Source organism: Enterobacter asburiae (assembly GCF_008080435.1).
Taxonomy (GTDB): domain Bacteria; phylum Pseudomonadota; class Gammaproteobacteria; order Enterobacterales; family Enterobacteriaceae; genus Enterobacter; species Enterobacter asburiae_C.
The window spans coordinates 229,367-285,624 of sequence record NZ_VRKN01000001.1; the positions used below are offsets into that span (position 1 = coordinate 229,367).

58 protein-coding genes and 1 other annotated feature (1 of these 59 cut by a window edge) are annotated in these 56,258 nt (G+C 53.3%); of the genes, 31 read left to right on the plus strand and 27 right to left on the minus strand.

Translation table 11 applies throughout. The features are described 5' to 3' along the window. The first annotated feature begins 117 nt into the window (after positions 1–117). The 7 genes from crrC to pdeR all read left to right on the plus strand — a co-directional run bounded on the left by crrC (position 118) and on the right by pdeR (position 11,106). Positions 118–528 (plus strand): colistin resistant protein CrrC, encoded by a 411-nt coding sequence (crrC, locus tag FU672_RS01070; protein WP_148241829.1) that lies wholly within the window; start codon positions 118–120, stop codon positions 526–528. 123 nt (positions 529–651) lie between these two features. Continuing rightward, entirely contained in the window at positions 652–1,563 is a 912-nt protein-coding gene (locus tag FU672_RS01075) for an ABC transporter six-transmembrane domain-containing protein (protein WP_148241830.1), read from the plus strand. Positions 1,564–1,567: 4 nt separating this feature from the next. Further along, a complete protein-coding gene (locus FU672_RS01080) occupies positions 1,568–4,663 on the plus strand; it encodes a multidrug efflux RND transporter permease subunit (RefSeq protein ID WP_148241831.1) in 3,096 nt (1,031 codons plus the stop codon). Between the two features lie 270 nt (positions 4,664–4,933). Further along, positions 4,934–5,722 (plus strand): enoyl-ACP reductase FabI, encoded by a 789-nt coding sequence (gene fabI / locus FU672_RS01085; RefSeq protein WP_003856831.1) that lies wholly within the window; start codon positions 4,934–4,936, stop codon positions 5,720–5,722. A 152-nt stretch (positions 5,723–5,874) separates the two neighbouring features. Continuing rightward, positions 5,875–6,861, plus strand: a complete 987-nt coding sequence (locus tag FU672_RS01090; protein ID WP_148241832.1) for a CMD domain-containing protein — start codon at positions 5,875–5,877, stop codon at positions 6,859–6,861. A gap of 88 nt (positions 6,862–6,949) precedes the next feature. Beyond that, on the plus strand, positions 6,950–8,884 hold the full coding sequence (locus tag FU672_RS01095; protein ID WP_148241833.1) for an exoribonuclease II: 1,935 nt from the start codon (positions 6,950–6,952) through the stop codon (positions 8,882–8,884). Between the two features lie 230 nt (positions 8,885–9,114). Further along, positions 9,115–11,106: a cyclic di-GMP phosphodiesterase gene (gene pdeR / locus FU672_RS01100; RefSeq protein ID WP_148241834.1), complete on the plus strand. Its 1,992-nt coding sequence runs from the start codon at positions 9,115–9,117 to the stop codon at positions 11,104–11,106. Here the strand turns inward: pdeR and FU672_RS01105 are convergent. Beyond that, a complete protein-coding gene (locus FU672_RS01105) occupies positions 11,103–11,972 on the minus strand; it encodes a crotonase/enoyl-CoA hydratase family protein (RefSeq protein WP_148241835.1) in 870 nt (289 codons plus the stop codon). The two genes, pdeR and FU672_RS01105, sit on opposite strands and share 4 nt — an antisense overlap. A 193-nt stretch (positions 11,973–12,165) precedes the next feature. Between FU672_RS01105 and FU672_RS01110 the strand changes: the two genes are divergently transcribed. From FU672_RS01110 to osmB, 3 genes are all read left to right on the plus strand, one after another. Next, positions 12,166–12,348, plus strand: a complete 183-nt coding sequence (locus FU672_RS01110) for a YciZ family protein (protein ID WP_148242120.1) — start codon at positions 12,166–12,168, stop codon at positions 12,346–12,348. Between the two features lie 43 nt (positions 12,349–12,391). Then, positions 12,392–13,144, plus strand: a complete 753-nt coding sequence (yciT, locus tag FU672_RS01115; protein WP_023312063.1) for a DNA-binding transcriptional regulator YciT — start codon at positions 12,392–12,394, stop codon at positions 13,142–13,144. Between the two features lie 262 nt (positions 13,145–13,406). Beyond that, positions 13,407–13,625, plus strand: a complete 219-nt coding sequence (osmB, locus tag FU672_RS01120) for an osmotically-inducible lipoprotein OsmB (RefSeq protein WP_008501216.1) — start codon at positions 13,407–13,409, stop codon at positions 13,623–13,625. A gap of 105 nt (positions 13,626–13,730) precedes the next feature. Here the strand turns inward: osmB and yciH are convergent, their stop codons facing one another. From yciH to pgpB, 5 genes are all read right to left on the minus strand, one after another. Beyond that, complete coding sequence (yciH, locus tag FU672_RS01125) at positions 13,731–14,057, minus strand: stress response translation initiation inhibitor YciH (RefSeq protein ID WP_148241836.1); 327 nt, start codon at positions 14,055–14,057, stop codon at positions 13,731–13,733. After that, positions 14,057–14,794: an orotidine-5'-phosphate decarboxylase gene (pyrF, locus tag FU672_RS01130; protein WP_148241837.1), complete on the minus strand. Its 738-nt coding sequence runs from the start codon at positions 14,792–14,794 to the stop codon at positions 14,057–14,059. Before pyrF ends, yciH begins: the two co-directional genes overlap by 1 nt. Positions 14,795–14,979: 185 nt before the next feature. Then, positions 14,980–16,149, minus strand: a complete 1,170-nt coding sequence (gene lapB, locus FU672_RS01135) for a lipopolysaccharide assembly protein LapB (RefSeq protein ID WP_023335944.1) — start codon at positions 16,147–16,149, stop codon at positions 14,980–14,982. A gap of 6 nt (positions 16,150–16,155) precedes the next feature. Beyond that, positions 16,156–16,464 (minus strand): LapA family protein, encoded by a 309-nt coding sequence (locus FU672_RS01140; protein WP_023312067.1) that lies wholly within the window; start codon positions 16,462–16,464, stop codon positions 16,156–16,158. A gap of 148 nt (positions 16,465–16,612) precedes the next feature. Next, positions 16,613–17,380, minus strand: a complete 768-nt coding sequence (pgpB, locus tag FU672_RS01145) for a phosphatidylglycerophosphatase B (protein WP_148241838.1) — start codon at positions 17,378–17,380, stop codon at positions 16,613–16,615. Positions 17,381–17,577: 197 nt separating this feature from the next. On the opposite strand from pgpB, the gene ribA reads away from it, so the two are divergent. Further along, positions 17,578–18,168 (plus strand): GTP cyclohydrolase II, encoded by a 591-nt coding sequence (ribA, locus tag FU672_RS01150; protein ID WP_047344622.1) that lies wholly within the window; start codon positions 17,578–17,580, stop codon positions 18,166–18,168. A gap of 37 nt (positions 18,169–18,205) precedes the next feature. Here ribA and acnA read toward each other — a convergent pair whose 3' ends face one another. The 6 genes from acnA to topA form a co-directional block, all read right to left on the minus strand. Next, the gene (acnA, locus tag FU672_RS01155) at positions 18,206–20,881 is read right to left on the minus strand and encodes an aconitate hydratase AcnA (RefSeq protein ID WP_148241839.1); all 2,676 of its coding nucleotides are present in this window, start codon (positions 20,879–20,881) and stop codon (positions 18,206–18,208) included. 161 nt (positions 20,882–21,042) lie between these two features. Further along, a complete protein-coding gene (ymiC, locus tag FU672_RS25055; protein ID WP_032623144.1) occupies positions 21,043–21,141 on the minus strand; it encodes a small membrane protein YmiC in 99 nt (32 codons plus the stop codon). Positions 21,142–21,279: 138 nt separating this feature from the next. After that, the gene (locus FU672_RS25530) at positions 21,280–21,450 is read right to left on the minus strand and encodes a YciX family protein (RefSeq protein ID WP_032656727.1); all 171 of its coding nucleotides are present in this window, start codon (positions 21,448–21,450) and stop codon (positions 21,280–21,282) included. A gap of 2 nt (positions 21,451–21,452) precedes the next feature. After that, entirely contained in the window at positions 21,453–21,593 is a 141-nt protein-coding gene (locus tag FU672_RS01160) for a YmiA family putative membrane protein (RefSeq protein ID WP_213327741.1), read from the minus strand. Between the two features lie 338 nt (positions 21,594–21,931). Further along, positions 21,932–22,906 carry an HTH-type transcriptional regulator CysB gene (cysB, locus tag FU672_RS01165; protein ID WP_008502814.1) on the minus strand — a complete coding sequence of 325 codons (975 nt, stop codon included), beginning with the start codon at positions 22,904–22,906 and terminating at the stop codon, positions 21,932–21,934. A 187-nt stretch (positions 22,907–23,093) separates the two neighbouring features. Next, the gene (gene topA, locus FU672_RS01170; protein WP_047651111.1) at positions 23,094–25,691 is read right to left on the minus strand and encodes a type I DNA topoisomerase; all 2,598 of its coding nucleotides are present in this window, start codon (positions 25,689–25,691) and stop codon (positions 23,094–23,096) included. Between the two features lie 399 nt (positions 25,692–26,090). Between topA and FU672_RS01175 the strand changes: the two genes are divergently transcribed. Then, entirely contained in the window at positions 26,091–26,342 is a 252-nt protein-coding gene (locus FU672_RS01175; protein ID WP_023312072.1) for a YciN family protein, read from the plus strand. Positions 26,343–26,376: 34 nt separating this feature from the next. Here the strand turns inward: FU672_RS01175 and sohB are convergent, their stop codons facing one another. Beyond that, positions 26,377–27,423, minus strand: coding sequence for a protease SohB (gene sohB, locus FU672_RS01180; RefSeq protein WP_148241840.1), 1,047 nt, complete (start codon positions 27,421–27,423; stop codon positions 26,377–26,379). A gap of 251 nt (positions 27,424–27,674) precedes the next feature. On the opposite strand from sohB, the gene FU672_RS01185 reads away from it, so the two are divergent. Next, the gene (locus FU672_RS01185; protein ID WP_148241841.1) at positions 27,675–28,436 is read left to right on the plus strand and encodes a YciK family oxidoreductase; all 762 of its coding nucleotides are present in this window, start codon (positions 27,675–27,677) and stop codon (positions 28,434–28,436) included. After that, on the plus strand, positions 28,433–29,023 hold the full coding sequence (gene cobO, locus FU672_RS01190) for a cob(I)yrinic acid a,c-diamide adenosyltransferase (RefSeq protein WP_024907116.1): 591 nt from the start codon (positions 28,433–28,435) through the stop codon (positions 29,021–29,023). The genes FU672_RS01185 and cobO overlap by 4 nt, the downstream gene beginning before the upstream one ends. Positions 29,024–29,058: 35 nt before the next feature. On the opposite strand, the gene rluB is transcribed toward cobO, so the two are convergent. Continuing rightward, positions 29,059–29,934, minus strand: a complete 876-nt coding sequence (gene rluB / locus FU672_RS01195) for a 23S rRNA pseudouridine(2605) synthase RluB (protein ID WP_023312076.1) — start codon at positions 29,932–29,934, stop codon at positions 29,059–29,061. Positions 29,935–30,374: 440 nt separating this feature from the next. Between rluB and FU672_RS01200 the strand changes: the two genes are divergently transcribed. Then, on the plus strand, positions 30,375–31,019 hold the full coding sequence (locus FU672_RS01200) for a LysE family translocator (RefSeq protein ID WP_148241842.1): 645 nt from the start codon (positions 30,375–30,377) through the stop codon (positions 31,017–31,019). Positions 31,020–31,055: 36 nt separating this feature from the next. On the opposite strand, the gene FU672_RS01205 is transcribed toward FU672_RS01200, so the two are convergent. Both FU672_RS01205 and rnm read right to left on the minus strand, forming a co-directional pair. After that, complete coding sequence (locus FU672_RS01205; RefSeq protein WP_003856793.1) at positions 31,056–31,676, minus strand: L-threonylcarbamoyladenylate synthase; 621 nt, start codon at positions 31,674–31,676, stop codon at positions 31,056–31,058. Next, entirely contained in the window at positions 31,673–32,554 is an 882-nt protein-coding gene (gene rnm, locus FU672_RS01210; RefSeq protein WP_148241843.1) for an RNase RNM, read from the minus strand. Before rnm ends, FU672_RS01205 begins: the two co-directional genes overlap by 4 nt. 139 nt (positions 32,555–32,693) lie before the next feature. Between rnm and trpL the strand changes: the two genes are divergently transcribed. From trpL to trpA, 6 genes are all read left to right on the plus strand, one after another. Next, positions 32,694–32,738: a trp operon leader peptide gene (gene trpL / locus FU672_RS25425; RefSeq protein ID WP_106993556.1), complete on the plus strand. Its 45-nt coding sequence runs from the start codon at positions 32,694–32,696 to the stop codon at positions 32,736–32,738. Beyond that, positions 32,715–32,809: a sequence feature (Trp leader region), on the plus strand. (Overlaps the previous gene by 24 nt.) A 23-nt stretch (positions 32,810–32,832) precedes the next feature. Then, a complete protein-coding gene (locus FU672_RS01220; protein WP_148241844.1) occupies positions 32,833–34,395 on the plus strand; it encodes an anthranilate synthase component 1 in 1,563 nt (520 codons plus the stop codon). After that, positions 34,395–35,990 (plus strand): bifunctional anthranilate synthase glutamate amidotransferase component TrpG/anthranilate phosphoribosyltransferase TrpD, encoded by a 1,596-nt coding sequence (gene trpD / locus FU672_RS01225; RefSeq protein ID WP_148241845.1) that lies wholly within the window; start codon positions 34,395–34,397, stop codon positions 35,988–35,990. The genes FU672_RS01220 and trpD overlap by 1 nt, the downstream gene beginning before the upstream one ends. A gap of 3 nt (positions 35,991–35,993) precedes the next feature. Continuing rightward, a complete protein-coding gene (gene trpCF, locus FU672_RS01230) occupies positions 35,994–37,352 on the plus strand; it encodes a bifunctional indole-3-glycerol-phosphate synthase TrpC/phosphoribosylanthranilate isomerase TrpF (protein ID WP_148241846.1) in 1,359 nt (452 codons plus the stop codon). A 10-nt stretch (positions 37,353–37,362) separates the two neighbouring features. Further along, positions 37,363–38,556 (plus strand): tryptophan synthase subunit beta, encoded by a 1,194-nt coding sequence (gene trpB / locus FU672_RS01235; protein WP_148241847.1) that lies wholly within the window; start codon positions 37,363–37,365, stop codon positions 38,554–38,556. Then, positions 38,556–39,365 (plus strand): tryptophan synthase subunit alpha, encoded by an 810-nt coding sequence (gene trpA, locus FU672_RS01240; protein ID WP_148241848.1) that lies wholly within the window; start codon positions 38,556–38,558, stop codon positions 39,363–39,365. The genes trpB and trpA overlap by 1 nt, the downstream gene beginning before the upstream one ends. Positions 39,366–39,558: 193 nt before the next feature. Here the strand turns inward: trpA and FU672_RS01245 are convergent, their stop codons facing one another. Beyond that, on the minus strand, positions 39,559–39,888 hold the full coding sequence (locus tag FU672_RS01245) for a hypothetical protein (protein WP_148241849.1): 330 nt from the start codon (positions 39,886–39,888) through the stop codon (positions 39,559–39,561). A 780-nt stretch (positions 39,889–40,668) separates the two neighbouring features. Here FU672_RS01245 and FU672_RS01250 point away from each other — a divergent pair. The 3 genes from FU672_RS01250 (at position 40,669) to yedF (ending at position 43,792) form a co-directional block, all read left to right on the plus strand. Next, complete coding sequence (locus FU672_RS01250) at positions 40,669–41,808, plus strand: acyltransferase family protein (RefSeq protein WP_262348989.1); 1,140 nt, start codon at positions 40,669–40,671, stop codon at positions 41,806–41,808. A 542-nt stretch (positions 41,809–42,350) separates the two neighbouring features. Further along, positions 42,351–43,562, plus strand: coding sequence for a selenium metabolism membrane protein YedE/FdhT (yedE, locus tag FU672_RS01255; RefSeq protein WP_148241850.1), 1,212 nt, complete (start codon positions 42,351–42,353; stop codon positions 43,560–43,562). Next, positions 43,559–43,792, plus strand: coding sequence for a sulfurtransferase-like selenium metabolism protein YedF (yedF, locus tag FU672_RS01260; protein WP_003856774.1), 234 nt, complete (start codon positions 43,559–43,561; stop codon positions 43,790–43,792). Before yedE ends, yedF begins: the two co-directional genes overlap by 4 nt. Positions 43,793–43,833: 41 nt before the next feature. Here yedF and ompW read toward each other — a convergent pair whose 3' ends face one another. Next, entirely contained in the window at positions 43,834–44,466 is a 633-nt protein-coding gene (gene ompW / locus FU672_RS01265) for an outer membrane protein OmpW (protein ID WP_148241851.1), read from the minus strand. Between the two features lie 281 nt (positions 44,467–44,747). Here ompW and FU672_RS01270 point away from each other — a divergent pair, with 281 nt between their 5' ends. From FU672_RS01270 to yciA, 4 genes are all read left to right on the plus strand, one after another. Beyond that, on the plus strand, positions 44,748–45,152 hold the full coding sequence (locus FU672_RS01270; protein ID WP_148241852.1) for a YkgJ family cysteine cluster protein: 405 nt from the start codon (positions 44,748–44,750) through the stop codon (positions 45,150–45,152). A gap of 25 nt (positions 45,153–45,177) precedes the next feature. After that, a complete protein-coding gene (locus tag FU672_RS01275) occupies positions 45,178–45,921 on the plus strand; it encodes a YciC family protein (RefSeq protein WP_148241853.1) in 744 nt (247 codons plus the stop codon). Between the two features lie 56 nt (positions 45,922–45,977). Next, positions 45,978–46,517, plus strand: a complete 540-nt coding sequence (locus FU672_RS01280) for a septation protein A (RefSeq protein WP_023312088.1) — start codon at positions 45,978–45,980, stop codon at positions 46,515–46,517. Positions 46,518–46,621: 104 nt separating this feature from the next. Further along, positions 46,622–47,017: an acyl-CoA thioester hydrolase YciA gene (gene yciA, locus FU672_RS01285; RefSeq protein WP_023335966.1), complete on the plus strand. Its 396-nt coding sequence runs from the start codon at positions 46,622–46,624 to the stop codon at positions 47,015–47,017. A gap of 38 nt (positions 47,018–47,055) precedes the next feature. Here yciA and tonB read toward each other — a convergent pair whose 3' ends face one another. Next, positions 47,056–47,778 carry a TonB system transport protein TonB gene (tonB, locus tag FU672_RS01290; RefSeq protein WP_148242122.1) on the minus strand — a complete coding sequence of 241 codons (723 nt, stop codon included), beginning with the start codon at positions 47,776–47,778 and terminating at the stop codon, positions 47,056–47,058. Between the two features lie 220 nt (positions 47,779–47,998). Here tonB and FU672_RS01295 point away from each other — a divergent pair, with 220 nt between their 5' ends. Continuing rightward, positions 47,999–48,295 (plus strand): YciI family protein, encoded by a 297-nt coding sequence (locus tag FU672_RS01295; RefSeq protein ID WP_032656697.1) that lies wholly within the window; start codon positions 47,999–48,001, stop codon positions 48,293–48,295. A 41-nt stretch (positions 48,296–48,336) separates the two neighbouring features. On the opposite strand, the gene FU672_RS01300 is transcribed toward FU672_RS01295, so the two are convergent. The 3 genes from FU672_RS01300 to FU672_RS01310 all read right to left on the minus strand — a co-directional run bounded on the left by FU672_RS01300 (position 48,337) and on the right by FU672_RS01310 (position 50,301). After that, complete coding sequence (locus tag FU672_RS01300) at positions 48,337–49,290, minus strand: bifunctional helix-turn-helix transcriptional regulator/GNAT family N-acetyltransferase (RefSeq protein ID WP_148241854.1); 954 nt, start codon at positions 49,288–49,290, stop codon at positions 48,337–48,339. A 93-nt stretch (positions 49,291–49,383) separates the two neighbouring features. After that, complete coding sequence (gene leuE / locus FU672_RS01305) at positions 49,384–50,019, minus strand: leucine efflux protein LeuE (protein ID WP_023312092.1); 636 nt, start codon at positions 50,017–50,019, stop codon at positions 49,384–49,386. 108 nt (positions 50,020–50,127) lie between these two features. Then, positions 50,128–50,301, minus strand: coding sequence for a YciY family protein (locus tag FU672_RS01310; RefSeq protein ID WP_021240326.1), 174 nt, complete (start codon positions 50,299–50,301; stop codon positions 50,128–50,130). Between the two features lie 144 nt (positions 50,302–50,445). Here FU672_RS01310 and cls point away from each other — a divergent pair, with 144 nt between their 5' ends. Continuing rightward, positions 50,446–51,906, plus strand: a complete 1,461-nt coding sequence (gene cls / locus FU672_RS01315; protein WP_148241855.1) for a cardiolipin synthase — start codon at positions 50,446–50,448, stop codon at positions 51,904–51,906. Between the two features lie 33 nt (positions 51,907–51,939). Beyond that, positions 51,940–52,269, plus strand: a complete 330-nt coding sequence (locus FU672_RS01320; RefSeq protein ID WP_023292232.1) for an HI1450 family dsDNA-mimic protein — start codon at positions 51,940–51,942, stop codon at positions 52,267–52,269. A gap of 31 nt (positions 52,270–52,300) precedes the next feature. Here the strand turns inward: FU672_RS01320 and FU672_RS01325 are convergent, their stop codons facing one another. The 5 genes in view from FU672_RS01325 to oppB are tightly spaced (at most 14 nt apart) and all read right to left on the minus strand, a layout consistent with a single transcriptional unit that may run on beyond the window. Then, positions 52,301–53,170 (minus strand): ion transporter, encoded by an 870-nt coding sequence (locus FU672_RS01325; protein WP_187360767.1) that lies wholly within the window; start codon positions 53,168–53,170, stop codon positions 52,301–52,303. A 14-nt stretch (positions 53,171–53,184) separates the two neighbouring features. After that, the gene (gene oppF / locus FU672_RS01330) at positions 53,185–54,189 is read right to left on the minus strand and encodes a murein tripeptide/oligopeptide ABC transporter ATP-binding protein OppF (protein ID WP_148241857.1); all 1,005 of its coding nucleotides are present in this window, start codon (positions 54,187–54,189) and stop codon (positions 53,185–53,187) included. Continuing rightward, positions 54,186–55,199, minus strand: a complete 1,014-nt coding sequence (locus FU672_RS01335; RefSeq protein ID WP_063143902.1) for an ABC transporter ATP-binding protein — start codon at positions 55,197–55,199, stop codon at positions 54,186–54,188. Before FU672_RS01335 ends, oppF begins: the two co-directional genes overlap by 4 nt. A gap of 11 nt (positions 55,200–55,210) precedes the next feature. Further along, entirely contained in the window at positions 55,211–56,119 is a 909-nt protein-coding gene (gene oppC / locus FU672_RS01340) for an oligopeptide ABC transporter permease OppC (RefSeq protein WP_148241858.1), read from the minus strand. 14 nt (positions 56,120–56,133) lie between these two features. Then, a protein-coding gene (gene oppB / locus FU672_RS01345; RefSeq protein WP_008502786.1) for an oligopeptide ABC transporter permease OppB crosses the window boundary here: on the minus strand, positions 56,134–56,258 show its 3' portion. Its footprint extends 796 nt past the window's final position; only the last 125 of its 921 coding nucleotides appear in the window; the start codon falls outside the window, past its right edge — the gene reads right to left on this strand; it ends in the stop codon at positions 56,134–56,136.

A 56,258-nucleotide genomic window follows, 5' to 3' on the forward strand; every position in this document is an offset into this window, starting at 1 on the left:
CACACAGCCTACACATTCAGTCAATAAAGACTCGACAATGTCCGTTCAAAATCGCTATTGAGGCATAACCTTTTGTGCATTGGGCGTTGCAAATTACCACTGTTTCTTAAAGATTTTATGAAGTTGGTTGAAATAATGAACATGGAACTTTCTAAATATTTCTCACCTAAAAAACTGGGCATATATTCCCTGTTTCTGCTGCTGTCATGGGGATTACTTTATATCTGGCTGGTACTGGTGCACAGAATGGATGAAAAAGTCGCCTCGACGCTGCTCTCTTCACCCATCATCTATGGATGTATCGCATTATCGGTGGTCTCTCTGATGACCCAAAATAAAGCTGGCGCGTTGACTGAGCTGCTTGTCATCGCCTTCTGGCTAATAGTGATTTTTGTTTATCTCATTATTACGTTCACCGTGCTGTTAAACGCGATGCCCGATATCGAGGACCTGATCTTTTACTACGAGTGTTATTTGATCATTTTTTTTGGCGGAGCACCGCTGTACCTCATTATGAGAATGATTTGAGTCGTTGCTCCACACCACCTCCATAAACCGCTCATTTCCGCTAAACAGGCTCGCGGTAGACTCTCGATCTCATTTTTTTGCACAAAAATAACTCACTGAAAAGTCTGACACGACTTACCCATAATGATAAACCGTAATAATAATCTTCGTTCTTCTGAACCTGCCGGTGTGATGCACTCGCTTAAAAAACTCGCGATACGGCACCGAAAAAAACTGGCTGTCACCTTCTTCCTGGTGGTGGCCGAAAACGTGACTTTTTTACTTTATCCCGTTCTGGCAGGCATCGCGATAAATGCCATCCTCGCAGGTGAGACGCTTAACGCCGCGCTGTATGGCCTGATGGTACTTTGTATGTGGTTCATCGGCGCGGCCAGACGGAGCATCGACACGCGCACGTTTGCACGCATTTATGCCGGACTCGCGGTATCCGTCGTCCTGGCACAGCGCAAATATCAGCTAAACCATTCGGCAATCGCCGCCAGAGTCACGCTCTCGCGCGAATATGTGGATTTCTTTGAAATGCACCTTCCCCTGCTGATTACATCGCTGAGCTCACTTTTTGGTGCCGCCATCATGTTGCTGTTTATTGAATTTTGGGCCGGCGTCATGTGCTTTGCGATTGTATTTATCCTGCTCGGATTTGTCTCCGGATATGCCCGTAAAAATGAATGGCTATTCATGCACCTGAATAATCGGCTGGAAAAAGAAGTGGATTATGTTCATAAGGCTGGCACGGCGACCCTTCACCGACATTACGCCACGCTGGCGCGTTTACGTATCGCACTATCTGACCGCGAGGCGTGGGGCTATTTGTGGGTTGGCGTACTTGTTGCCGCACTTTTTACACTGACCATCGTCTGGATGACGCGCTCAACCAGCATCACCGCCGGGCATATTTATTCCGTGATGACCTACATGTGGATGTTCGCGACGAGCCTCGATGACGCACCGCAGCTTCTTGAGAAATTTTCGCAGCTCAGGGATATCGGTAAACGCGTATCCACTGATGATGAAATTCACGTAACTGGACGTTAATTTAATGCCTCATTTTTTTATTGAACGTCCCGTTTTCGCTTGGGTTGTGGCGCTTTTTATCGTTCTGGCGGGACTCCTGTCTATTCCCCGTTTACCGGTTGCGCAGTATCCGGCGGTGGCACCGCCGGGAATCATTATTTCCGTCAGTTACCCGGGGGCCAGCCCCGACATCATGAATACGTCGGTGGTGTCGTTAATCGAGCGCGAAATCTCTGGCGTAGATAATTTGCTCTACTTTGAATCATCCAGTGACACAACCGGTTCGGCATCGATTACCGTCACGTTTAAACCGGGCACGGACATCAAGCTGGCGCAGATGGACCTGCAGAATCAGATTAAGATCGTCGAGCCTCGTCTGCCTCAGGCGGTAAGACAAAACGGCATTAACGTCGAGGCCGCTAATTCTGGCTTTTTAATGATGGTGGGGCTGAAGTCCACGACAGGTCAATTTGAGGAAGCCGATTTAAGCGACTATTTTGCCAGAAACGTCAGCGACGAGCTTCGTCGCGTGCCCGGCGTAGGGAAAGTTCAGCTGTTTGGCGGCGAAAAAGCGCTGCGCATCTGGCTGGATCCCATGAAGCTCCATAGCTATGGGCTTTCGGTAAGTGATGTTCTTACCGCCGTTGGTCAGCAAAATGCCCTGGTTTCGCCCGGTAAAACGGGAGATGAGCCAGCATCTGAAGGACAAGGGGTAACGTATCCCATCACCGTAAAGGGACAACTCTCCTCGGTAGAGGCGTTCAGGAATATCACCCTGAAATCTGACGCATCCGGCGCCCGCCTGAAACTGTCCGACATTGCACGGATTGAATCTGGCCTGCAAAGCTACGCCTTTGGTATCCGCGAAAACGGGGTTCCTGCGACGGCGGCGGCAATTCAGCTCTCGCCAGGTGCCAACGCAATGAGTACGGCTTCAGGCGTGCGTGCGCGCATCGACGAGCTTTCTCGGGTGTTACCCGACGGAATGTCGTTTACGGTTCCCTTCGATACCGCGCCGTTTGTGAAACTTTCTATCGTGAAGGTTGTTCAGACATTTGTGGAAGCGATGGTCCTCGTCTTCCTGGTTATGCTGCTGTTTCTGCACAAGATTCGCTGTACGCTTATCCCGGCGATTGTTGCTCCCGTCGCACTTCTTGGCACCTTCACGGTGATGCTGTTGAGCGGATACTCCATCAATATTCTGACGATGTTCGGCATGGTGCTGGCGATAGGGATTATCGTTGATGATGCCATTGTGGTCGTAGAAAACGTTGAACGACTGATGGAGGAAAAAAGCCTGTCCCCGTGTGACGCCACGCGGCAAGCCATGCAGGAAATCACCCCGGCGATTATAGGGATCACGCTGGTGCTAACCGCGGTCTTTATCCCCATGGGGTTTGCTGAAGGATCCGTCGGGATTATCTACCGACAATTTTGTATTTCCATGGCGGTCTCCATACTGCTGTCCGCGTTTCTTGCCCTGACGCTGACGCCCGCCCTGTGCGCAACGTTACTCAAGCAGCACAAGGCAGGAAAGAGCGGAAGTGGACGGTTCGCGGCCAGGTTTAACGCGCGCTTCCGTTCGCTCACCGTCTGTTACGAAGCCGGGCTGGGTGCCGTTCTGAAGCGAACCGGACGTATGCTGCTCCTGTACGTTGCGCTTTGCGCTGCGCTGTTTTTGGGATTGTCTTCGTTACCGTCGTCCTTTCTGCCGGAGGAAGATCAGGGCTACTTTATGTCCTCAATCCAGCTGCCTTCTGATGCCACGATGCAGCGCACCCTCAACGTGGTTAAAAAGTTTGAAGAGGAAATTGCGGCCCGGCCGGATATTGAAAGCAACATTATGATCCTGGGGTTTGGTTTTTCAGGTTCAGGGCCGAATTCGGCTATGGCCTTCACCACGCTGAAGGACTGGAAAAACCGGCAGGGCTCGACGGCCCAGAACGAAGCCGACCATATACAGGCCAGCATGGCGAACGTCTCTGATGCCGTCACGATGAGCCTTCTCCCGCCGGCCATTTCGGATATGGGCACCTCCTCGGGGTTCACCTGGTACGTGCAGGACAGAGCGGGGCTGGGCTACGAGGCGTTAAAGCGCGCTGCCGACGCGCTGGTCCTGCACGCTAATCAGCGCCCTGAACTGAGTGACGTGTATATAGACGGTCTGCCGGAAGGAACAAGCCTCGCGCTCCAGGTGGACAGAGAAAAGGCGGAAGCGATGGGCGTCTCATTTGATGAAATCAACCAGACGCTCTCCGTCACCCTGGGCTCAAATTACGTCAATGACTATACGAATAGCGGCCGCGTTCAGCAGGTGATAATTCAGGCCGATGCGCCCTACCGAATGCAGCCTGAGCAGATACTGATGTTATCAGTGAAAAACCGGATGGGTCAGATGGTACCGGTATCGACGTTTGCCACGCTTTCCTGGAACGTTGCGCCGCAGCAGTTGACGCGTTACCAGGGATATTCGGCTATTCGCATTACCGGAAGTGCGGCCTCGGGAGAATCCAGCGGCACCGCAATGAAGGTTATGGAGAGTTTGTCCAGAGATTTACCTCAGGGCATGGCGGGCGAGTGGGCCGGGAGTTCATTGCAGGAGCGAAAATCGGAGTCTCAGCTTCCGGGCCTTATCGTCCTGTCGATACTGGTCGTATTTATGGTTCTCGCCGCGCTGTATGAGAGCTGGTCTATTCCTTTTGCGGTCATGCTGGTGGTTCCGCTGGGCCTTATCGGCGCGGTGATCGCGGTGTCTGTTGCGGGCATGACGAATGACGTTTTCTTCAAGGTCGGCCTGATCACGCTTATCGGCCTGTCGGCCAAGAACGCCATTTTGATTGTTGAATTTGCCAGGCAGCTCCATCGCGAAGGGCAACCTCTGCTGGCGGCAACCGTTCATGCCGCCAGCCAGCGCCTGCGCCCCATTCTGATGACCTCGTTAGCCTTCACCTTAGGGGTTGTTCCCTTGATGCTGGCCAGTGGTGCAAGCGACAGTACGCAGCATGCCATCGGTACCGGCGTATTTGGCGGCATGATTAGCGGTACGCTTCTCGCGATCTTCTTCGTACCGGTTTTATTTATCGTCATTGTGCGTTTCATCGACAACATCAGGAAAGCGTGAATACCCTTGTGGGATCACGCTTCCTCTCTGGTTGGATGAGGCGAAGCTGTTGTCGGGTGATATACTGGACGAATGCTGAAATTTTGAGCCCCCGCGAGTCCGCGGCGCATTCTTCGGGGCAGGCGTCTTCGGAGAAGAGCGAGAAATATCGTGACACAAGGGGCTGTGAGTGGGCTATAATTTCGAGCTAATTTCGAATGATTTTGAAATACTGCCTGTAACGCTATGAATTACAAGGCAAAATTAGCAATGAATATAAGGATTAAAGCTATGGGTTTTCTTTCCGGTAAGCGCATTCTGGTGACTGGCGTTGCCAGCAAACTGTCCATCGCATACGGCATCGCACAGGCAATGCATCGCGAAGGCGCTGAGCTGGCGTTCACCTACCAGAACGACAAGCTGAAAGGCCGTGTTGAAGAGTTTGCCGCGCAGTTGGGTTCCAGCATTGTTCTGGAATGTGACGTTGCACAAGACGAAAGCATCGACGGTATGTTTGCTGAACTGGCAAAAGCATGGCCGAAATTCGACGGTTTCGTTCACTCCATTGGCTTCGCTCCTGGCGACCAGCTGGACGGCGACTACGTGAACGCGGTTACCCGTGATGGCTTCAAAATCGCTCACGACATCAGCTCCTACAGCTTCGTTGCGATGGCGAAATCCTGCCGCGCAATGCTGAACCCGGGCGCAGCCCTGCTGACCCTGTCCTACCTGGGCGCTGAACGTGCTATCCCTAACTACAACGTTATGGGTCTGGCTAAAGCGTCTCTGGAAGCGAACGTACGCTACATGGCGAATGCAATGGGTCCTGAAGGCGTGCGCGTTAACGCCATCTCTGCAGGTCCTATCCGCACCCTGGCAGCTTCCGGTATTAAAGATTTCCGTAAAATGCTGGCACACTGCGAAGCGGTTACCCCGATTCGTCGTACTGTTACCATTGAAGATGTGGGTAACTCTGCAGCATTCCTGTGCTCTGACCTTTCCGCAGGTATCTCCGGCGAAGTGGTTCACGTTGACGGCGGCTTCAACATCGCTGCAATGAACGAGCTGGAAATTAAATAAGCTGTGGCTCTCTTCCCGCACGGGAAGAGAGTTTCCTCCCGCACCACCCCTTCGTTATTCCGTTCTGCTATTTGTTATCACCTAACAATATTTTTCCCTTTATCTGCCTTACGCCAGGATATTGATCGCCATTTTGAGATCAAGGAACGCACATGGAACAACGCCGTTTTTCCGGCAAAGGCCACTGGTATCACGAAACCCAGTCAAACCACGCGCAGACAGATGTTCTGCCTCTGGTGCCCGAAGCCGCTAACGTCGACGATCGTTTTTTGCTCGATTTAGCCTTACCTGATGAGATTGTCGCTGCCTGTTCTGGCTGGCTTACCCCTGCCAGAGCCTTATGCCACCAGCTGTTTCCGCTCTCGATTGCCGTGAACCGTCTGCATACGCTCAGCGCCTACGATCGACTCAGTACCGCGCTAACGGTCGCACAAGCCTGTGGCGTTCAGCGGCTCTGTAACCATTACGCCGCCCTCCTCGCCCCGCTTCCCGGCCCGGACTCCTCGCGCGAAAGTAACCGACGTCTGGCGCAAATTACGCAGTATGCCCGCCAGCTCGCCAGCTCTCCTGATGTCATTGATGATAAAGCGCAGAACCAGCTTGATGAGGTTGGTCTGTCAACGTATGACATTGTGGTGATTAACCAGATTATCGGGTTTATCGGTTTTCAGGCGCGCGTAGTCGCGATTTTTCAGGCCCTGTTGGGATACCCTGTTCGCTGGTTGCCAGGCCATCATATTCAGCCGCATACACTGCCCATACGCCACGCCGCGTGGGTGCCGCTTTTGCCTGTCGTCGAGCTGCGCTATGCGAGTGCGCATCAGCTTGAGTCGCTGTCTCGCTGGCAAGCAGAACCCGCGCTGGAGGCGCTGACGCCGGTCCTTTGCCATGAGCCGTCGCTGCTCGACCTGACCGGAGAGATCCTGTTAAACAGCCGCGCAGAGATCCCGCTGACGTCCCCCGCACTTTCGGCGGCGGTCGAACTGCTGACACGCTCTCCGGACCGCTTCAGCGCCGCGCAGTTTACCCCTCTCACGGATCAAGGACTCCCAGGCGAACATGCCATCACGCTGCTTACCCAGAGTGCGATTGATGGCTGGCTCAATCGTCTGAAAGTCGCGTTTGGTAAAGAGGAATAACCATACTAATTACCCAAAGACCGCTTGCTGAGACAGTGAGAATCGCGTAAAACTGTCAGCCGCTCAATGGCTACGAAAATAGAACATTATGTTTCAGGACAACCCGCTGCTAGCGCAGCTTAAACAGCAACTGCATTCCCAGACGCCGCGTGCAGAAGGGGTCGTAAAAGCCACGGAAAAGGGCTTTGGCTTCCTTGAAGTTGACGCGCAGAAAAGCTACTTCATTCCGCCACCGCAGATGAAGAAAGTGATGCATGGCGATCGCGTCATGGCCGTCATTCATACCGAGAAGGACCGAGAGTCTGCCGAGCCGGAAGAACTGATCGAACCGTTCCTGACCCGTTTTGTGGGTAAGGTGCAGAGAAAAGACGATCGTCTTTCTATCGTGCCGGATCATCCCCTGCTGAAAGATGCCATTCCCTGCCGCGCCGCCCGTGGTGTTGAGCATGATTTTAAAGAAGGTGACTGGGCCGTAGCAGAAATGCGCCGTCATCCTCTGAAAGGCGATCGCGGTTTTTATGCGGAATTGACCCAGTTCATCACCTTTGGCGCCGACCATTTTGTGCCATGGTGGGTCACGCTGGCACGCCACAATCTTGAAAAAGAAGCACCGAACGGCGTAGCGACTGAGATGCAGGACGAAGGTCTGACGCGTCGCGATCTCACCGCGCTGGAATTTGTCACCATCGACAGCGCCAGCACCGAAGATATGGATGACGCGCTCTTCGCTGAAGAGAGCGCCGATGGCAAACTGCATCTGACCGTCGCCATTGCCGATCCAACCGCCTGGATTGCCGAAGGCAGCAAGCTGGATGACGCGGCGAAAATCCGTGCCTTCACCAATTATCTGCCGGGCTTTAACATTCCGATGCTGCCGCGCGAATTGTCAGACGATCTCTGCTCGCTGCGTCCAAATGAAGTACGCCCGGTTCTTGCCTGCCGCATGACTATCGCCGCAGATGGCGCGATTGAAGACGATATCGAGTTCTTTGCCGCCACCATCGAGTCGAAAGCCAAGCTGGCCTACGATAACGTGTCCGACTGGCTTGAAAATGCCGGGAGCTGGAAACCTGAATCCGACGCCATTGCCGCGCAAATCCGTCTGCTGAATCGCATCTGCCTGAACCGCGGCGAGTGGCGTAAAACCCATGCGCTGGTGTTCAAAGATCGCCCGGATTATCGCTTTGTTCTGGGCGAGAAAGGCGAAGTGCTGGACATCGTGGCCGAACCGCGACGCATTGCGAACCGTATCGTTGAAGAGGCGATGATCTCCGCCAACATCTGTGCCGCACGCGTGCTGCGCGACAAACTGGGCTTTGGCATTTACAACGTCCATACCGGGTTTGATCCGGCGAATACCGAAGCGCTGGCGGCCCTGCTGAAGAATCACGATGTGCACGTTGATCCGGAAGAAGTACTGACGCTGCCGGGCTTCTGCAAGCTTCGCCGCGAACTGGACGCACAGCCATCGGGTTTCCTGGACAGCCGCATTCGTCGCTTCCAGTCCTTCGCTGAAATCAGTACCGAGCCGGGCCCGCACTTTGGTCTTGGCCTCGACGCTTACGCCACCTGGACATCGCCGATCCGTAAGTATGGCGATATGGTTAACCACCGTCTGCTGAAAGCGATTATCAAAGGTGAAACCATTGCCCGTCCTCAGGAGGACACCACGCTGCAGATGGCCGATCGTCGCCGTCTGAACCGCATGGCGGAACGTGACGTTGGAGACTGGCTGTACGCACGCTTCCTGCAGGATAAAGCCGGTACGGAGACCCGTTTCGCCGCAGAGATCATCGATATCAGCCGCGGGGGGATGCGCGTCCGCCTGGTCGATAACGGTGCTGTCGCGTTTATTCCTGCGCCGTTCCTGCATGCGGTTCGTGACGAAATGGTCTGTAGTCAGGAAAACGGTACCGTGCAAATTAAAGGTGAAACAGTTTACAAAGTCACCGACGTGATTGATGTCACTATCGCCGAAGTTCGCATGGAAACCCGCAGTATTATCGCGCGTCCTGTCGCCTGATAACCGGTTCAATTGTCGGTCGTTTCCTTTGCGGAAAGGCCGACAATTTTTCTTTTTATCCCCGCCACAAAATCATTATTTTTCCTTACTATTTTCAGTATCCCTTCGCCCAAAACCGCCATAATTATCTACAGTAAAAGAGTGTTGTTATATTCGGTTACGTGAATTTTTATACGCTCAGTATCCTTTTTAACCTGACTCGTTTTATTATAAGAAAACAGGGAGAAAACATGATGGACGATCTGGAGCAGAATTTGCTGTTTCGCTACATGGGGACTCACAGCCCGTGGTGGCGCTTGTCAGCTGACAGCAACGCTCTGCACCTTTCTGCCAGCGAAAATGCCGATGTCACTCAGGTCGTGGCGCTGGATGATGAACAGGCCGATCTCATCCGTCATTTAACCGTTATTACCTCCAGCATTTCAATGTCGCTCTCCTTGTACGGGGAAGATGTTCCGGTTCATCTTGTGGGCCGTAAAATTACCCGTAACGAGTGGGCCGGAACCGCTTCCGCCTGGAACGATACCCCCTCCGTAGCACGCGATCTGGCTCAGGGACTCTCTTTCGCGGAGCAGGTTGTCTCAGAGGCCAACTCCGTCATTGTTATTCTCGATCAGCACGGCAATATTCAGCGTTTTAATCGGCTTAGCGAAGAGTACACCGGCCTGAAAGAACAAGAAGTAATTGGCCAGAACGTATTTAAGCTGTTTATGAGCCGTAGCGAAGCGGCAGCTTCAAAGCGCAATATTACCGGTTTTTTTCGCAACGGCAGCTCGTACGAAGTCGAACGCTGGATCAAAACGCGTAAAGGGCAGCGGCTGTTTCTGTTCAGAAACAAATTCGTTCACAGCGGCAGCGGCAAAAATGAAATTTTCCTTATCTGTTCCGGTACCGATATTACCGAGGAGCACCGCGCTCAGGAGCGACTGCGCGTGCTGGCCAATACCGATACCATCACCGGCTTGCCAAACCGTAATGCGATCCACGACCTGATTTCTGACGCCATCGACACCCGCGGCGACACGCAGGTCGGCGTGGTGTATCTCGATCTGGATAATTTTAAAAAGGTCAACGACGCTTACGGTCATATGTTTGGCGATCAGCTGTTACAGGCTGTCGCCCTTGCCATTTTGAGCTGTCTGGATGAGGAACAGGTGCTGGCGCGACTTGGCGGTGATGAGTTTATCGTCATGGCCACCAATACCTCTCAGGGCTCTCTGGAGGCGATGGCATCGCGTATTTTAACCCGTCTGCGCCAGCCGTTCCGAATCGGCCTGATTGAGATTTATACCGGCTGCTCCCTGGGTATCGCCCTCGCCCCGCAGCATGGGAACGACCGGGAAAGCGTCATTCGTAACGCCGATACCGCCATGTACACCGCCAAAGAGAACGGCCGGGGCAAGTTCTGCGTCTTCTCCCCCGAGATGAACCAGCGCGTGTTTGAGTATCTCTGGCTGGATACTAACCTGCGTAAGGCCCTGGATAACGATCAGCTTCTGATCCACTATCAGCCGAAAATAACCTGGCGCGGGGAAGTCAGAAGCCTTGAAGCGCTGGTCCGCTGGCAATCACCAGAACGCGGCTTGATCCCGCCTCTGGAGTTTATCTCTTATGCCGAGGAGTCGGGGTTGATTGTGCCGCTGGGCCGCTGGGTGATGCTTGATGTGGTTCGCCAGGTGGCGAAATGGCGCGATAAGGGAATAAACCTGCGCGTGGCGGTGAACGTCTCTGCACGCCAGCTGGCCGACCAGACTATCTTCAGTGACTTAAAGCAGGCGCTGAAGGATCTGAATTTTGAATACTGCCCTGTCGACGTTGAATTAACCGAAAGCTGTCTTATCGAGAATGAAGAGCTGGCGCTGTCCGTGATCCAGCAGTTCAGCCGACTCGGAGCGCAAATTCATCTGGACGATTTTGGCACCGGCTACTCTTCCCTTTCTCAGCTGGCCCGCTTCCCTATCGACGCCATTAAGCTCGATCAATCTTTTGTCAGGGATATTCATAAGCAGTCCATCTCCCAGTCTCTGGTGCGCGCTATCGTCGCGGTGGCGCAGGCGTTAAATCTGCAGGTGATTGCCGAAGGCGTGGAAAATGCAAAAGAAGACGCCTTTCTGACCAAGAACGGCGTCAACGAACGGCAGGGTTTTCTGTTTGCTAAGCCGATGCCCGCTGCCGCATTCGAGCGATGGCTAAAACGATATCAAGCGCGAAATCAACGCTAACTGGCTTTACGCAAGCCCGCCGCGTGATGGCGGTTTTGCAGCGTGACCAGACGCTCCATGTAGGCGATATCTTTCGGCTCCAGGCTGAAAGCAGCATCAACCCAGTCTTCCGTGATGTCCATCAGTTCACTGCGAGGCAATTGCAGAACGCGCGTCCGGGCGCGCAGCATTGCCCTTACGCCATTCAGTTTTGGCCGCAGCGTATCGATGAAGGTTCGGGTGGAGACATAGCTTTGTCCTGGTACAAACAGGACATCCACCAGCCCGTGCTGTTCGTACCATTCAGCCGTATGGGATTCCCCTTTGTAAATGAGTTCCTCCGCCAGCTTCATGCCTGAACGACGTGCAACCAGGGAATATCCTCCCATACCCGGAAACAGGTTGAAGGCAATCTCCGGAAAACCTAAACGGGCATCGCGCTGAGCCAGTACGAAATGGTGAGCCAGAGCGGCCTCAAACCCGCCCCCTAACGCACTGCCTTCGACCATTGCCAGAGAGATGGCCCCCGTATCAAACCCCCGTGAGGCCGCATGGACACAATCAACGCAGGCGCGAGCGTACGCCCGTAACGCTTCCCGACGTCCGTTCTGAATGCACTCGACGAAGAACTGTAAATCACCGCCCACATTGTACATCTCGGGTACCAGCGATCCGGTTACCCAAAAATCAACCGCAAAGCCAGACTGGCGAACCAGCCATGAAAAGTTCATGATTTCCTCAATTAACGCATGGTTAAAGCAAGGACGTGGTTGAGCCCGCAGCATCATCCAGACTGTGTGACGCTCCGCCTCATAATACCCTGACAGCTGCGTGAACCGTTCAGTATCGGTAAACAGTGTGCAGCCAGGCTGATTGATAACTGTCATAGTCTAATTCCTCTTATAAAAAAGCGCCTTGCGCGCAGTTTTAGACTAATCCACTCAATAAGCCTGCTATATGAGGGGGAATAAATTTATCACTTACGTTTATGTAATTTAGTTATTGCATTTTTTCCCTTCTCTTTTGAACCTAATTTCTGCATCATTGAAAATATTAACTTTTCGCGCCTGGGGTGAGATGATGTCTACTATTGACGCACAAGCTGTAGCACAACGAATTGATACCGTGCTGGATATCCTGGTGGCAGGCGATTATCACTCTGCTATCCGTAATCTCGAGATCCTGAAGTCTGAACTTCTTGCTCAGAATAGCGCTGACAGTGCGCCTGAAAACAGACAGCCAAAAGCGCCGTGGGAAGTTTAACCCCACCGTCTCCGACCTCGTTTCGCTTTATTAAATGGATGCTATGAATTCCCGACAACAACTCATTTTGCAGATGGTCATCGATCAGGGACGCGTAAGCGTAGTCGATCTCGCTAAAACCACCGGCGTGTCTGAAGTCACAATCCGTCAGGATCTTAATCTGCTGGAAAAACAGAGCTACCTGCGTCGCGCACACGGATATGCTGTCCCGCTGGACAGTGATGACGTTGAGACGCGCATGATGAATAACTACGCGCTCAAACGTGAACTGGCGGAATTTGCCGCGTCCCTGGTAAACAACGGCGAGACCGTCTTTATTGAAAACGGCAGCAGCAATGCCCTCCTGGCGCGCACGCTTGCCGATCAAAAGGACGTTACTATCATCACCGTCAGTAGCTATATCGCGCATTTGCTTAAAGAGACGCGCTGCGAGGTGATTCTGCTGGGCGGTATTTACCAGAAAAAAAGCGAAAGCATGGTAGGCCCGCTGACCCGTCAGTATGTCCAGCAGGTTCATTTCAGCAAGGCCTTTATCGGCATTGACGGCTGGCAACCGGAGACAGGTTTTACCGGCCGGGATATGATGCGCTCTGACGTTGTGAATGCTGTACTGGAAAAAGAGTGTGAAGCGATTGTGCTCACCGACAGCTCTAAATTTGGCGCCGTTCACCCTTATACGATGGGCCCCGTTTCACGCTTTAGCCGCGTGATTACCGACGAACGGTTGAGCGACGCGCACCGTAATAAACTGGAAGATGACGGGCTGATCGTCAATATTATTAAAACGACCGCCTGAGCCCCTCCGCGCCCGAATTTCGGGCGCATATACCCGTCTTTCTCTGAGATGATTCCTGGTACTTCTTTAAGAGTTTTTACCTGTTTAAGCTGCATTAAAGTCGTAAAATTAATGTTAGCGATATAACAGGAAGTGACTATCACCTGCGTGATTACGTAACGCCTGCGCGACCAGCTTTCACGGAGAACAGAATTAAGTATTCGATTCGTCTATACTTAACGTGTACATCTTTCCGTGAATCGATAATTCAGGAGAAAGTATTATGACCTTAACCAGCAAAAAATTAGCCGCCGCTGTTCTGGCAATCACTGTAGCAATGTCCCTGAGCGCGTGCTCTAACTGGTCTAAACGTGACCGTAACACCGCTATTGGTGCCGGTGCCGGTGCTCTCGGTGGTGCAGTATTAACGGATGGTAGTACGCTGGGTACATTAGGTGGCGCTGCTGTCGGTGGTATTATCGGTCACCAGGTTGGCAAATAATTATTATCTAAGCCTTCCCCGGTATTGCGATATTTGAACGCATTTCAGGTCTGACATACGCACGTATATAACACGAGCCACGGCATTTGCCGTGGCTCATTTATTTTAGCCGCCCGCCAGTTTGACTTTCATCCCTTTGGCTTCCAGCAGAGATTTTATTAAATCGCGCTTATCCCCCTGGATTTCAATAATGCCGTCTTTCACGGCACCGCCGCAGCCACATTTCTTTTTCAACTCGGCCGCCAGCTTTGTCAGTTCAGCATCATCCAGTTCAATGCCGGAGATAAGGCAAACCCCTTTCCCTTTTCGTCCACTGGTCTGGCGCTGGATCCGAACGATGCCGTCCCCCTTAGGACGTTCCACTTTCGCTTTCGGTTCGTCTATACGCCCGCTATCGGTTGAATAGACCAGACGGCTGTTGGAATCGGTCATTACGCCCCCTTTTTCAGCGATGCGTTGATAGCCTTAAGCGTCTCAGCCGGATTGGCAGACTGCGTCACCGGACGCCCGATGACCATGTAGTCAACGCCAGCAGCCAGCGCCTGCTCAGGCGTCATAATGCGGCGCTGATCGCCCACGTCGCTGCCAGCAGGACGGATCCCCGGCGTGACCAGTTTAAAATCCTGGCCCAGCGCTGATTTGAAACGTACCGCTTCCTGCGCGGAGCAGACGACGCCATCCAGGCCGCAATGTTGCGTCAGACGCGCGAGACGTTCAGCATGATCGGCGGGTGACAACGTCACGCCCAGATCGCGTAAATCGTTTTCGTCCATACTGGTCAGCACGGTGACCGCAATCAGCAACGGTGCATCTTTACCGAACGGCAGGAGTGCCTCACGGGCAGCCGTCATCATTCTTGCCCCACCCGATGCATGGACGTTGACCATCCATACGCCCAGCTCTGCGGCTGCGGCAACGGCGTGCGCCGTGGTATTCGGGATATCATGGAATTTGAGGTCGAGGAAAACGTCAAAGCCGCGCTGCTGCAGATCGCGAACGATTTGCGGTCCAAACAGCGTGAACATCTCTTTGCCAACTTTCAGACGGCAGTCGCGAGGGTCGATGCCGTCGACAAACGCCAGTGCAGCGTCACGCTTATTGTAATCAAGCGCAACGACAACAGGAGAATCCGTAATTACGCGGGAAGTGGAGGATGTAACAGACGTCATGACCAGCCCTTTTCGTCTATGGGCGCGCAGCGGCGCGGAACAGATAAACGGCCAGCATTCTACCTGCCGCCGCCGCAAATTGACAGGATCCATTTACGCGCCTGCCAGGCCGGCAAATCGCACGGCGTGCAGGACACGGTAAAAATCATCAGTATGTTGTAACTAAATTGGGGTGTTTTAAAAAATTACTGCCCGTCCAGGCCACGAATTGGCTTGATGGTGGACCAGGCGCGGCAGGAAGGACAGTGCCAGTAGAGCGTATATGCGGTAAAACCACACTTCTGGCAACGATAGCGCGGCTTGCTGCGCACCTGCTCGCCAACCATGTCGCGCAGCACCATCAGGCTCTCTTTGGCGCGCCCTTCTTCAGCATCGTTCAGGTGGTAATCCATTAGCTTATGGAATACCCGCATGGTCGGATGACGCTGCAGCTGACGCGTAATATACACCTGCGCGGTGTCGCTTCCCTCATACTGCTCAACAACGTCAGAGAGCATCAGTTCAGCGGTGGCGCCGGTATTTTCTTCCACGCAACGACGCAGGAATGCTACCCACTCTTCCTGCTTGTCGAGCTGTTGATAGCAGGTTTGCAGCATTTCCAGCGTTTCACTGACCAGCTCTTTGTCCTGGTCGATAACCCGCAGCAGGCTTTCAACGGCTTTGGCGTAATCGCCATTCGCCATGAAGACGCGCCCCATCATGATGGAGATTCGCGCGCTGTTGCGGTCCGCGGCGGCGCCTTTCTTCAACAGCGCCATGGCTTTATCCATGTCATCGTTGCCCATCTGTTGAAGAGCAAGCTCACAGTAGAAATGGGCTATCTCAACGCGCTGCTTATCTTTACCCAGCTTCACCAGACGCTCAGCGGTATCAATGGCTTTCTGCCAGTCGCTGGTGGCCTGATAAATCTGCAGGAGTTGCTGCAGCGCGCCGATGCGGAAATCTGTTTCGTCCACCAGCTGCGCGAACATATCTTCAGCGCGATCGTACAAGCCCGCAGCCATGTAATCCCGCCCCAGCTGTTGCACCGCAAGGAGACGTTGATCATAGGTTAGCGAGGCGCTTTCCATCAGGGTCTGGTGGATACGAATGGCGCGATCGACCTCGCCGCGCGAGCGGAACAGGTTACCCAGGGTGAGATGCGCTTCAACCGTCCCCGTATCCTCTTTCAGCATATCGAGGAACAGGTCTACCGCTTTGTCCTGCTGATTGCTCAGGAGGAAGTTCACCCCCGCAACGTAGTCGCGGGAGAGCCGGTTGGCCTCATCCTGTTTTGTTTGTTGCGCACTTCTGCGGCCCATATACCAGCCATAGGCTGCGGCTACAGGCAAAAGCAGAAACAACAACTCCAGCATAGTCGATTATTCCTTCACGACCGGCACACCAGAGCTTTCCGGGATGTCAGACGCAGGGGCAATGTTATTTTCGAGTCGCTTAATTTTACGTTCAGCGCGCGCAAGAGAAACACGGACTTTCAGCCAGAACAGACCGCAAACCAGCCAGCCAATGGCAAAGCCGGCAGCAAATAAGACCGCCAGCAGGCTCGAGACGCGATACTCACCCTGAGCCAGCAGATAGTTAAACGTCACCTGCTGATCGTTTTGTGCACCCAACGTGACTGAAATGACAAAAATCGCCAATACCAGTAAGAAAATGAGTAAATATTTCACATTACTTCCCGTTATGTGGTTCAAGCGAATAAAGTGTGTTCAACTCACCGCAATCAGCCTTATAAACTACCATTTTAGCGACGGGCGCGAAACGGAAAAAGTGACGCGCCAGTCATGGATCTATGGGCAAAATACGGAATATCAACCGTCAGGCGTCCGTTTGGTCCCTTTCGGCTATTTCTTCTTTCTCTTCTGGCGGTGGCGTTAGCGGGCCGCAGAATCGTTCAGTGAGCCAGGTCGCCAGCATGACCAGCAGCCATGAGATGAGCGTGGCGACGACCAGATCCCGCGGCCAGTGCATCCCCAGCAATAAGCGGCTGCCCATAACCCCCGTCGCCCAGACCAGTAAAATCACGAGCGTGACCGTTCGACGCCTTGGCCAAAGCAGCCCAACGCCCAGCAACGCCCAACTGGCCGCAAACATGGTGTGACCGGAAGGAAACGCGAACCCCGTCTCTTTCTGCCAGTGTTTACGCAAGAATTTCGGGATATCCTGCTGTTCCGCAAGCTGTTCTTTCACCAGTGCGCCGCGATCTTTACGCTTTAAATTGTAGAACTCATCCACCGGAACATGATGCGTTTTTTCCAGCCAGACGACAAATGGACGCGGCTCCTGAACGCGATCTTTAACCCAGGACTTCACGCCCTGACCGACAAGGATAGCGCCACCGAGGATCGCAAAGAGCATCAGCGCCGCGCGCAAACGAAAGCGCAGGCACCACAGAAACCAGGCGCAGAGGAGTACATGGGTAATAATTCCCCACGGCTGGGTGACCGTTTCCGTTATCCAGTATAACGTTTTCAGCCACATGGCGTTCTGCCCGGGCTGCCACATCCAGCCGGAAAGCCATACGGCCAGGGGCATTATCAGTAAAATGGCCGCACCTGCTGCCGTACGTCTGGCGATTGAAAGCATGTCTTCTCCTTTTTCGCTAAGCGTCACAATCATAACTGAAATTAATCCGCCGGGTGGAGATGTCGGATCGTGCGTTTAACGTTCATATAGCATGGTGCCCATTAGGCGAACCTGCTGAGCTTGTGGCAAAATGAACTGATACAGAAAGCAAAACAGGGCAAAGGCACGAAACGTGTCAGCCTACTCTGGAGAATCACATGCAGCTTAAACGTGTGGCAGAAGCCAAACTGCCAACCCCATGGGGCGATTTCCTGATGGTGGGTTTTGAAGAACTGGCAACCGGACAGGATCATGTCGCGTTGGTGTATGGCGACATTTCAGGGCAGACGCCGGTGCTGTCCCGCGTCCATTCAGAGTGTCTTACCGGCGACGCGCTGTTCAGTCTGCGCTGTGATTGTGGTTTCCAGCTGGAAGCCGCCCTGTCTCATATTGCAGAAGAAGGTCGCGGGGTGCTGCTTTATCACCGTCAGGAAGGTCGTAATATTGGTCTGCTGAATAAAATCCGCGCTTACGCGCTTCAGGACCAGGGCTACGATACGGTTGAAGCAAATCATCAGCTCGGCTTTGCCGCTGACGAACGTGATTTCACCTTATGCGCCGATATGTTCAAGCTGCTGGGCGTGGACGAAGTTCGCCTGCTGACCAATAACCCGAAAAAAGTGGAGATCCTGAGCGAAGCGGGGATCAACATCGTCGAGCGTGTACCACTGATTGTCGGTCGTAACCCGAAAAACGCCCACTACCTTGATACCAAAGCCGCCAAAATGGGCCATCTGCTGAAAGAGTGATGCAAAAAAGCCCGGCACGGGTGCCGGGCTCGTCTCATCAGTCCAGCATCTTACGAATCACATAATGTAAAATGCCGTCGTTCTGGTAATAGGTCAGCTCGGTTGCCGTATCAATACGACACCGGCAATCCAGCACCTCGGTTTTCCCGTCTGCCCGCGTTAACTTCACCGGTACCGTTTTACCTGGCTGCAGGTTTTGCAGACCGCTAATCTCAATCTGCTCTTCCCCGGTCAGTCCCAGCGTTTTACGCGTTACACCCTGCGGGAACTCGAGCGGCAGGATCCCCATGCCGATCAGATTCGAGCGGTGAATACGTTCGAACGATTCGGCGATGACCACGCGAACGCCGAGCAGACGCGGACCTTTCGCCGCCCAGTCACGGCTTGAGCCGGAACCGTACTCTTTCCCGGCGATCACCGCCAGCGGTGTACCTTCCTGTTGATATTTGACCGCCGCATCATAAATCGAAACGACTTCCGTACCCGGCAGATGGCGCGTCATGCCCCCTTCTATGCCCGGTACCATTTCGTTACGAATGCGGATGTTGGCAAACGTCCCGCGCATCATGACTTCATGATTACCGCGACGCGATCCGTAGGAGTTAAAATCACGACGTTCGACGCCCCGGCTTTGCAGATAACGGCCAGCCGGGCTATCGGCTTTGATACTCCCCGCCGGAGAGATATGGTCAGTTGTGACAGAATCCCCCAGCATCGCCAGTATGCGCGCGCCATGGATATCCTTAAGCGGTGCCGGCTCGGCCAGCATCTCATCAAAGAACGGCGACAGACGAATATAGGTCGAGTCATCCTGCCAGTCATAGGTATCTGAGCCAACGACGTTGATGGTTTTCCATTCCGGCGTGCCTTCAAAGACCTCCGCATACTCTTTGCGGAACATTTCGGTTGAGACCTTTTCAACAGCCAGTGCGATCTCGCGCGAAGATGGCCAGATATCTTTCAGGTAGACAGGGTCGTTCTTACGATCGTGACCAATCGGGTCGGTCACCAGGTTGACATTCATGTTCCCTGCAAGGGCATAAGCGACCACCAGCGGCGGCGAGGCGAGCCAGTTGGTTTTCACCAGCGGGTGAATACGCCCTTCAAAGTTTCGGTTACCGGACAGGACCGCGCCTACCGTCAGGTCACCCTGCTTAATCGCCGTTTCAATAGGTTCAGGCAGTGGACCGGAGTTACCAATACAGGTCGTACAGCCGTAGCCCACGAGGTTAAAGCCCAGTTCGTCAAGGTAAGGCGTCAGTTTGGCCTGAGCCAGGTAATCAGACACCACTTTGGAACCCGGCGCCAGTGAGGCCTTGACCCATGGCTGAGGTTTTAGCCCAAGCTCTACCGCCTTTTTCGCCAACAAACCGGCCGCCATCAATACGCTGGGATTCGAGGTGTTGGTGCAAGAGGTAATGGCCGCAATAACAACCGCGCCATCCGGAAGCTGATACTGATGTCCGTCCAGAACATAATCGACTGGACGATGGTCTTTCTGCGCCACGTTCACTTCCAGCGCATTGCTGGCGGCAAAGGCTTTTGGCACGTCACTCAGCGCAACCCGATCCTGCGGACGTTTCGGCCCGGCGAGGCTCGCTTCGACGCTTCCCATATCGAGTTCAAGCGTGCTGGTGAATACCGGTTCATCGCCCGGGTTTCGCCACATGCCCTGCGCTTTGGTATAGGCCTCCACCAGCGCGACCTGCTCTTCACTGCGCCCGCTAAGGCGCATGTATTCCAGCGTGACATCATCGATGGGGAAAAAGCCGCAGGTTGCACCATATTCTGGCGCCATATTGGCAATGGTGGCGCGGTCAGCCAGAGGGAGCGAATCGAGTCCGTCCCCGTAGAATTCTACAAACTTGCCTACCACACCGTGCTTACGCAGCATCTGAGTGACGGTGAGCACCAGATCGGTGGCGGTAATGCCTTCAGACAGCTTACCGGTGAGCTTGAAGCCCACCACATCAGGGATAAGCATAGACACCGGCTGGCCGAGCATGGCTGCTTCCGCTTCGATACCCCCGACACCCCACCCCAGCACGCCCAGACCGTTGATCATGGTGGTATGGGAGTCCGTGCCCACCAGCGTGTCCGGATAAGCGACCCACTCTTTATCCTGCAATTCACTCCAGACGGCTTTACCCAGATATTCAAGGTTAACCTGGTGACAAATACCGGTACCTGGCGGGACCACGCTAAACCGGCTAAACGCCTGCTGCCCCCACTTCAGGAACACGTAGCGCTCGTGGTTACGCTCCATCTCCAGACGCACGTTCTCGCCAAAAGCATCGTCATCACCAAAGCGATCAACGGTTACGGAGTGGTCAATGACGAGGTCAACAGGGGAAAGCGGATTAACTTTTGCCGTATCACCGCCTAGACGCTTAACGGCCTCGCGCATCGCGGCTAAATCAACCACGGCAGGGACACCGGTAAAATCCTGCATCAGCACCCTTGCCGGGCGGTATGCGATTTCTTTATCGGCATGGGCGTTCTTAAGCCACCCTGCCAGCGCCTGGATATCATCGAGGGTGACAGAGTCACCGTCCTGCCAGCGCAATAGATTTTCCAGTAAAACTTTCAATGACTTGGGTAAACGCGAAATGTCCCCAAGCGTTCTGGCGGCCAGCGGCAGGCTGTAGTAACGCCAGGTTTTATTTTTTGCCTGTAATGTGTCCTTACTGGCTTCGCGTAGGGTTAACGACATAAGCTCCTCCTTAATCACAGAGATGCCCCGACAATCATCAGGGCCGTAATTAAAGATAACACAAAGATGTTGTAACGTTTTGATAACAACCCAAATTGATAAATTTAGGATTGGTCCAGAATGGGAAAACAAAAAACCCCGCCGTAGCGAGGTTTTACAATTTAGTGGAGGGCCAACCAGATGAGCTGACTCCAGAACAGAATCGACACGGTAAAAACGCCGATCCATGACCAGTATTTGTGAGACGTCATGTTATTCATCATAGGGACACCAGGCATTATTTATAAAAAGTTCCGAGGTTTGTCCTCAGTGCTATATTGCTGATGTGTATTTATTAAAGAGTACAAAAGTGCTGAGTCGATATTCAGACTATTTGCATCATTACGCAATAAACTAAATTATTGTTTTTTGGGTTCGTCTTCTGCGAACACATCAATAAACGCTTGCTGCTGCGGCGTCAGTTTCCAGGACGCGGGTACAACAGTCGCAGGTGCTTTACGCCCTCTGTGGCCGTTGTCACGATGCTGACACATCTGTTTTACCGTTTCTGTACGTACCGTCACTGCCATATTTAACCCCAATATTTCCAGGCCAGGAGAGCAACCACCACCCAAAACAGGGTAGAGACGAGAAAGACCGCCAGCCAGGCTTTACGCTTGAGCGCAGGATCCCTTTGCGGTTCTTCACTTCCTGAAGGCATTGCTAACCTCATACAATCGACATCGCTTATCATTTAGGACCAAACAATTGGTACAATTAATCATCTGTTGAGATAAATCCTAAAGAAACTTTAGCCGAAAAGCCAGTGAATTTACGCACCGGGAGGTATGAAATATTCAATCTTTTGACCAGAAATAAATAATTGAAAAGAAAAATTTGCGAAGGCGTAAATTAGTTTCTACTTTTGTCGCCAATTCACGACATTATAACCTTACGGATTAAATGGATAATGACATTATATGACAGGAGACGCTCAGATGATGATAATTCTAATTTAGCTTTGAGGCGTTATTTCGGTATCTTTCCCTAAGGGAAAGATACCGGGTGTGATTATTTTTCGGGGAGTTTGATGTCTTTAAACATCTCTTCAATATCTTCATTTGAGCGTAATGCAACGGCGGTATCAACCACATCACGCGTTAAATGAGGGGCAAAGCGCTGAATAAAATCATACATATAGCTGCGCAGGAAGGTACTGCGACGGAATCCAATTTTTGTGGTGCTATGACTGAAAACATCATGGGCATCAAGACGCACCAGGTCAGGGTCTGACACCGGATCCACCGCCATGCTGGCAATGACGCCCACCCCCAGACCAAGCCGCACATAGGTTTTAATCACGTCGGCATCCGTCGCGGTAAAGACAATGCGCGGCGTTAACCCTGCCCGGTTAAAGGCCGTATCAAGCTCGGACCGTCCGGTAAAGCCAAACGTATACGTCACTAAAGGATATTGCGCCAGCTCTTCGATAGTGACCGACCCTTTACCCGCCAGGGGGTGATCGGGGGTCACCACGATAGAACGGTTCCAGTGGTAGCATGGCAGCATGACCAGATCGTCATACAGGTGAAGCGCTTCGGTGGCGATGGCAAAGTCTGCATTACCCTTGGAAACGGCTTCAGCAATTTGCGTTGGCGAGCCCTGGTGCATATGCAAAGAGACGCGAGGATAACGCTCAATAAAGCCTTTAATCACACCGGGTAGCGCATAGCGCGCCTGGGTATGCGTCGTGGCAATATACAGCGAGCCTTTATCCGGCCAGGTGTGTTCCCCCGCCACAGACTTAATCGCATCGACTTTCGAGAGGACTTCCCGCGCAATGCGGATGATTTCCTGCCCCGCAGGCGTCACCTGGGTGAGATGCTTACCGCTGCGGGCAAATATCTGGATACCTAACTCGTCCTCCAGCATACGAACTTGTTTGCTGATGCCCGGTTGCGAGGTATATAACCCCTCGGCGGTAGAAGAGACGTTAAGGTTATGATTCACCACCTCAACGATATAACGAAGCTGCTGTAATTTCATGCCAGACCATCCGATTTAGCGCACGCGGTCAATCGCTTAAGACGATTTAATAATAAGAAACAGGTTAACTATAACCACTATATCATTTATAGCCTGACTGTATAGTACGGAACAAAAAATAATAACAAGGCAATAAAAAAGGGCCGGAAATCCGGCCCTTTTACAGGTAAGTTACGGTAAGGGAAGATTATTTCTTGCCTTCAACCCATTTGCCATCAACAAAGAAGGCTGACCATCCGGTCGCTTTACCCTCTTTCTCGGCCGCAACATACTGCTGCTTTGTTTTACGGCTAAACCGTACCACGGTTTTGTTGCCTTCCGGATCCTGCTGTGGCGCATCGGCCAGATAACGCAGTTTCTCAGGCAGACGATCGCGGAAGCGATGCAACTCTTCCACCAGCGGCGCGCGCGTTTCACGCGATTTCGGGAAGGTGTTAGCGGCCAGGAAGACACCCGCAGCGCCGTCACGCAGCACGAAGTACGCGTCGGATTTCTCGCACGGCAGTTCTGGTAGCGGAACCGGATCTTCCTTCGGCGGAGCCACTTCACCGTTACGCAGGATTTTACGCGTGTTTTTACACTCGTCGTTGGTACAGGCCATGTACTTGCCGAAACGCCCCATTTTCAGGTGCATTTCAGAGCCACACTTCTCGCACTCCACAATCGGGCCGTCATAGCCTTTAATGCGGAACTCGCCCTCTTCGATCTCATACCCGTCACACGTTGGGTTATTACCGCAGACGTGCAGTTTACGTTTTGGATCGATCAGGTAGCTGTCCATTGCTGTGCCGCATTTCTTGCAGCGGCGTTTAGCACGCAGAGCGTTAGTTTCCGCATCGTCACCTTCCAGCACGTTGAGAACTTCGTTCTCAGGCACCAGGTTAATGGTGGTTTTGCAGCGCTCTTTTGGTGACAGCGCGTAGCCGGAGCAGCCAAGGAAGACGCCCGTGGTTGCGGTGCGGATCCCCATCTTGCGGCCGCAGGTTGGGCAGTCGATGCTGGTCAGAACCATCTGGTTAGGCAGCATGCCGCCCTCTTCAGGATCTTTCTCAGCTTTTTCAAGCTGGTCGGTAAAGTCGCTAAAGAAGCTGTCGAGTACCTTTTTCCATTCCGCCTGATGGCTGGCAACCTGGTCGAGGCTGTCTTCCATTTGCGCGGTGAAATCGTAATTCATCAACTCGCGGAAGTTAGCTTCCAGACGGTCGGTGACGATCTCACCCATTTTTTCCGCATAGAAACGGCGGTTTTCAACGCGTACGTAGCCACGGTCCTGAATCGTCGAGATGATGGACGCGTAGGTCGACGGACGGCCAATTCCGCGTTTTTCCAGCTCTTTCACCAGGGATGCTTCACTGAAGCGCGCAGGCGGTTTGGTGAAGTGCTGGGCTGGCACGAGGTCAACCAGCGAGAGCTCATCCCCTTTGTTCACCGCCGGCAACGTTCGGTCTTCATCACCTTTACGCAGCGCAGGCATCACTTTCGTCCAGCCGTCGAAACGCAGGATACGACCGCGCGCTTTGAGACGGAACTCACCCGCGCCAACGGTCAGCGTGGTGGAATCGTACTGCGCTGGGGTCATCTGGCACGCCACGAACTGGCGCCAGATCAGCTGATACAGCTTCTGCGCGTCGGCTTCCATGTCTTTCAGCGATTCCGCTAACACAGAGACGTCAGAAGGACGAATCGCTTCGTGTGCTTCCTGAGAGTTCTCTTTGCTGGCGAACTGGTTAGCGCTTTCCGGCAGGTATTTCTTACCGAAATTGTCACTGATGTAGCCGCGCACCATGTTGACCGCGTCCTGGCTCAGGTTGGTTGAGTCGGTACGCATGTAGGTGATGTAGCCCGCTTCATACAGGCGCTGAGCCATCATCATGGTTTTCTTCACGCCATAACCCAGACGCGTGCTTGCAGCCTGTTGCAGCGTAGAGGTAATAAACGGAGCACCGGGCTTGCTGCTGGTCGGTTTGTCTTCACGTTCCAGCACCTGATAGCGTGCTTTTTCCAGCAGCGCTACGGCGGCCATGGTCTGGTCGCGGTTTTCTGGACGGAAAGGCTTATCGTTGTGATGGCTTACCTGCAGCGGCAGAGCGTCACCGCCCGGCGTGGTCACATTGGCGTCGACTTCCCAGAACTCTTCCGGCACGAAGGCTTTAATTTCGCGCTCACGCTCAACGACCAGACGCACGGCGACGGACTGCACACGACCTGCGGACAGGCCACGGGCAATCTTCTTCCACAGCAGTGGAGAAACCATGTAGCCCACAACGCGGTCCATAAAGCGACGTGCCTGCTGTGCGTTTACACGGTCAATATTCAGTTCGCCCGGCTTCTCAAACGCCTGACGAATCGCATTCTTCGTAATTTCGTTAAACACTACACGGCTGTAGCGTTTGTCATCACCACCGATCACTTCCCGCAGGTGCCACGCAATGGCTTCCCCTTCGCGGTCAAGGTCGGTTGCGAGATAGATGTGGTCTGCTTTTTCAGCAAGCTGCTTCAGCTCGTTAACGACTTTTTCTTTCCCGGGCAGCACTTCATATTGTGCATCCCAGTTATGCCATGGGTTCACACCCATGCGGTTGACAAGCGCGCTACGTTCATCCTTTTTAGGCTTTTTAGCCCCTTTGGTGGAGGTAGAGTCTGCGCTCTTTTTGCTGGCTGAGCCACTGGTCGGCAAATCGCGGATATGACCCACGCTGGACTTAACCACGTAGTCATTACCCAGATACTTATTGATCGTTTTGGCTTTTGCCGGGGACTCAACGATGACGAGAGCTTTACCCATATTCACCTTTACCTAATTTAATTCTTCCAGGAATACGCCGCACGTTGATTTCCCTTCCGCTGACGACGAGCCAATGATATTGCGACTGCGTCAGGAGATATCAACCCCTTTGTCTTACCGGGCGTTAAAGAAAAGACGCCCAGGTGATTGAGTTTTCGGGTATTTTTCTCACATCTCGTGTAATTCGTGACGAATTCCCGGTTGAATGTCAAGCAATTCTGTTGCCAGAATGACGAAAGCGCACACTCTACCTGATAAAATTCGTTACGCAACTTTATTAGCATGCAAAAGCAAATCCCGCCAGCCAGGCCCCTGCACCTTATCCCCTCACATTACAGGGAAAATTTGCCCCCAAAGCGCCCTCGGCGTAGACTATTGTCACTGTTTAAGGAGTGGATTATGCAGAATACGACCCAACCTATTGACCGAGCCTCTCTGCTTATCGAAGCAAACAAGCTTATCCGTGACCATGAAGATACGCTGGCGGGCATTGAAGCCACCGGTGTAGAGCAGCGTAATGGCGTGCTGATTTTCAGCGGCGAATACTTCCTTGACGAACAGGGGTTGCCGACCCCGAAAAGCACCGCCGTGTTTAACATGTTCAAATACCTGGCGCATACGCTTTCCGAGAAATATCACCTGGTCGATTAACGCAAAACGCGAGGCATGTGCCTCGCGTTTTTGTTTACAGCAGCGGTTTTTGTCCACGCTGTAGCCAGCGAAGCAGCAGGCGGTCCGCACTTTCTGCCGCGCTGTTGGTAAAGCGGTCAAGGAGTCGCTTACGCTGGGTAAAGCGCACGCCCACCAGTTCCCGGCCTTCCATCAGGTTGAGTAGCAGATCGTCGCTGGTTCCAACTTCATCCACCAGCCCTTTCTCCTGCGCCTGGACGCCGTACCAGTGCTCCCCTGTCGCGACCTGTTCAATATCGAGCGTCGGACGCATACGGTGCACAAAATCTTTAAAGAGGTGATGCGTTTCGTTGAGGTCTTCACGGAATTTTTGACGCCCTTCTTCCGTGTTTTCCCCCAGCAGCGTCAGGGTACGTTTGTACTGACCCGCCGTGTGAAGTTCGATATCAATCTCTTTATTTTTCAGGAAGCGGTTAAAGTTCGGAATTTGCGCGACCACGCCGATCGACCCAATAATGGAGAACGGCGCGGCAACAATTTTGTCCGCCACACAGGCCATCATATAGCCACCGCTGGCTGCCACTTTATCCACGGCCACGGTCAGCGGGATCTGTTTTTCACGCAGGCGCTGCAGCTGTGAGGCTGCCAGTCCGTAACCGTGAACCACCCCGCCCGGGCTTTCAAGACGCACGACAACCTGATCCTGCGGTGTCGCCACGGCCAGAACGGCAGTCACTTCCTCCCGCAGAGAGGAAACTTCATGGGCATCCATACTGCCTTTAAAATCGAGCACATAGACACGTGGCGTAGCCTTATCCTGCGGCACATTGAGCTTCGCTTTTGCCTTTGCCGCTTTGGCTTCCTGTTTATGCTTTTTCTTCTGCGCTTTCAGCCAGAGTTTCTGTTGATGACTATCAAGCAGCGCCAGAGACATCTCTTCCTGCATCTCTTTATACTGCTCACTCAGGCGGGTGATGCGTAACTCCCCACGCTGACGCTTGCGCTGCGTCAGGTTGACAATCAGAACGGCAACCACCGCAATGGCAATCACCACCGTCGCGATTTTGGCCAAAAACAACCCATATTGAGAAAGTAATTCCACGCGTTCCACCTTGATTTAACCACGAATCTTTCACGGCAGTGTACATCAGCCCTGCCCATGCGTCTCGCTCGTGACATTACCTCTGCGAGCCGCCTTCAGGAATCCCCGGCCTGGAGTTTAAATATTTGCAAATTGTTAATTTTACAGTAATGCGTCCTGTAGACTGATTGAATTATTAGGCTAATTCGGGCATAAAGCCGAAAAGTCATCATAAAGGCGTCATTGCGTCACCGGTCGCCTGAGGAGTCACCGTGCATTATCAACCGCAAAAAAATCTGCTGCAAAACCGGATTATTCTTGTCACTGGTGCCAGCGACGGGATTGGCCGCGAGGCGGCCCTGACATACGCCGAATACGGCGCGAACGTCATTCTGATCGGGCGCAACGAAGAAAAACTGAAAAACGTCGCTCAGGAGATTGAGGCTGTATGTGGCACACCGGCCCCGTGGTATACACTGGATTTGCTGACCTGCACGCCCACGGTGTGCCAGGAATTAGCCCAGCGCATCAGCGCCCACTATCCGAGACTCGACGGCGTGCTGCATAACGCCGGTTTGTTAGGTGAAGTGCGTCCGATGGATGAACAGGATCCTGATATCTGGCAGCAGGTGATGCAGGTCAACGTTAACGGCACGTTCTTCCTTACGCAGGCATTGCTTCCTTTATTACTGAAATCCGAGTCAGGGTCCCTGGTCTTTACCTCTTCCAGCGTTGGCCGTGAGGGACGCGCAAACTGGGGAGCCTATGCCGTATCAAAATTCGCGACCGAAGGCATGATGCAGGTGCTGGCGGAGGAGTACCAGAGCCGCCATCTGCGCGTAAACTGCATTAACCCGGGCGGTACGCGCACCAAAATGCGCGCCAGCGCGTTCCCGAGCGAAGATCCGCAGAAGCTGAAAACCCCTGCAGACATTATGCCGCTCTATCTCTGGCTGATGGGCGACGACAGCCGCCGCAAAACCGGGATGACCTTTGACGCCCAGCCGGGCCGTAAACCAGGAATTTCGCAATGAGTGAAGAACGTCATCAGCAGCGCCAGCAGCGTCTGAAAGAACAGGTCGATGCGCGCGTCGCGGCGGCCCAGGACGAGCGTGGGATCGTCATCGTCTTTACCGGCAACGGCAAGGGGAAAACCACCGCCGCATTCGGCACGGCGACACGCGCCGTCGGTCACGGACAAAAAGTGGGCGTGATCCAGTTTATTAAAGGCACATGGCCCAACGGCGAGCGGAATTTACTCGAGCCTCACGGCGTCGAGTTTCAGGTCATGGCGACCGGGTTTACGTGGAATACCCAGAACCGGGAAACGGACACTGCCGCCTGCCTCGCCGTCTGGGAGCATGCAAAGAGAATGCTGGCCGATCCCTCGCTGAACATGGTTCTGCTGGATGAGATCACCTATATGGTCGCCTACGACTACCTGCCGCTGGAAGCCGTGCTGGATGCTCTGAAGAACCGTCCTGTACACCAGACGGTTATCGTCACGGGGCGCGGGTGTCATCGGGATATTCTGGAGATGGCCGATACCGTCAGCGAGCTGCGTCCGGTCAAACACGCATTTGATGCGGGCATCAAAGCGCAAATTGGCGTTGATTACTAAAGAAAAAAGCCCGGTGCGTTGACCGGGCTTTTACATTAACCATTGTTATTACGGCTGCCGGAGCGGCGGCTGCTGCTCACCTGGCTGTGGCGCTTCACCGCACGACGGATCTGATTCGCCTTCATGCGACGACGGTCTTTTTCCACCGCCACTTTTGAGGTGGTTTCCGGCGTCAGGCCGACCAGCTCGCGAAGGTAGTTGGTTTGGGTCAGATCCAGTTCGGTATACCCGCCGCGTGGCAGACCTTTCGGCAGCAGAATGTCGCCGTAACGGACACGGATCAGACGGCTCACCTGGACGCCTACCGCTTCCCAGAGACGACGCACCTCGCGGTTGCGGCCTTCGGTCAGGGTCACGTTGTACCACTGGTTAATGCCTTCCCCACCGGTAAACTTGATGGTTTTGAACGCCGCAGGACCGTCTTCCAGCTGAACGCCACGCGACAGATCGCGCAGTTTATTCTCATCAACCTGGCCAAATACGCGCACCGCGTATTCACGTTCCACTTCACGGCTTGGATGCATCAGACGATTAGCCAGTTCACCATCGGTGGTAAACAGCAGCAGACCGCAGGTGTTTACGTCCAGACGACCGACGGCAATCCAGCGAGCGCCGCGCAGTTTAGGCAGACGGTCAAACACCGTCGGACGACCTTCCGGGTCGTTGCGGGTGCACAGTTCGCCTTCCGGCTTGTAGTAAGCCAGCACGCGACAGATTTGTTCAGCGGACTCTTTCACGGAGATAAGATGACCGTCGATGCGGATCTTCAGCCCCGGTACGATTTCAACGCGGTCACCCAGCGTGGCGATTTTACCGTCCACACTCACGCGGCCCGCTTCAATAATGGCTTCGATTTCACGGCGTGAGCCGTGGCCGGCGCGCGCCAGCACTTTCTGTAACTTCTCGCTCATTGAGCTTCCTCAGGTGTCGCCTTCACAGGCGTCTGGTGTACTTTCTAAAACAACGAGTTAGCCAAATATCAACTTAACTCACTGATCTGTAAGTCTTTCATGGTACACAGCATGGCAAACAACGTGTCACACAAGCTGTCACACACAATGATTCGTGGGCGCACATACTACACTAACTTTAGACTAAAAGATTCAACAAGTTTTATGCGTCTGAGTCCCGGCATTGATAGCTGAAACACGCTAACCCGTCGAAACCACGTCGTGTTGAAACAAACCAGTCTTTTTCGCCAGATGTAAATGAAATTCTCCGCGAGGCAATCAGAAAGGAACGCGTGCTTATATTGATGCTGGCACCTTCTCGCCAGCATAAAAAACACTATTTAATGCATAATCATTCAATGTTAGCATAGGTGTTAAATGTAGAGTCTTCGGAGATGACTATGCTGGATATAACAAACTTTGGGCTTTTTGCCCTGTCTGTTTTTCTTCTTTCCATCACACCAGGGCCTGACATGGCCTACGTGATAGGTCAAAGTGTGGCTAACGGAAGACGAGCGGGGATCATCTCTGCTGCAGGCGTGGCTTTAGGTAGCTGTACCCATGCTGTTGCAAGCGCAGTTGGATTAACTGCATTGATTACAGCTTCTCCACTGATGTTCACCATCATTAAGTATCTTGGTGCGGCTTATCTGATGTATCTCGGCAGTAAAATGGTTTTGGGAACATTTACAAAACAAACCGCCAATCGCCATGAAGCTGAACCCGTGAAGACAAAATCTACTCTTACGAATCTGCTTTCTAAAGGCTTTATTACAACCTTGACCAATCCGAAGGTGCTCTTATTCTTCATCTCCTTCTTCCCCCAGTTTGTTTCACCAGGGGGTGAACATCACACCACTTCTTTCCTGGTTCTGGGTATGGTCTACGCGCTGATAGCATTTTTGACAGATATCGCTTTTGCTGTTCTTGCAGGTAGCGCCGCCGGTGCAGTTTCTCAGAATAGAAGATTGCAGAAAATACTGGATCGAATTGTTGGCGTAACATTTATAGGGTTAGGTCTACGCCTGGCATTGACTCGCCGTTGAGAATAAGGGGGCGTTGTGCCCCCTTATTCCTTGGGTTTACAAGAAAGGCTTTACATCACCCACGCCTTCACGAATCACTTCCGGTGCATCTTCGGTTAAGTCGACCACGGTGGTCGGCTGCTGACCGAGATAGCCGCCGTGAATAATCAGCTCGACCACCTTCTCCAGACGATCTTTAATTTCTTCCGGATCGGACTCGGTAAACTCACTTCCCGGCAGCATCAGCGAGGTAGAAAGCATCGGCTCGCCGAGGGTTTCCAGCAGCGCCTGAGCAATCGGATTCGACGGCACGCGCATGCCGATGGTTTTACGTTTCTCCTGCAGCAGACGGCGCGGTACTTCCTTCGTGCCCTTCAGGATGAAAGTGTAGTTACCCGGCGTGTTGTTCTTAATCAGGCGAAACGCCACGTTATCGACATACGCATAGGTCGACAGCTCAGAGAGATCGCGGCACATCAGGGTAAAGTTATGGCCGTCCGGCAACTGGCGAATACGGCAAATGCGTTCCATCGCCCCTTTATCTTCAATTTTGCAGCCCAGCGCGTAGCCTGAATCTGTCGGGTAGACAATCACGCCGCCTTTGCGGACGATCTCCACGGCCTGGTTAATCAGACGTGGCTGCGGGTTATCCGGATGGATATAGAAAAACTGACTCATACTTCCCTCTCTTCAATTTGCTGCGGCTGTTCCCAGAGCTGCCAGACCGGCTCAACGCCAGCGGGCAACCAGAGCTTGCGCCCCAGTTCGATCCAGGCGCAGGGCTGATGGAAATCAGACCCCTGTGACCCAAGCAGGCCAAACTGGCGGGCATAGGTCGCGAGCTGCGCGCGCTCGTTGGGCGCCTGCTGACACTGGGCGACTTCCATCGCCTCGCCACCGCATTCGGCAAAGTGCGCCAGCAGTCTTTTCAGCCATTTAGCAGAAAGATTATACCGTCCCGGATGGGCCAGCACGGCCTTTCCGCCAGAATGATGAATCACATCAATAGCTTGTTTTATTGTACACCACTGTGGCGGAACGTATCCGGTTTTACCGCGTGCCAGATACTTTTTAAAGACGTCCGCCATGGTCGTCGCTTTGCCAGCTTCGACCAGAAAACGGGCGAAATGACCGCGGGTGACCGCCCCGCCGTTCGCCATCTTTTGCGCGCCTTCCAGCGCGCCCGGAATATGCGCCTTTTCCAGACGCTCGCCGATCATCTCTGCGCGCTGATTGCGGCGCGTTTTTTGTTCTTGCAAAAATGCAATAAGTGCCGGATGGTCTATATCGATGTTCAGGCCAACGATATGAATCTCATGGTTTTCCCAGACGGTCGAAATCTCAACGCCGGACACCAGATTCAGCGACAGTCCGCTGCGGACGATCTCGGCGCGCGCGGCCGGAATGGCATCTGTCGTATCGTGATCGGTTATCGCCAGCGTACCGACGCGCATTTCAACGGCACGATGAACCAGGGCTTCGGGTGTCAGCAGGCCATCAGAGGCCTGAGTATGGCTGTGTAAATCGTAAATAATGGCGTAGGTGGTATCGCTCAAAGCACTTCCCATAGCAGGTTGGAGACATCCGAAAACACCATGATACCGACTTAACGCGAAATTCTGAAATCGAGGGTTGACAACTTGCCATCGAACTAGTTAACTAGTACGCAAGTTCACACGAGAAAGGTATCTGAAAATGACTGCACATTTCACTCTGCACGGTTGGTGGCGTACTTCCTGATCATCGGGCAGTGTCACGCGTCTGCGAAATGCAAACAGATACCCAGCCCGCTTCCAGGCGGGCTTTTTTTTGAACAGAAAATGAGAATAAAATAATGCAAACAGCCAAACCACACCTCGAATTGCTGACCTGCGAGGCGGCCTATCGCCACAACCCCACCGCGCTGTTTCATCAGGTCTGCGGTGCACGTCCGGCGACGCTGCTGCTGGAATCTGCGGATATCGACAGCAAGGACGATCTCAAGAGCTTGCTGCTGGTCGACAGCGCGTTGCGCATTACCGCTTTAGGTGACACCGTCACGATTAAGGCGCTGTCAGACAATGGCGCATCGCTGCTGCCTCTGCTGGATGCCGCCCTGCCTTCAGGTATTGAAAACGAACGTCATCCGGAAATGCGCATTCTGCACTTCCCACCGGTTAGCCAGCTGCTGGACGAAGACGCGCGCCTCTGCTCCCTGTCCGTTTTCGATGCCTTCCGCTTGCTGCAGAACCTGGTCACCGTACCGGAAGACGAGCGTGAGGCGATGTTCTTTGGTGGGCTGTTTGCTTATGACCTGGTCGCCGGATTTGAAGATTTGCCGGAAACCGAGCAGGGCAATCGCTGCCCGGACTATTGTTTCTATCTGGCTGAAACTCTGCTGGTGATCGACCATCAGAAGCAATACACCCGCATTCAGGCGAGCCTGTTCACGCCTTCTCCCGCGGAGAAAAACCGTCTCGAGCACCGCATCGCTCAACTGCAGCAGCAGATGACCGAAGCGCCGCCTGCACTTCCGGTGCAGCATGTTGAGAAAATGACATGCGATGTTAACCAGACTGACGATCAGTACGGCGCCGTGGTTCGCCAGATGCAAAAAGCGATTCGCGCCGGGGAAATTTTCCAGGTTGTACCGTCCCGTCGCTTCTCACTGCCCTGCCCGTCGCCGCTCGCTGCCTACGACGTGCTGAAAAAGAGCAACCCAAGCCCGTACATGTTTTTCATGCAGGACAACGAGTTCACGCTGTTCGGCGCCTCGCCAGAAAGCTCGCTGAAGTACGATGCCACCAGCCGTCAGATTGAGATCTACCCGATTGCCGGAACCCGTCCGCGCGGACGCCGCGCTGATGGCTCCCTGGATCGCGATTTGGACAGCCGCATCGAACTGGAAATGCGTACCGACCACAAAGAACTCTCCGAGCACCTGATGCTGGTTGACCTGGCGCGTAACGATCTGGCACGCATTTGCACCCCAGGCAGCCGCTACGTCGCGGACCTGACCAAAGTAGACCGCTATTCGTTCGTGATGCACCTGGTCTCCCGCGTGGTCGGTGAGTTGCGCCACGACCTCGACGTGCTGCACGCCTACCGCGCCTGCATGAACATGGGCACCCTGAGCGGCGCGCCGAAAGTACGCGCCATGCAGCTGATTGCCGCTGCCGAAGGACGCCGTCGCGGCAGCTACGGCGGCGCGGTGGGTTACTTCACCGCACACGGCGATCTCGATACCTGCATCGTAATCCGCTCCGCCTATGTCGAAGACGGTATTGCCACCGTCCAGGCGGGTGCCGGGATTGTCCTTGATTCAGTTCCGCAGTCTGAAGCTGACGAAACGCGCAGTAAAGCCCGTGCGGTCCTTCGCGCCATTGCTACCGCACACCATGCACAGGAGATTTTCTGATGGCTGACATTCTGCTGCTCGATAATATCGACTCCTTTACCTATAACCTGGCAGATCAGCTGCGTGCGAATGGCCATAACGTCGTTATCTACCGCAACCACGTTCCGGCGCAGACCTTGATTGACCGTCTGGCAACTATGCAAAGCCCGGTGCTGATGCTCTCTCCGGGGCCAGGCGCACCGAGCGAAGCGGGCTGTATGCCCGAGCTGCTGACCCGCATGCGCGGCAAACTGCCGATCATCGGCATCTGCCTCGGTCATCAGGCGATTGTTGAAGCCTATGGCGGCTACGTTGGCCAGGCGGGTGAGATCCTGCACGGTAAAGCGTCGAGCATTGAACATGACGGCCAGGCAATGTTTGCCGGGTTGCCGAACCCGCTCCCGGTCGCGCGCTATCACTCGCTGGTTGGCAGCAATATTCCCGCCGGGCTGACCATCAACGCCTCGTTTGAAGGCATGGTGATGGCGGTGCGCCACGATGCGGACCGCGTCTGCGGCCTGCAGTTCCACCCGGAATCGATCCTGACTTCCCACGGTGCCCGCCTGCTGGAACAAACTCTCGACTGGGCTTTACAGAAGCTGGAGCAGACCAATACCCTGCAACCGATTCTGGAAAAACTGTACCAGGCGCAGACCCTGAGCCAGCAGGAGAGCCACCAGCTCTTCTCCGCCGTGGTTCGCGGTGAGCTGAAACCTGAACAGCTGGCGGCCGCGCTGGTGAGCATGAAAGTGCGCGGCGAAAGCCCGCAGGAGATCGCCGGTGCCGCTACGGCCCTGCTGGAAAATGCCGCCCCGTTCCCGCGCCCGGACTATCAGTTTGCCGATATTGTCGGCACCGGGGGAGACGGCAGTAACAGCATCAATATTTCCACCGCCAGCGCCTTCGTGGCGGCGGCGTGTGGTTTGAAGGTCGCGAAACACGGTAACCGCAGCGTTTCCAGCCGGTCAGGTTCTTCCGATTTGCTCGCCGCATTCGGTATTAATCTCGATATGAACGCCGAGCGTTCCCGTGAAGCGCTGGATGACCTGGGCGTCTGCTTCCTGTTTGCGCCGAAGTATCACACTGGTTTCCGCCACGCGATGCCGGTTCGTCAGCAGCTTAAAACCCGCACGCTGTTTAACGTGCTCGGCCCGCTGATCAACCCGGCCCACCCGCCGCTGGCGCTGATTGGTGTCTATAGCCCGGAACTGGTTCTGCCGATTGCCGAGACGCTGCGCGTGCTGGGTTACCAACGTGCCGCCGTGGTGCACAGCGGAGGAATGGATGAAGTATCGCTGCATGCGCCGACGCTGGTGGCCGAACTGCGCGACGGTGAAATCCTGAGCTACCAGCTGGACGCTGCCGACTTCGGCCTTGCGCCGTATCACCAGGAAGCGCTGGCTGGCGGTACGCCGGAAGAAAACCGTGACATTCTCACGCGCTTATTACAAGGTAAGGGAGAGGTCGCTCATGAGGCCGCCGTTGCTGCCAACGTCGCCATGCTGATGCGTTTGCACGGTGAGGAAGACCTGAAGGCCAACGTTCAAAAAGTTCTGGATGTACTGCGCTCCGGTGCAGCTTACGATCGCGTTACCGCACTTGCGGCAAGAGGGTAAAGAATGCAGACCGTTTTAGCGAAAATCGTTGCCGATAAGGCCATCTGGGTGGAAGCCCGCAAGCAACAGCAGCCACTTGCCAGTTTCCAGAATGAGGTCGTACCAAGCCAACGACGTTTCTATGATGCCCTGCAGGGTGCGCGCACCGCGTTTATTCTTGAGTGCAAAAAAGCATCCCCGTCGAAAGGCGTTATTCGTGACGATTTCGACCCGGCACGTATTGCCGGTATTTATAAGCATCATGCGTCAGCCATCTCCGTGCTGACGGATGAGAAATATTTTCAGGGCAGCTTCGATTTTCTGCCGATCGTCAGCGGCATAGCGCCGCAGCCGATCCTGTGCAAAGACTTTATTATCGATCCGTATCAAATCTGGCTGGCGCGCTTTTACCAGGCCGATGCCTGCCTGCTGATGCTCTCAGTGCTCAACGACGAGCAGTATCGTCAGCTTTCGGCCGTGGCGCACAGCCTGAACATGGGCGTGCTGACCGAAGTGAGCAACGAAGAGGAGCTGGAACGCGCGATTGCGCTGGAAGCCAAAGTGGTCGGGATCAACAACCGCGATCTGCGCGACCTGTCCATTGACCTGAACCGTACCCGCCAGCTGGCGCCGCGTCTGGGCTCTGGCGTCACGGTTATCAGCGAATCCGGCATTAACAGCTACGCCCAGGTGCGCGAGCTAAGCCACTTCGCCAACGGTTTCCTGATTGGCTCCGCGATGATGGAGCATGACGATCTCAATGCGGCGGTACGTCGCGTGCTGCTGGGTGAAAACAAAGTCTGCGGCTTAACCCGCGAACAGGATGCCCAGGCCGCGTATGAAGCCGGGACAATATATGGCGGGCTGATCTTTGTGGACTCCTCTCCTCGTGCGGTCAGCGAAGAGCAGGCGCGTAAGGTCATCGCAGCGGCTCCGCTGAGCTACGTGGGTGTTTTCCGCAATACAGATCTTGCAGACGTTGCGGCAAAAGCCGACGCGTTATCCCTGAGCGCAGTGCAGCTCCACGGTGATGAAGACCAGAGCTATATCGATGCCCTGCGCGCCGCGCTGGCACCACAGGTGCAGATCTGGAAAGCGCAAAGCGTTGGCGATACGTTGCCCTCGCGTAACCTAAACCACGTGGATAAATACGTCCTCGATAACGGCCAGGGCGGTACCGGCCAGCGTTTTGACTGGTCACTGCTGAACGGCGAAAAGCTGGACAACGTCCTGCTGGCGGGCGGATTAAGCCCGGATAACTGCGTGGAAGCCGCCAAAACCGGCTGCGCAGGCCTCGATTTCAATTCAGGCGTAGAGTCAGAGCCGGGTATTAAAGATGCCAGCAAGCTGGCCTCGGTGTTTAAAACTCTGCGTGCATATTAAGGAAGAGAAGATGACGACATTACTTAACCCGTATTTTGGTGAGTTCGGCGGGATGTACGTCCCGCAAATCCTGATGCCCGCGCTGCGCCAGCTGGAAGAAGCGTTTGTCAGCGCGCAGAAGGATCCGGCGTTTCAGGCTGAATTTACCGACCTGCTGAAAAATTACGCTGGTCGTCCGACCGCGCTGACCAAATGCCGCAATCTGACGGAAGGCACCAAAACCACGCTTTATCTGAAGCGTGAAGACCTGCTGCACGGCGGCGCGCATAAAACTAACCAGGTGCTGGGTCAGGCGCTGCTTGCGAAGCGTATGGGTAAAACCGAAATCATCGCCGAAACTGGCGCCGGTCAGCACGGCGTGGCCTCTGCGCTTGCCAGCGCCCTGCTCGGTCTGAAATGCCGCATCTATATGGGGGCGAAAGACGTTGAGCGTCAGTCTCCGAACGTCTTTCGTATGCGTCTGATGGGGGCGGAAGTGATCCCGGTGCACAGCGGCTCTGCGACGCTGAAGGATGCCTGTAACGAAGCGCTGCGCGACTGGTCTGGCAGCTACGAAACCGCACACTATATGCTCGGTACCGCGGCGGGCCCGCACCCGTTCCCGACTATCGTGCGTGAATTCCAGCGCATGATCGGTGAAGAGACCAAAGCGCAAATCCTCGAGAAAGAGGGTCGCCTGCCGGATGCGGTGATCGCCTGTGTTGGCGGCGGGTCTAACGCCATCGGTATGTTCGCAGACTTCATTGACGACACCAGCGTGGGTCTGATTGGCGTCGAGCCTGCCGGTCACGGCATTGAATCGGGTGAACACGGTGCGCCGCTGAAGCATGGCCGCGTGGGGATCTACTTCGGTATGAAATCCCCGATGATGCAAACCGATGAGGGCCAGATTGAAGAGTCTTACTCTATTTCTGCCGGCCTCGACTTCCCGTCCGTCGGACCACAGCATGCGTATCTGAACAGTACCGGCCGCGCGGATTATGTCTCCATTACCGATGACGAAGCGCTGGAAGCGTTTAAAACGCTGTGCCGCAGCGAAGGGATCATTCCGGCGCTGGAGTCTTCACACGCGCTGGCGCATGCGCTGAAAATGATTAAAGAGAACCCGGAAAAAGAACAGCTGCTGGTGGTGAACCTTTCCGGTCGCGGTGACAAAGATATCTTCACCGTTCACGATATTCTGAAAGCACGAGGGGAAATCTGATGGAACGCTACGATAACGTATTTGCAGAACTGAAATCCCGCCAGGAAGGCGCGTTCGTTCCCTTCGTCACCCTGGGCGATCCGGGCCCGGAACAGTCGCTGAAGATTATCGACACCCTGATTGAAGCCGGCGCCGACGCGCTGGAGTTGGGTATTCCGTTCTCTGACCCGCTGGCGGATGGCCCGACCATCCAGAATGCGACGCTGCGCGCATTCGCCTCCGGTGTCACGCCGACCCAGTGCTTCGAGATGCTGGCGGCGATTCGCCAGAAGCACCCGACCATTCCGATTGGCCTGCTGATGTACGCCAACCTGGTGTTCAACCGCGGTATCGATGAGTTTTATGCCGAGTGCGCACGCGTGGGCGTCGACTCCGTTCTGGTGGCAGACGTGCCGGTTGAGGAATCTGCGCCATTCCGTCAGGCGGCGATGCGCCATAACGTCGCCCCGATTTTCATCTGCCCACCGAACGCTGATGACGAACTGCTGCGCCAGATTGCCTCTTACGGACGCGGGTATACCTACCTGCTCTCCCGCGCAGGCGTGACCGGTGCCGAGAATAAAGCCGCACTGCCGCTGCATCATCTGGTGGAGAAGCTGGCCGAGTACCATGCCGCGCCTCCGCTGCAGGGGTTCGGGATTTCATCCCCGGATCAGGTCACCGCAGCGATTGACGCTAAGGCGGCAGGTGCCATTTCTGGCTCCGCGATTGTGAAAATCATCGAAAAGAACGTGGACAAGCCAGAGCAGATGCTGGCCGAGCTGAAGGCGTTTGTGGCTGCAATGAAAGCGGCGACGCGTAAAGCATAATCCTTCTACCGTCTGGCATCTCAGCCAGACGGTTCACTTTTTTTAATTTCACGACACATCTTATTCCAGCATTAATATTAATTGTAATGAATAGCACACTAATACTTAATTGCGCGTTTCGCTCCTCTGCCAAGATTTGCTAAAGGTAGCCAGACTTATTTAACAATTGTCGGCTCGGTACATTATCACCTTATTAACCCATTACCTGCAGGGCACTTTTCATGATGATGTTTTTATTGCTAATTTCTCTGGCAGCCTCTTTAAGCGCGATGTTCATCGCTACCGTTGTAACTGGCTTTGCATACCCTTTCACGCGATTGGATTTACTCTGAAAAACATAGATATCCTGCGGGTTAGATACCTTTCTTTGCTTAAATAACTGACGCAGTATCTTGCACAATCTAATTGTTCGCGGCTCAAATTTTGGTGTTGCCTCAAGTTGCAATATATCATCTTTGATATCGCTATACTTTATGTTTACGACCCGACAACTTTCAGCACGTAAAAAAATAACGTTAACCATAAGTCACCCCACGTCTTTGAAATACGGAATAACCTCTGGTGGATGACCTTAAACTCATCGGTAATTATAGAGTCAGTTTTCGCCATTGAAAACGCCAACATCCAATTCAAGCATGACTTAACATAACATTAACCATTTAAATATTTATTCAACATCTGTGCAATCGCCTCCCTAAGGCGCACGTGCGCTGGATAAGCAATTCGGGATTGCGCATTATAACGAGGAGCCAGGCACTAAGACCCTTCAACTGAGCGAAGGCAATGAGCAATTACATCTTGACCCTGTGTTCTGAAGCGACGACTCATCGGGTATGGGTGGAAAAAAGAAGGTGGCTAGAAAAAAACTTACTTCATTCACCGGGTAGATGATCAGCCAACTTTCATTACAGTGATCTACAGCACTCAGTTCGAGCGAGGCGATCAAGTAGAAGATTTCTCGTTATGACGTCTGCAACAGAACAAGGGGTTGGTCGATATTCACTACCTATAGCCGTTAGTATTGTCATCTGACACTGCAAGGAAATGGCTGCACCAGCAAGTAGACTCAAAAGAAGCTAACGAGATAGCTGCCTGCGGTGCAATAGTCACTGACAAATTCTTATGACACACTGTTATGTACGCTGTTAGTAATGTTAAGAACCGAGGGGCTAAATGATCGTCAAATTTTATTTAAAATTGAACAGGTTATGTTTCCTCGACGATTACAAGAAGCAGTGATAGAATGGTTTCTGGGTCAGGTAAAGCCCTACTATTCTTTCTATATTGATATCCGTAAGGTTTGATGATGGATTTATATTTTTCGATTTGCCTGGTTTTAACATGCTTAGCATTGGCAATAGTGATTTTTAGCCTGCCACTATTCAAATTTATAGATGAAGATACTGACCCGGCAAGGTCAAACAGCATTGATGGAATTAGATACATACTCGCTTCATTTGTCATATTTCATCATATGGACTGTGCTTATACATATATAATAAAAGGCAATTGGGCCCCCACATCAGACTTGTTACTTTATATGGGGAAATATGGGGTTGCTTTATTTTTCATGATTACGGCTTTTTTGTTTTGGGGCAAAGTTAGAAAAGCAGATGTAGTGGACTGGGTTGATCTATATAAAAAACGCCTCTACAGAATTGCTCCCCTATCAATATTCTGCTCTTTAGTTGCTCTATGTTTACTTTTCTTATTAACCGAACGGAAGGTGTTTTCTGTTAGTGTATTAACAAATGCGCTCTCTTGGTTTGATGTTGGACTCTGGAATGACAAACCGCCTGTCACTACATTCCAATATTCTTTTATGGCTCTGGCTGGGGTGACGTGGACTCTGCGTTGGGAGTGGATTTTTTACTTTTCTCTTCCATTGTTATTTATGTTCAAAAAGTGGTCATTCGAATTAACCATTTCTCTTTTTGCTTTCTCCGTATATTTTCTCCCAGGATTTACGAATGATGCATATTTGTGGTCATATTTTTTTGTTGGCATGTTATGCAGTGAAATGAAGGACAGGATAATCATAACAAAGAAAACGGCGAATACCATATTGGCAGTCATGATACTTGTAACCATATTAGCGCAGCCTACTCTTTACGGTTCACCCGAAAAAATATTCCTCTGCGCTATATTCTTTTCTCTGGTTTCAGGTGCAAATCTTTTTGGATTTTTAATTACCAAAGCAGCCATTCGCCTTGGCGCAATAAGCTACAGTTTATATTTAACACAAGGTCTAATTTTGTTCCCTGTGATTCTCCACTTACAAAAAAACAATAAGTTAGAATTAAACATACATACTTTTATTATTCTGACCTTATCTTACCTAGCAATATGCCTTCTCTCTTCATTTACCTATCACTTTATTGAAAGGCCTTTCATCAAGAAAGTTAATTTCAGCAAAATTAATAACAAAGCATTTAGCAGATAACTACCTCCGGCGCATAAGCGCCGGAAGCTAAGCTCTTTACCATATTACTTTTATAATCTAAATGCTTTTATATACAGTATCCATGGATGGTTTTTCTCGTTATATTTACACTCATGGCTGTATACCATCATCCGTCGATGTAAAAACCTTTCTGGTGTTGTCCCCGTTTTCAAGCATCGATGTCTATCTCGCCTGATATTGTCCAGTCTCATCACAACCCCATAGATGGTGTCGCGAGCTTCACTTATGAAAGAATCCCACTCAAATTGTTACGCGCAGAAACGCATTAATCAGGGGGAAACACCTCAAACATATTCCACTACCGGGGTATACAGGAAAATCGTTGTAAGCAATGGAACAAGCTTGCTTTATGAATTGGGGATTATGCTGGTGTACATCGAGTTGAAGAATTTAATGACTGAGGTCATAAAAAAGGTAGGTAGTTTGGAGAAAGACATTAGAGACGTTTTGAGTGTAGAGAAAAAGTTATATATTCCAGTCCGTGAAATTCACTTACACCTTCTGAGTTCAGAGGCTTATTCATGTCATGGCAATACTTCAAACAGACTTACCTGGTTAAGTTCTGGTCACCTGTTCCGGCCGTTATCGCGGCAGGCATTCTCTCAACGTATTATTTCGGCATCACCGGCACCTTCTGGGCCGTGACCGGCGAGTTCACCCGCTGGGGTGGTCAATTACTGCAACTCGCTGGCGTGCATACCGAAGAGTGGGGTTACTTTAAACTCATTCATCTGGACGGCACGCCGCTTACCCGCATCGACGGGATGATGATCATCGGCATGTTCGGCGGCTGTTTCGCAGCGGCGCTGTGGGCAAACAACGTTAAGTTGCGTATGCCCAAAAGCCGTATTCGTATTATGCAGGCGGTGGTCGGCGGTATCATTGCCGGGTTTGGCGCCCGTCTGGCGATGGGCTGTAACCTGGCCGCTTTCTTTACGGGTATTCCTCAGTTTTCGCTTCATGCCTGGTTCTTTGCTGTCGCCACGGCCATCGGCTCTTACTTTGGTGCAAAATTTACCCTGCTGCCGCTGTTCCGCATTCCGGTGAAAATGACAAAAGTCAGCGCAGCGTCTCCGTTAACCCAGAAGCCAGACCAGGCACGTCGCCGTTTCCGCCTCGGTATGCTGGTCTTTTTTGCTATGGTCGCCTGGGCAATGTGCACTGCGATGAATCAGCCCAAACTCGGCCTGGCGATGTTGTTCGGCGTGGGTTTTGGTCTGCTCATTGAACGCGCGCAGATCTGCTTTACCTCCGCGTTTCGCGATATGTGGATCACCGGTCGGACGATGATGGCGAAGGCGATTATCGCCGGGATGGCGGTCAGCGCCATCGGTATCTTCAGCTATGTTCAACTGGGCGTCGAACCGAAAATCATGTGGGCTGGCCCGAACGCGGTGATTGGCGGTCTGCTGTTTGGCTTCGGGATTGTGCTGGCTGGCGGGTGTGAAACCGGCTGGATGTACCGTGCCGTTGAAGGTCAGGTGCATTACTGGTGGGTGGGTCTGGGAAATGTTATTGGCTCGACGATCCTGGCGTACTTCTGGGACGATCTGTCCCCGGCGCTTGCCACGCGTTGGGATAAGGTCAACCTGCTGAGTACCTTCGGCCCCCTCGGCGGCCTGCTGGTCACCTATGCCCTGCTGCTGGTCGCTTTTTTACTGGTTGTCGCGCAGGAGAAACGCTTCTTTCGTCGTGCGAGTGTTAAAACAGAAACGCAGGAGAATGCTGCATGAAAGAGATCGTGCCCGATTACCGTCTGGATATGGTCGGTGAACCCTGCCCTTATCCGGCTGTTGCCACGCTTGAAGCGCTACCGCAGCTCAAAAAAGGGGAAATTCTGGAAGTGGTCAGCGACTGCCCTCAGTCCATTAACAACATTCCGCTGGATGCGAAAAACCACGGCTACACGGTGCTGGATATCCAGCAGGATGGCCCGACCATTCGCTATTTGATTCAGAAGTAAAAATGATATGCGCCCCGTCGGGGCGCATTGAACGACCGGAATTAGAAACGATAACCCGCGGAGAACATAAACACCCACGGATCCAGGCGAGTACTGATACTTTGCTGCTGACCGCCCGCCTTGAAGCGTACGTCCGTATCAATATCCATGTACCAGACCGAGGCGTTGATCAGCCAATCACGGTTAATCAGATAATCCAGGCCTACCTGCCCCGCCATACCCCATGAATCTTTCAGGCTGAGGTCAGTCAGACCGGCCTCTTTACCGGTATCGTTAAACTTCTCGTCAAAGAAGGTGGTGTAGTTCACACCGGCACCAATATAGGGACGTACCTTGCTGCTGGCATCGCCAAAGTACCATTGCGCCATCAGCGTTGGCGGTAAATGGTGAACAGTAGCGATATCACCGGTTGCGCCCAGACCAACGCGATGACGGAACGGCGTTGCAGCCAGAAGCTCAACACCAACGTTTTCCGTCGCCATATAGGTGAACGTTAACCCTAACTGGGTGTTATTACTGACGTTAAAACCGCCCATTCCCAGCACGTTATCCGATCCTTCCGTCGGGCGAACCGTAGCCGAACCGGCACGAATAAAGAATTCGCCTGCTTCATGCGCATACGCGCCACCAGAGAGACTGCTTAATACAAGGGCTGCCACCGCTAATTTTTTCATATCCGCTCCATCGTTGTGGTTTTAATCGCGGGGAGAATATACTCACAAATGAGTAATAAGTGATCTGCCACAGATCACATTAGAACCAGTAAGTTAACATTCATTGATCTGGGTTAATTTTTTGTGGCGCATCGAAAAGCAATGAGTTGTTTCCATGTCAATTTTTGGCATTTCACAGTTACAAAATTTTCTCTTTTCACCCTCTTGCTCTTCCACTGGCGGCTGGATAATTTATCGCTCTCACAAGTTGATTTGATGCGTTCTTCTTTTGCAGGTGTGCCATGAGTGATATTAACCCGTGCATGTCGTGCGGAGCCTGTTGTGCGTATTTTCGAGTCTCTTTCTACTGGGCCGAAGCCAGCGATGGCGGCGGTACCGTCCCGGTTCGTCTTACTGAGCCGTTAACGCCTTTTCTGCGCTGCATGAGCGGCACAAACCAAAAGCAGGTCCGCTGCGTCGCGCTACAAGGTGAGCCAGGGGTCTATACCCGGTGTTCCATCTATGAGGATCGCCCCAGCCCGTGCCGGGAATTTGCCATGTCGGGGGAAGATGGGCAGGTCAACGAAGCCTGTAATCGCGCCCGGGCGCGCGTTGGATTACCGCCGCTTTACAAAGATATGCTTTTCCATACAAGCCTTGATGCTGCCACAGCAGGTGCATCCGGTGTACAATTGCCGGCTAATTAACACCTGCAATACTCAAGGAGAGTGCATGTCTATCACGGCGAAGTCTGTCTACCGTGACACGGGAAACTTTTTCCGCAATCAGTTCATAACCTTTTTACTGATCGCGTTGCTATGTGCCTTTATCACGGTGGTGCTGGGCCATGCCTTCTCACCGAGTGATGAACAGATTGCCAGCCTGAGCCAGGGCGACCACCTTGCCGGAAGCGTGGGGCTATTTGAACTGGTGCAAAACATGACGCCGGAGCAGCAGCAAATTCTGCTGCGGGCGTCTGCTGCGTCCACGTTCTCAGGCCTGATTGGTAATGCGGTTCTGGCGGGCGGCGTTTTGCTGATGATTCAGCTGGTATCGGCGGGTCACCGGGTCAGCGCCTTACGGGCGATTGGTGCCAGTGCGCCGGTCTTACCTAAGCTGTTTATCCTGATCTTTTTAACCACCATGCTGGTGCAAATGGGGATTATGCTGGTCGTAGTGCCGGGTGTACTACTGGCTATCGTGCTCTCATTTGCGCCGGTGATGGTAGTGCAGGATAAGATGGGGATTTTTACCGCGATGCGCAGCAGCATCAGACTGGCATGGGCTAATATGCGTCTGGTGGCTCCCGCCGTGATCGGCTGGCTGCTCGCCAAAACGCTCCTGCTATTGTTTGCACCGAATTTTGCGGTATTAACGCCCAATGTTGGCGCCGTAGTGGCGAATACGCTGAGCAATCTGATTTCAGCGATACTGCTGGTCTATCTGTTCCGCCTGTATATGTTAATTCGTCAGTAATCCTGAGGCGGGGGGCATCGCTGTCTCCCGCCCCGCTCAGAAGATGGAATCACAGAATGAAGCAGTTTCTTGATTTTTTACCGCTGGTGGTCTTTTTTGCTTTTTATAAGCTGTACGATATTTATGCCGCGACCACTGCGCTGATCGTTGCGACCGCTGTTGTCCTGATATACAGCTGGGTTCGCTATCGTAAAGTCGAAAAAATGGCGCTGATAACGTTCGTCCTGGTCGCCGTGTTCGGCGGGCTTACTCTGTTCTTCCACAACGATGAATTTATTAAGTGGAAAGTGACCGTGATTTACGCGTTGTTTGCGGGCGCATTGTTAATCAGCCAGTGGGTCATGAAAAAGCCGCTGATCCAGCGCATGCTGGGCAAAGAGCTGACGCTGCCTCAGGAAGTCTGGTCCCGTCTGAATATCGCCTGGGCGGTCTTCTTTATTCTCTGTGGTCTTGCCAATATCTATATTGCCTTCTGGCTGCCGCAGAATATCTGGGTCAACTTTAAGGTCTTCGGCCTGACCGCGCTGACGCTGATCTTCACGCTGTTAAGCGGCGTATACATCTATCGCCACATGCCGCAGGACGACAAGCACTGATTAATGACTGACCAGAACGTCAACGACAGGCGCTCTGGTCTATTCTCTCCGCTGTGAAATCATAGTAGCATCCCGCCTGAAGTCTTCCGTTACGAGTTAAAACAATGACAACAAATAACGCCCCGCAGGGCGAACTGGTTTTACGCACACTGGCAATGCCCGCTGACACCAATGCCAATGGCGATATTTTTGGCGGCTGGCTGATGTCGCAGATGGATATGGGCGGCGCAATTCTGGCAAAAGAGATCGCCCACGGGCGCGTGGTCACCGTGAGGGTGGATGGCATGACCTTCCTGCGCCCGGTTGCGGTGGGAGATGTGGTTTGCTGCTATGCGCGCTGCGTCAAACGCGGCAACACCTCTATTTCAATCAACATCGAAGTATGGGTTAAGAAAGTCTCTTCAGAACCCATTGGGCAGCGTTATAAGGCCACTGAAGCGCTGTTTATTTATGTCGCAGTGGATAGCGAGGGTAAACCTCGTCAACTTCCTCAGGCCTGATCGACAGGCAAAAACAAGCCTCCATCAGGAGGCTTGTTTTATTCCATCTGCGCCCCGCCATTCAGGCGGAAAACAATATTCACAATCAGTCCGCTGCCCGGTTTTCCAGCTTCATAGCGCCATCTGCGCATCGCCGATTTCACTTCTCGCTCAAACATATTAGAAGGTTGAGCAGACAAGATTTCCACGTTATCCACGCGGCCATCCGCAGTGACGTCAAATTTTACCCGTACACGGCCTTCAATACGTAAGGCCTGCGCGCGTGCCGGATACTGAGGCTGGTTGCGACTCAGCGCGCGCGGGCCCGCTGGGGCACTGACTGTCGGCTTAGGCGCTGTTGCGGTGTTATTCATCACCGGACGCGACGGTGCCGTATTCTCCACCGTCTGGGTCGCGCGTGGTTCAACCGGACGTTCCTCGCGTTTTGGACGTTCCTCGACCTTCTTCACCGGTTTTGGCTTCGGCTTAGGTTTTGGCTTCGGTTCAGGCTTGTGGATCACCACCGGCGCTTCCTTCGGTGGCGCCGGAACAGGCTCGGGCTCTGGCTCAGGTTCAGCCACCGGCTGTGGCGGCGGAGGTGCGACCTGCGGCGGTTCGAGATCCGCTGGCGATACCATCGTCACAGAAATTGGCTGCGCGGGCGCGGGCATTTCAATAACCTGATGAACCGAGGTATACAGCAAACCCGCCACAACAGCACCGTGAATCACGACAGAAAGCAGCGTCGGCCAGGGAAAGCGGCGAGGTAAATCAAGGGTCATCGAAGTCATAATCATCAACGTTAAAAAACCGAACACTGATTTTAAATGCAAATAGCAATCATATTCAATAAGACACTTTGTCCTGGCGCAACTTTAGCGCATGAGAGGCCAAAAAAGGCGCATTCAGATCAGGGTATTAACATTGTTTTTATTTTACATTGCAGTCGTTTGCCCTTTCACATAACGTAACTGACACTTTTACCGGTTAAGGAGCTTCGCCGTGTTTTACGTGATTTACTCTGAAGATGTTGCTGATTCGCTCGAAAAACGCCAGGCTGTGCGCCCTGCGCATCTGGCACGTTTGCAGCTGCTCCAGGATGAAGGCCGTTTACTGACTGCCGGCCCAATGCCTGCAGTAGACAGCAACGATCCGGGCGCCGCCGGTTTTGCCGGTTCCACAGTGATTGCTGAGTTTGAATCTCAGGAAACCGCCCAGGCATGGGCTGACGCAGATCCGTATGTTGCAGCAGGTGTGTATGCGAAAGTGACGGTTCGACCGTATAAGAAAGTGTTCTGATACCAAAGCGGCTCCGAAAGGAGCCTTTTTTATCGCGGCGGTTATGCGTCTTTAAACCGGGTAAACTGCTGCTCTGTAATAAGGCTTCCCCACTGCTCGCCTTCCCACTCTTTGACGAGCGTAAATCCAAACGATTCGTATAAACGTCGTGCGGCGGTCAGCTTATTGAATGTCCAGAGATGCACAGCAGAGAAACCGACACTGTCGCAAAAGCGCATCGCTTCAGTCAGCAGTTTTTTCCCCACCCCGTGTCCCCGGCAGCCATCGTCAAGAATACACCAGCGAAGATGGGCTTCACCCGGCGCTAAATCCTCGCCATCTATCGCCACTGACCCCACAATCCTGCCGTTCATCACCGCCAGCCAGATCTGGTTGCATGACTTATCCAGCCGTTCACTAAATTCTGCAACCCCTGTAGCCACTTTGGCCTCAAAAAAACGGCCAAAATGGTGTTCGCGCGCGTAATAGACCCCGTGCATCTCCGCGATACGGCCAATCATGCCGGGAATATACCCCTGCACTATATTTAGCTCGTCGGGGCGCGCATCGCTATCCCCCTCACGGCACGCCAGCAGCGCGTTGGCATAAAGGGAGAGTCCCTCAGAAATGGTCTGTTGCTGCGCAGGAGCCAGGCATTTTATAGCTGAGACCACGCGCTCATTGCTGAAGGTATTAATTTTACTGACCGTCTCGTGACCTTTAGCGGTCAGCCTGAGACTCTTCGCTCTCGCATCTTCAGCTGAAATCACCTCCTCGAGTTCGCCCGCGGCAATCAGGCGTGCCAGCATCCGGCTGACGCTGGATTTATCCAGGCCCAGCAGTTGCACCAGCTGACTCGCCGTCATCTCTTTGCGTAGGGCTATTTCGACCAGGGTATGGACGGCCGACGGTGAGTAATTTGTTGAGGCCAGGGTCGAGGCCATAAAACCTAACTCTCGCACCATGAGGCGCGAGGAACGTCGAATAACACTGACTACAGGGGTTTCGCTGTGCATGTTTTGTCCTCGCCATTTAGTTGTACTATACAACTAAATGGCGAGAGGTTGTCAAACATAATGAAAAAGGCTCCCTCAGGAGCCTTTCATTCATCAATGCAACGACGCTAACCTCGCTGCAAACCCGACAAACAGCAGCCCTATCAGCCCGTTCCCCAGCTTTGCCAGTTTCTTTTTCGTTTTCAAATAACGTGTGACAAACGCGCCTGAGAAGATCAGGAAGCTCATGTACATAAAGCTTATTAACTCCAGCGTCGTCGCGAGGATCAGGAAAGAAGTGCCGGTACTCTGTGCATTCACGTCAATGAACTGAACGAAGAACGATACGTAGAACAGAATCGCTTTGGGATTGGTCAGGCTTAACACCAGCGAACGTTTCATGATCATACTGGCAGGTTCGGGGCCGCTCTCATGAGCGTTTTTTTGACGGTTCACCACCGACCAGAGCATTTTGCCCCCCAGCCAGAGCAGATAGAAGGCCCCGAGATAGCGCACGATATTAAACAGTACCGGCGTGGTCTGGATTAATGCCGCAACGCCCGCCCAGGCCAGAAACATCAGCACCGCATCACCGATAAATACACCTGTGGCGGCGAGATACCCTTTTTTCACACCGTGACCGATCCCGGTTTTTAGCACAAACAGGGTATTCGGCCCTGGCACCAGCACGATAAAAAACGCGCCAACAACATACGTCCAGAAATTCAATACGCCAAACTCCGCAAACACTTCTCCCTCCTTTTGCTAAACACAACAGGAATAACGCTGCAAATACGCTATTCCCAAAAATCAGACGCTATAAAATCAGCGGGCACCTTTACGGTGCCCTCATGGTTCTCAGATATCCTGGACTGCGAACAGCAACGCGTTACGGTGCCTGGTCATTCCACATTTTCTGATGGCGTGAATACGCATATTGCGGCGGGATTGTGCTTCCAGCCAACGAGCCTTGCGACGACTCACCTGTCGCAACATGCGCCAGCGCCCTACTTCTGTTCTACTGCGCTTCATGTCTACAACTCTTTCACTAACAGAAACGCCATTATAAACCCAACCCCGCAGCAAACCAGCGCTTTTACCTGGCGTTTTTATTTGCCAGATGAATCCTGATGCGTACACTCATAACAATACGCTTTCAAAAGGATTTTTTTACCTATGACAACCTTCTACACCGTGGTGAGTTGGCTGGTCATTTTGGGATACTGGCTGTTAATCGCGGGTGTGACATTACGCATCCTGATGAAGCGCAGAGCCGTACCCTCTGCCATGGCCTGGCTTCTGATCATTTACATTCTCCCGCTGGTGGGAATTATTGCCTATCTCTCTTTCGGTGAGCTTCATCTGGGTAAACGCCGCGCCGAGCGGGCCCGTGCCATGTGGCCCTCAACCGCAAAGTGGCTGAACGACCTTAAAGCCTGCAAACATATCTTTGCCGAGGAGAACAGTAGCGTCGCCTCCTCACTATTTAAGCTGTGCGAGCGCCGCCAGGGGATTGGCGGTGTTAAAGGCAATCAGCTCCAACTGCTGACTTCATCCGACGACGTCATGCAGGCGTTAATCCGCGATATTCAGCTGGCTCGTCATAATATCGAGATGGTTTTTTATATCTGGCAGCCCGGAGGGATGGCAGACCAGGTCGCTGAATCGCTGATGGCCGCCGCGCGGCGCGGCATTCATTGCCGCCTGATGCTTGACTCTGCAGGTAGCGTGGCATTTTTCCGTAGCCCCTGGGCGGGCATGATGCGTAATGCCGGAATCGAAGTGGTTGAAGCGTTGAAGGTAAATCTCCTGCGCGTGTTTCTGCGCCGGATGGATCTCCGCCAGCATCGCAAAATGATCATGATCGATAACTATATTGCCTACACCGGCAGTATGAACATGGTTGACCCGCGCTTCTTCAAACAGGACTCGGGCGTAGGTCAATGGGTTGATTTAATGGCGCGAATGGAGGGGCCGATTGCCACCTCGATGGGCATCGTCTACTCCTGCGACTGGGAGATAGAAACCGGCAAGCGTATCCTGCCGCCTCCGCCGGACGGCAATATTATGCCGTTTGAAGAGGCCAGCGGTCACACCATTCATACCATTGCTTCCGGGCCGGGCTTCCCGGAGGACTTAATCCATCAGGCGCTGCTGACGGCGACGTACTCGGCGCGTGAATATCTGATTATGACCACGCCCTACTTTGTCCCCAGCGATGACCTGCTGCACGCCATTTGTACTGCAGCTCAGCGCGGCGTCGATGTAAGTATCATCCTGCCACGCAAAAACGACTCACTTCTGGTGGGCTGGGCCAGCCGGGCATTCTTCAGCGAACTGCTGGCCGCCGGGGTGAAAATTTACCAGTTTGAAGGTGGGCTGCTGCACACCAAGAGCGTACTTGTCGACGGTGAGTTAAGCCTGGTTGGCACGGTTAACCTTGACATGCGCAGCCTGTGGCTAAACTTTGAAATCACCCTGGTGATTGATGACACCGGCTTTGGCGGTGACCTGGCGGCGGTGCAGGATGATTATATCTCCCGCTCGCGGCTGCTGGATGCCAGACTGTGGGTAAAACGTCCGATGTGGCAAAGAATTGCCGAACGACTGTTTTACTTCTTTAGTCCGTTGCTGTAAAACGTGCCCAACGATGTTAAACAGGTAGTCATCATGGAAATGGATCTGAACAATCGCCTGACCGAAGACGAAACGCTCGAGCAGGCCTATGACATTTTTCTCGAACTGGCGGTTGATAACCTCGATCCCGCAGACGTGATCCTCTTCAATCTGCAGTTCGAAGAGCGCGGCGGCGCTGAATTGTTCGACCCTTCTGAAGACTGGGCTGAGCATGTGGATTTCGACCTGAATCCTGACTTCTTTGCCGAAGTGGTGATTGGGCTGGCCGATGAAGATGGCGGCGAAATTAACGATGTCTTCGCTCGCGTCCTGCTGTGTCGCGAGAAAGACCATAAGCTGTGCCATATACTCTGGCGCGAATAATAGAAAAGGCTGCGATTGCAGCCTTTTTTATTTACTCCGGCAATTCACTGCCGCAGCGGTAACAAAACCGCGCGCTGTGTTCATGTTCGCCCTGCTGGCAATGAGGACATTTGCGTTGCTGCTTGCGGCTCTGAAAGGCACTGCTCATGTGCGTGGTAATGAGTCCTGTCGGGATCGCAATCACCGAATAACCAATCAAAATCAGCACTGACGCTACGATGCGACCCAGTGGTGTATGAGGCGTAATATCACCGTAACCCACGGTGGTGACGGTCACAATGGCCCAGTAGACGGACGCATTGAGCGTCGTGAAGCCATATTTAGGCCCTTCGATTAAATACATTAGCGCGCCAAAAACAATCATGACGATGGCAATAAACGAGTAGAACAGAATAAGCTGATGCCGTGCGCTGACAATCGCACTCCAGAACACACGTAATGACGGCATAAAACGCAGTAATTTCAGAATACGTAATACCCGAATCACGCGCATCGCTCGCCAGGCAAAGACATAACTCAGGCTGATCTCCGGCCAAAGCCACATCACATAGAGCGGCAGGATGGTGGCTAAATCGATAAATCCCCAGAAGCTGAAAACATATCTGGCCGGATTGGGCCAGGCTATCACGCGGAGGAGATATTCGGCGGTAAAGACCAGGGTTATCGCCAGTTCAAGCCAGACAAAGATATGCCATTCGTCAAACGTGAGGTGGTATTGCGTCCCGGCACCCGATTCAATAAAGATGACAATCACGCTGAGAAGCGCAAATAAACCGCAAAGACCTTCGAAACGTCGCCCGGATACCGTTTCAGGATCGAATAAAAAATGATATAGCCGCCGACGGACTGACGTGAATAAACGCGACACAGTAACCTCGCAAAAAATAAGGGCTGACATCATGTCAGCCCTTGCGATTATAACGGGTCTACTTTCAGGCAGGAAACCGCATGTCGGAAACTGCCTTCCAGAACCGGTCGCGTTTTCGCACATTCCGGCCCGGCCATTGGGCAGCGCGTGCGGAAGACGCAGCCTGACGGCGGGTTAATCGGTGAAGGTAATTCCCCTTCCAGAAGCTGGATGGTTTTATTCTTTTCCAGATCGGGATCGGGGACCGGCACCGCGGACATCAGCGCTCTGGTGTAAGGGTGCAATGGATTGTGGTACACCTCGTCATAGGTGCCCAGCTCCACGGCATGACCGAGGTACATTACCAGCACGCGGTCAGAAATGTGCTTCACCACGGCCAGGTCATGCGCGATGAAGATCAGCGACAACCCCATTTCGCGCTGCAGCTTCTGCAGCAGGTTAACCACCTGTGCCTGGATGGACACGTCCAGTGCGGAAACCGGCTCATCGCAGATAATCAGCTTCGGTTCGAGGATCAGCGCACGGGCAATACCAATACGCTGGCACTGACCGCCGGAGAATTCATGCGGATAGCGGTTGATGAGGTTTGGCAACAGGCCGACTTTCATCATCATCGCCTTAACGCGATCGCGCACTTCCTGACGAGACATCTTCGGATGATAGGTCCGCAGCGGCTCGGCAATAATCTCGCCGATGGTCATACGCGGGTTAAGTGACGCCAGCGGATCCTGGAAAATCATCTGGATGTCGCTGCGCACCTCGCGCCACTCGTCGGGTTTCATGCCCAGCAGATCTTTACCCAGCCAGGCCACTTTGCCGTCGGTGGCTTTTACCAGACCGATAATGGCGCGCGCAAAGGTCGATTTACCGCAGCCGGACTCTCCCACAACGCCCAGGGTTTCCCCTTCGTACAGGCGCAGCGTGACGCCGTCCACCGCTTTCAGGGTCTTCGGCGGCTGCCAGAACCACTGTTTGCCGTCTTTGATGTCGAAATGCACTTTAAGGTCAGCGATTTCGAGCAGCACATTGCGTTTTTCATCTAATGCGTTCATACCAGTTCCTCCTGCGGCTTAAAGCAGGCGCGCAGACGGCCTGGTGCAAACTCTTCCAGCGGCGGAGCGCTGTTGCAGATTTCCATCGCGTGCGGGCAGCGCGGCTGGAACGGACAGCCTTTCGGCAGACGCAGCAGGTTTGGCGGGTTGCCCGGAATGGTGAGCAGGGATTCCCCTTCCGCATCAAGACGCGGCACCGCATTCAACAGACCAATCGAGTACGGGTGCGCAGGCTGATAGAAGACATCGCGCGCTTTGCCGTATTCCATGGTACGACCGGCATACATCACCAGCACTTTGTCACAGATGCCCGCCACCACACCCAGGTCGTGGGTGATCATGATAATCGCCGTGTTGAATTCACGCTTAAGCTCGTTCAGCAGGGTCATGATTTGCGCCTGCACGGTCACGTCCAGCGCGGTAGTCGGTTCATCGGCAATCAACAGCTTTGGCCGGCACATCAGCGCCATTGCAATCATCACGCGCTGACGCATACCGCCAGAAAACTCGTGCGGGAACATGCGCATACGCTTACGCGCCTCCGGCATTTTCACCGCATCCAGCATTTTGACCGACTCTTCAAAGGCTTCCGCTTTGCCCAGGCCTTTGTGCAGCATCAGGACTTCCATCAGCTGCTCACCTACACGCATATACGGATTCAGCGAGGTCATGGGATCCTGGAAAATCATCGAGATCTGTTCGGCACGCAGCTTGTTCAGCTCGTGCTCCGGCAGGTTGAGGATTTCGCGACCGTTGAATTTAGCGGAGCCGCCAATCACACCGTTAGAGGCCAGCAGGCCCATCAGCGCAAAGGCAGTCTGGGATTTCCCGGAACCGGATTCCCCTACGATCCCCAGCGTTTCACCCGCGCGCAGGTTGAAGTTGAGATCGTTGACGGCGGTAACATCCCCGTCCGGCGTTTTAAAGGTCACGCGGAGGTCTTTCACATCCAGCAGAAGATTATTCTGCTGTTGCACCTGTGGCGCAGTGGCCGTTTCAATAATTGTCATGACGGCGCTCCTTAACGGTCTTTCGGGTCGAGGGCATCACGCAGGCCATCGCCGATAAAGTTAAAACAAAACAGGGTGACGACCAGGAAACCCGCCGGATAAAGCAGCAGCCACGGTGAAACTTCCATCGAGTTTGCGCCATCGCTCAGCAGCGCGCCCCAGCTGCTCAGTGGCTCTTGTGTACCCAGCCCCAGGAAGCTCAGGAAAGATTCAAACAGGATCATGCTTGGCACCAGCAGTGAGGCATAGACCACCACCACGCCCAGCACGTTAGGAACGATATGGCGAACCACGATATTCCCGGTTGATACACCACCTACCTGCGCGGCTTCGATAAACTCTTTGCGTTTAAGGCTCAGCGTCTGGCCGCGAACAATACGCGCCATATCCAGCCAGGAAACCATCCCGATGGCCACGAAGATCAACAGGATATTCTGGCCGAAGAAGGTCACCAGCAGGATGACGAAGAACATAAACGGGAAGGAGTTCAGGATTTCCAGCAGACGCATCATTACCGAGTCAATTTTGCCGCCAAGATAGCCGGAAAGTGAGCCGTAGAGCGTACCCACGATCACCGCCACCAGCGCGGCAGCAATACCAACCATCAGCGAGATACGGCCTCCGATGGCGACACGCACCAGCAGATCGCGTCCTGAGGAGTCCGTACCAAAATAGTGGCCTGATTCCATATCCGGCGCGCTGGACATCATGCCCCAGTCGGTGTCGAAATAGGTAAATTGCGACAGCATCGGCGCCAGGGTCACAAACAGCGCGATGACCACCAGAACAACCAGACTGGCAACCGCTGCCCGGTTGTGCATAAAGCGACGGCGCGCATCCTGCCAGAGGCTACGACCTTCTACTTCCAGTTTTTCACTGAAGTTTTCCAGCGCCTCGCTGCTTTTCTTACTCAACATCATGGCGTGCTCCAGCGTTAGTAACGAATTTTCGGGTCGATGACGGCATACAGCACATCGACGATAGCGTTAAAGAGAATGGTCAGCGCACCGACGAGAATAGTCAGGCTCAGTACCAGCGAATAGTCGCGGTTGAGCGCGC

What these genes read in the sequence shown, in the direction of transcription:
- trpB (WP_148241847.1), top strand. Translation starts at nt 37,363, where the DNA reads ATGACGACATTACTTAACCCGTATTTTGGTGAGTTCGGCGGGATGTAC.
- trpCF (WP_148241846.1), top strand. Translation starts at nt 35,994, where the DNA reads ATGCAGACCGTTTTAGCGAAAATCGTTGCCGATAAGGCCATCTGGGTG.
- FU672_RS01270 (WP_148241852.1), top strand. Translation starts at nt 44,748, where the DNA reads ATGAGTGATATTAACCCGTGCATGTCGTGCGGAGCCTGTTGTGCGTAT.
- yedF (WP_003856774.1), top strand. Translation starts at nt 43,559, where the DNA reads ATGAAAGAGATCGTGCCCGATTACCGTCTGGATATGGTCGGTGAACCC.
- crrC (WP_148241829.1), top strand. Translation starts at nt 118, where the DNA reads ATGAAGTTGGTTGAAATAATGAACATGGAACTTTCTAAATATTTCTCA.
- FU672_RS01275 (WP_148241853.1), top strand. Translation starts at nt 45,178, where the DNA reads ATGTCTATCACGGCGAAGTCTGTCTACCGTGACACGGGAAACTTTTTC.
- FU672_RS01320 (WP_023292232.1), top strand. Translation starts at nt 51,940, where the DNA reads ATGGAAATGGATCTGAACAATCGCCTGACCGAAGACGAAACGCTCGAG.
- FU672_RS01280 (WP_023312088.1), top strand. Translation starts at nt 45,978, where the DNA reads ATGAAGCAGTTTCTTGATTTTTTACCGCTGGTGGTCTTTTTTGCTTTT.
- rluB (WP_023312076.1), bottom strand. Translation starts at nt 29,934, where the DNA reads ATGAGCGAGAAGTTACAGAAAGTGCTGGCGCGCGCCGGCCACGGCTCA.
- fabI (WP_003856831.1), top strand. Translation starts at nt 4,934, where the DNA reads ATGGGTTTTCTTTCCGGTAAGCGCATTCTGGTGACTGGCGTTGCCAGC.
- cysB (WP_008502814.1), bottom strand. Translation starts at nt 22,906, where the DNA reads ATGAAATTACAGCAGCTTCGTTATATCGTTGAGGTGGTGAATCATAAC.
- FU672_RS01205 (WP_003856793.1), bottom strand. Translation starts at nt 31,676, where the DNA reads ATGAGTCAGTTTTTCTATATCCATCCGGATAACCCGCAGCCACGTCTG.
- yciA (WP_023335966.1), top strand. Translation starts at nt 46,622, where the DNA reads ATGACAACAAATAACGCCCCGCAGGGCGAACTGGTTTTACGCACACTG.
- FU672_RS01335 (WP_063143902.1), bottom strand. Translation starts at nt 55,199, where the DNA reads ATGACAATTATTGAAACGGCCACTGCGCCACAGGTGCAACAGCAGAAT.
- cobO (WP_024907116.1), top strand. Translation starts at nt 28,433, where the DNA reads ATGAGTGAAGAACGTCATCAGCAGCGCCAGCAGCGTCTGAAAGAACAG.
- pyrF (WP_148241837.1), bottom strand. Translation starts at nt 14,794, where the DNA reads ATGACGTCTGTTACATCCTCCACTTCCCGCGTAATTACGGATTCTCCT.
- FU672_RS01090 (WP_148241832.1), top strand. Translation starts at nt 5,875, where the DNA reads ATGGAACAACGCCGTTTTTCCGGCAAAGGCCACTGGTATCACGAAACC.
- cls (WP_148241855.1), top strand. Translation starts at nt 50,446, where the DNA reads ATGACAACCTTCTACACCGTGGTGAGTTGGCTGGTCATTTTGGGATAC.
- pgpB (WP_148241838.1), bottom strand. Translation starts at nt 17,380, where the DNA reads ATGCTTTCAATCGCCAGACGTACGGCAGCAGGTGCGGCCATTTTACTG.
- acnA (WP_148241839.1), bottom strand. Translation starts at nt 20,881, where the DNA reads ATGTCGTTAACCCTACGCGAAGCCAGTAAGGACACATTACAGGCAAAA.
- yciT (WP_023312063.1), top strand. Translation starts at nt 12,392, where the DNA reads ATGAATTCCCGACAACAACTCATTTTGCAGATGGTCATCGATCAGGGA.
- FU672_RS01080 (WP_148241831.1), top strand. Translation starts at nt 1,568, where the DNA reads ATGCCTCATTTTTTTATTGAACGTCCCGTTTTCGCTTGGGTTGTGGCG.
- FU672_RS25530 (WP_032656727.1), bottom strand. Translation starts at nt 21,450, where the DNA reads ATGGCAGTGACGGTACGTACAGAAACGGTAAAACAGATGTGTCAGCAT.
- tonB (WP_148242122.1), bottom strand. Translation starts at nt 47,778, where the DNA reads ATGACCCTTGATTTACCTCGCCGCTTTCCCTGGCCGACGCTGCTTTCT.
- FU672_RS01250 (WP_262348989.1), top strand. Translation starts at nt 40,669, where the DNA reads ATGATGGATTTATATTTTTCGATTTGCCTGGTTTTAACATGCTTAGCA.
- yedE (WP_148241850.1), top strand. Translation starts at nt 42,351, where the DNA reads ATGTCATGGCAATACTTCAAACAGACTTACCTGGTTAAGTTCTGGTCA.
- topA (WP_047651111.1), bottom strand. Translation starts at nt 25,691, where the DNA reads ATGGGTAAAGCTCTCGTCATCGTTGAGTCCCCGGCAAAAGCCAAAACG.
- yciH (WP_148241836.1), bottom strand. Translation starts at nt 14,057, where the DNA reads ATGACCGATTCCAACAGCCGTCTGGTCTATTCAACCGATAGCGGGCGT.
- FU672_RS01175 (WP_023312072.1), top strand. Translation starts at nt 26,091, where the DNA reads ATGCAGAATACGACCCAACCTATTGACCGAGCCTCTCTGCTTATCGAA.
- FU672_RS01200 (WP_148241842.1), top strand. Translation starts at nt 30,375, where the DNA reads ATGCTGGATATAACAAACTTTGGGCTTTTTGCCCTGTCTGTTTTTCTT.
- FU672_RS01110 (WP_148242120.1), top strand. Translation starts at nt 12,166, where the DNA reads ATGTCTACTATTGACGCACAAGCTGTAGCACAACGAATTGATACCGTG.
- oppC (WP_148241858.1), bottom strand. Translation starts at nt 56,119, where the DNA reads ATGATGTTGAGTAAGAAAAGCAGCGAGGCGCTGGAAAACTTCAGTGAA.
- FU672_RS01300 (WP_148241854.1), bottom strand. Translation starts at nt 49,290, where the DNA reads ATGCACAGCGAAACCCCTGTAGTCAGTGTTATTCGACGTTCCTCGCGC.
- FU672_RS01160 (WP_213327741.1), bottom strand. Translation starts at nt 21,593, where the DNA reads ATGAGGTTAGCAATGCCTTCAGGAAGTGAAGAACCGCAAAGGGATCCT.
- pdeR (WP_148241834.1), top strand. Translation starts at nt 9,115, where the DNA reads ATGATGGACGATCTGGAGCAGAATTTGCTGTTTCGCTACATGGGGACT.
- oppF (WP_148241857.1), bottom strand. Translation starts at nt 54,189, where the DNA reads ATGAACGCATTAGATGAAAAACGCAATGTGCTGCTCGAAATCGCTGAC.
- lapB (WP_023335944.1), bottom strand. Translation starts at nt 16,149, where the DNA reads ATGCTGGAGTTGTTGTTTCTGCTTTTGCCTGTAGCCGCAGCCTATGGC.
- FU672_RS01310 (WP_021240326.1), bottom strand. Translation starts at nt 50,301, where the DNA reads ATGAAGCGCAGTAGAACAGAAGTAGGGCGCTGGCGCATGTTGCGACAG.
- FU672_RS01075 (WP_148241830.1), top strand. Translation starts at nt 652, where the DNA reads ATGATAAACCGTAATAATAATCTTCGTTCTTCTGAACCTGCCGGTGTG.
- FU672_RS01220 (WP_148241844.1), top strand. Translation starts at nt 32,833, where the DNA reads ATGCAAACAGCCAAACCACACCTCGAATTGCTGACCTGCGAGGCGGCC.
- ribA (WP_047344622.1), top strand. Translation starts at nt 17,578, where the DNA reads ATGCAGCTTAAACGTGTGGCAGAAGCCAAACTGCCAACCCCATGGGGC.
- trpA (WP_148241848.1), top strand. Translation starts at nt 38,556, where the DNA reads ATGGAACGCTACGATAACGTATTTGCAGAACTGAAATCCCGCCAGGAA.
- osmB (WP_008501216.1), top strand. Translation starts at nt 13,407, where the DNA reads ATGACCTTAACCAGCAAAAAATTAGCCGCCGCTGTTCTGGCAATCACT.
- ompW (WP_148241851.1), bottom strand. Translation starts at nt 44,466, where the DNA reads ATGAAAAAATTAGCGGTGGCAGCCCTTGTATTAAGCAGTCTCTCTGGT.
- FU672_RS01325 (WP_187360767.1), bottom strand. Translation starts at nt 53,170, where the DNA reads ATGATGTCAGCCCTTATTTTTTGCGAGGTTACTGTGTCGCGTTTATTC.
- FU672_RS01095 (WP_148241833.1), top strand. Translation starts at nt 6,950, where the DNA reads ATGTTTCAGGACAACCCGCTGCTAGCGCAGCTTAAACAGCAACTGCAT.
- ymiC (WP_032623144.1), bottom strand. Translation starts at nt 21,141, where the DNA reads ATGAATAACATGACGTCTCACAAATACTGGTCATGGATCGGCGTTTTT.
- trpD (WP_148241845.1), top strand. Translation starts at nt 34,395, where the DNA reads ATGGCTGACATTCTGCTGCTCGATAATATCGACTCCTTTACCTATAAC.
- FU672_RS01105 (WP_148241835.1), bottom strand. Translation starts at nt 11,972, where the DNA reads ATGACAGTTATCAATCAGCCTGGCTGCACACTGTTTACCGATACTGAA.
- FU672_RS01245 (WP_148241849.1), bottom strand. Translation starts at nt 39,888, where the DNA reads ATGGTTAACGTTATTTTTTTACGTGCTGAAAGTTGTCGGGTCGTAAAC.